This window comes from Bacillus sp. 179-C3.3 HS, assembly GCF_047229225.1.
GTDB lineage: Bacteria > Bacillota > Bacilli > Bacillales > Bacillaceae > Bacillus.
Genome location: NZ_JBFEFT010000007.1, coordinates 1 through 57,671, shown reverse-complemented (window position 1 = coordinate 57,671; position 57,671 = coordinate 1). Strand labels below are relative to the sequence as shown.

Genomic DNA, 57,671 nt, shown 5'->3' with positions numbered 1-57,671 from the left:
ATCTGTTCATGAAGACATGATTCCTACACGGAATGATGTCTTTTTTGATTTTTTCTTCTATTTATTTGAAGGTTGCATACATATGAGAGGAACGAGCAGTATCACCCGCATGAAGGGAAAAGGGAGGGGAGACAGTTGAAGGTTGAAAAAATTAGTGCTGGTACGATCGCAAGACTTGCGTTGCTCTTATTGGCACTCGTTAACAGTGCGCTAACGGCTGCGGGAAAGAGCCCCATTCCTATTGATGAAGAAGGTGTTCAGCAATTCATTACATTAGCCTTCCTGGGCATCACATCACTCTGGGCCTATTGGAAAAACAATGATATTACGAAAAAAGCAAGAACAAAGAAAGAAGAATAAGAGAAAACAGAGCCTTTTAGAATCAAAGGCTCTTTTTCTTCGAGCCATCAGCTGATAGCTCTCCCCGCAAAGTTGTGACGACTAAAGGGGGCTCACCCGTGGAAATTGAGAAAAGCCCTTACTTCTTCAATGGATAAGCCAATGGCCTTCGCTTCACTCATGAGTTGCTTCCATTCTGTTATGTTAGAATCGGTCAGCTTTCGATGGGTGACATGTAACGTCTTTTCTTCCTGCTCCTTTCGAAAGGTTTGGAGCAGCTGATACAGCTCTTCCTTTGGCATGCCAGATTGGACGGCATTGACGACGTGCTCCCGCCATTCCTGTTCTCCATCAGAGGAATGAAACATCATCGTCTCGGCATCAAACAGTTCCTGTAAATCAATTTCTAATGAAGAAGATACTTTTTTTAAAAACTGGACTGATGGATTTCGGTGCACACCACGCTCAATTTTACTCAAATACGATTTAGAGACATGGGCATCTTCAGCCAGTTGTTGAATGGAGTATCCCTTCCTCTTTCGATAAATACGAATCACCTTTCCTATCATTCTATATATGATCTCCCTTCTCCCCGGCGAATAGTTCTACGACCTTTTCGTTCATTATAAGAAATAAACTGTTCTTTATAAAATTCAAAAACGTAAGAAACAGGAAGTAAACAAAAGAAAACGAACGATTTTGTTCTCTAAAAAGAACTATAAGACCTATTATGACATTTTTCTTTGCGGGTATTATCTTTTATAATCCAATCATTAACAAAAAGAAACCATATATAACCTTTTTATGATGAAATCGGGAGGTATCTATGAATGAGAATATAGGTTTTAAGCAGCTGTTTTCTGTTGTAAAAGAGAAAATAGCCCTTCTGATCCTGATTGTCCTGATCGTAACGGGCATTTCAGCCTACTATCAGTTCTATGTCTCAACTCCTGTATATCAGGCGACCACTCAAATTCTTGTTCATAAACGAACCAACGACGCACAAGCGAATTTAAATGATATCCAGATGAACCTTCAATATACACGTACCTTTCAAGTCTTGCTGAAAAGTCCAATTGTCATTGAAAAAGTAAAAGAAACACTGAATCTCACAGAATCTGCGGAAGGGCTCAAACACAAAATTGCCACAAGTACGGAAAATGAGTCTGAGGTCATAAATATTTCTGTACAGGATGAAGATCGTGAGAAGGCAGTAGCTATCGCTAATACGGCGACAGAGGTGCTTCAAGAGGAAATCAAAAAAACCATGAATATGGATCGCATTAATGTTTTGTCTGAAGCCAAACAATCAAATACGGTTCTCATTAATTCAAGGAAATTTGTGCATATCATTCTAGCATTAGGTGCCTCTTTATTAGGGGGACTGACACTCATTTTCTTCATGAATCTACTAGATGATACGGTAAAACGAACACATCAAATCAGGGAAGACATCGGATTGCCTTCGCTCGGCAGTGTGTATCAATTGCAAGTCGACAAGAAACGAAAAAAAGACAAGCACTCCGTCATAACGGGAGGTCAGAATATTGATCTTTAAGAGAAAGAAACGAGAAAAGAGAGATTTATCCTATATTTCTGTCTTAAATCCTCATTCTGTCATTGCTGAACAATTTCGCACGATCCGTACGAACATTGAATTCACATCGATTCAAACAAGATTGAAGTCCATATTAGTCACATCCTCCTTACCGAAGGAAGGGAAATCATTTACGGCTGCGAATTTAGCAGCTGTTTTTGCACAGCAGAATAAGAAGGTACTGCTCATGGATGCGGATTTACGAAAACCGACACTCCATGAATACTTTGACTTGAGTCATCATACTGGTTTGACCAATGTTCTCTTAAATAATTGCACGTTAGAAGAAGCCATTTTGCCTACACCGATTGAGCATTTAGAGCTGCTTCCGAGCGGAACCATTCCACCGAATCCGGCTGAATTGCTTTCTTCTTCTGTGATGAAACAGTTATTTTATGAAATTGAACAGCAGTACGACATGGTCATTGTTGATTCCACACCACTCTTACCGGTTGCTGATGCCAAAATATTGGCGAATCGGACGGATGGAAGCATCCTTGTCGTGTTAAGCGGTCAAACAAAGATTGCGGCTGTGAAGAAATCAAAAGAGATGCTAGAAGGAACGACAAGTAAATTACTTGGTGCGATGTTAAATGGAAGGAAAGAGAAAAAGGGACGAATGTATATGTATTAAAGAGAATGATAGGTGATGTCTCCTAATCTTTAACAATGGAGGCACTCGATTCTGCTGTGGGCATGTGAAATGCCTTAGATGCTTGTCATCAATGGTGGGATGTGAGGACGGGTTTGATGCCCATTTTAAGTAAGTATAGTGATGTTGAAAAGGGGGAGGAGCGTTGACTTACGCCCAAAGATTATCAATCATCGTGGCACTAGATTCATATCTGATTTTAGTCGCTGTCTTTTTTGGGTTCCAATTTGTTCAAGAGGCAGCTTTAACAGTATATACATTTGAAATGCTGGTCATTTCTTCACTTAGCTTGCTCATTGGGCATCATTTGTTTTCACATATATTCCATGTGTATAAGCAAGTATGGGCTTATACAGGTGTGAGAGAGTTATTTTCTTTAATGAAGACATTTGTGTGTTCTTTTTTATTTTCTATCTCCATGCTGTATCTCTTTGTCCAGACATGGCCTTTTCGTTTCTTATTTATCGTCTGGTTATTCCATGTATTATTCATCGGTGCATCTCGCATGGCCTATAGGTTATTCCATGATGGAGCGAAACGACTTCAAGAAGAAAAAGAGCGAGCTTTAATCATTGGTGCAGGCTCTGCTGGGGCGATTATTGTGCGCCAGTTGCAGCAATCTGATGATGTGCATATTGAGCCAGTTGCCTTCATTGATGACGATAAAACGAAACATAAGCTAGAAGTCATGGGGCTGCCTGTTCTTGGTGGAAAAGAAAAGATTCAATCCGCTGTGGTGATGATGGATATTCAAAAGATTATCATTGCCATTCCGTCCAAAAGCAGCCACACATTAAAAGGGTTGTACAAGGAATGTGTAGCTACAGGAGTGAAAACGCAAATTATGCCGGAAATGGAGCAGATCTTAAAAGGAACCCATGCGCTCAACCAATTACGGGATGTACAGCCTGAAGATTTATTAGGAAGAGAGCCGATTCAATTAGATACAAGTCGTCTATCTGTCCATTTAAAGGGAAAGACGATCATGGTGACAGGAGCAGGTGGATCGATTGGATCAGAACTCTGTCGTCAAATTTGTGTGTTTGCCCCGCGAGCCATTGTACTTGTGGGTCATGGAGAATCTAGCATTCATTCTATTTTACTAGAGCTGAAAGAATTATATGGAGACAGCATCAGCTTATATCCACAAATTGCGGATATTCAAGATAAACAGAAAATGAGTGAAATCGTCGGTCATTTTCAGCCGGATATGATCTATCATGCAGCGGCACATAAGCATGTCCCGCTCATGGAGATCAGTCCGAAAGAAGCGGTGAAAAATAACATCATTGGGACAAAAAATGTGGCAGAAGCCGCACATTTGCACGGCGTTGAAACATTTGTCCTCATCTCATCTGACAAAGCCGTCAACCCTGCCAATGTGATGGGGGCTACAAAGCGATTTGCTGAAATGCTGATCATGCAAATGGGGATAAGCAGTGATACGAAATTTGTCGCTGTTCGTTTTGGGAATGTCCTTGGAAGTCGGGGGAGCGTCATCCCCATTTTTAAAAAGCAAATTGAAAAAGGTGGACCAGTGACTGTGACGCACCCAGCCATGACCAGATATTTTATGACCATCCCAGAAGCATCTAGGCTCGTCATTCAAGCAGGTGCACTTGCAAACGGACGACAGATTTTTGTCCTAGATATGGGGGAGCCAGTCAAAATTGTCGACCTCGCTGAAAACCTCATTCATCTTTCAGGTTACACGACAGAACAGATTCCGATCATTTTTACAGGGATTCGCCCAGGAGAAAAAATGTATGAGGAGTTACTCAATCAGCACGAAAGAGCACAAGAACAAATTTTCCCGAAGATTCATATCGGACATGCACTTGATGGAGATCCATATGTGCTCAACCGGTTTATACATGAGTTTGACATGATGAGCGATGAGCAGATGAGACAAGCGTTATTTGCGGCCATCGCGTCTCATGATGTATTAGATGACCAGATGAAAAGAGAGGAGGCGCTAGCCAATGAAGAGAAAAGTCTTGTTTTTCGCAACGGTTGATTATCACTTTAAAGCGTTTCATCTTCCGTATTTTCGTTGGTTTCAGGAACAAGGATGGGAAGTGCATACCGCAGCGAATGGTCAGCTAGAGCTGCCGTTTGTGGATCACTCTTACGCTATCCCTATTCAGCGCTCTCCTTTTCATGTACACAATCGACTCGCTTATGTTGAGCTGAAAAAACTGCTAGAGAGACAGCATTATGACATTATTCATTGTCATACGCCGATGGGGAGTGTGATTGGCAGACTTGCATCAAAACAATCTCGCGCGAGAGGGACGAAGGTTCTGTATACGGCACATGGTTTTCACTTTTGGGATGGAGCGCCTCTACAAAAGTGGCTATGCTACTATCCGATTGAGAAATGGCTCGTACAATATACAGACGCCCTGATCACCATTAATGGAGAAGATCATAAAAGAGCGGATCGTTTGTCGGGAAAGCGGACGGCAGTCCATTATGTCCCTGGTATGGGGGTGGACATGAATCGTTTTACACCGGCTGGAGATGAAGAAAAAGAGCGCCTTCGCGCCAAGTATGGATTGAATGCAGATGACTTTATTGTGCTATGTGTTGGAGAGCTGAATGCCAATAAGAATCAAGCGATGCTCATCAAAGCGGGGGTACAGATGAGTAGACAGATTCCAAATTTGAAAATCGTGTTTGCGGGGGAAGGAGCAAGCCGGCAAGCCTATGAGAAGCTTGTATGTCAGTTGAACCTTGAACAGCATGTGCACTTTGCTGGTTTTTGTAAACAAATTGAGGAATGGATCACATTATGTGATGTGTGCGTATCGACTAGTCAAAGGGAAGGACTCGGCATGAATCTACTCGAAGCCATGTCAGCGGAAAAGCCGGTGATTGCGACTAAAAATAGAGGGCACAGTGAGTTAGTGAAGCACGGGGTAAATGGTTTTTTAGTCAAACCACATGATGTGAGTGGATTGGCTCATTATATGAATCAGCTTTATCACAAAAAGCATGATCTCCATCTCATGGGAAAAGCCGGTCGCTCCATGGCGTACTCCTTTTCAAGGGAGCAGGCAGTCAGTGAAATGGCTCGTATTTATAGAGCCTATATGGATCAAACAGAGAAGGTGATACAGCATGCGTAAGCCAAAGGTATCCGTCATCATGGGCGTATACAATTGTCAAGACACAGTAGAAGAAAGCATTGAATCCATTATTCAACAAACGTATTCATATTGGGAGCTCATTATCTGTGATGATGCATCAACAGACGGCACCTACGAGAAAGTGCTGCATTATGCAACACGTTATCCAGATCAAATTCGCCTCATTCGAAACAAAGAGAACCAAAGACTTGCTGCCAGTTTAAATCGCTGTCTGGCTGAGGCAAAGGGTGAATTCATTGCCAGACAAGATGGCGATGATTTATCGGTATCGACACGATTAGCAAAACAAGTCGAATTTCTAGAAACACATCCTGAATATGCTGTGGTCGGTACGGCGATGACAATTTTTGATGATGCGGGAACAAAAGGCGTCCGTGCACTTGCATCAGAGCCCACTCGAAAGGTGATGGCGAGAGGGACTCCTTTTTGTCACGGGACGATTATGATGAAAGCATCAGCGTACAAAGCATTAAATGGATATCGCTCAGTGAAAGCGACAAGACGAATGGAAGACATTGATTTATGGATACGGTTTTTTGAAAACGGGTTGAAAGGCTTTAATTTACAAGAGTCCTTATATTTTGTGAGAGAGGACGAAGCCGCTTTTCAGCGTCGGAAGTTCCGTTATTCCATGGATAATGCATGGCTCGTGTTCAATGCTTGCTGGCGGTTAAAATTGTCGCCACTTGATTATTTGTTTACCTTCAAGCCGATGATTCGGGCCTGCATGTCACCGAAGATCATGAAGTTCTATCACCACCGTAAGCTACGGACAACGGTTCAAAAGGAGGACGTGTCGGGATGAGTGAGCCAAAGCGCGTGCTACATATTGTAGGCGGTATGAACCGCGGGGGAGCAGAGACGATGATTATGAACGTCTATCGTGCACTCGACAAGAGTTCTCTCCAATTTGATTTCATTACCCACCGTGAGGACATATGTGATTACGATGAAGAAATTCGTCAGCTTGGTGGTCGCATTTTTTACGTCCCGAGCATTGGAAAAACCTCTCCATTGGCTTTTGTGAAAACATTGTCACAGACGATCAAGCGAACGGGTCCTTATCAGGCGGTACATGCCCATACGGATTTTCAAACAGGATTTTCCGCGCTTGCTGCGAAACTGGCGGGTGTCAGCGTCCGCATTTGTCATTCACATAATACCGCTTGGAAACAGTCTCCAAGCTGGTTTGATCAATGGATGCTCAAAGGATTTCGTCAGCTGATCTTCGCTTTTTCTACACGGCTTGTGGCATGTGGCGAAGATGCAGGTGCCTTTTTATTTGGACAGAAAAAGATGAGAAGCGGTCGAGTTGACATTTTGCCAAATGGAATTGATTTGGACTTGTTTCAACAGTTAGGACAAGAGAGGGGAGCACACATGAAAAAACAGCTCAACCTTCACGAAAAAAAGCTGGTTATTGGTCATATCGGGCGCTTTCATCAGCAAAAAAATCATGCATTTTTAATCAAATTGGCTAACACATTAAAGGCACAGGGGGTTTCATTTCAACTCGTACTGGTGGGAGATGGTCCGCTAAGGCAAGAAGTCGAATCGAATGTCATCCGTGCAGGATTAAAAGATGATGTCCTTTTTACTGGGGTGGTATCAGAGGTGCCGGAATATATGAAAGCATTTGATGTGTTTGTCATGCCATCTTTGTTTGAAGGTCTTCCACTTGTATTAGTTGAAGCCCAGGCATCTGGATTGCCTTGTGTGATTTCTGATCATATTACTGAGGAAGTTGATCTCGGTTGCGGCCTGATTACACGAATATCGCTGGAAGCCCCAGAGGCTGATTGGGTCGAAGAGATTCTTGAAGTCTATCAAGCAGAATCGCCTCCACAAGAAGTCATTACTGCTCAGCTTGCCAAAAGAGGATTTGATGTGAAACAAAACATCACGCGTGTGATGAATGTATATGGATTGTAAGGAAGGAACGGCAGATGGCGGTTTATTTGGTGAACATGATCATGGTTTATTTATGGTCGAGCTTTGCTGCGTTTTATGGCAAACGAGATGATACCATTCAAAGCGGCTGGCGACCTAATCAGATCCTTGTATGTTTTCCGTTTTTATTTCTGAGTATCGTAGCTGGTATTCGGTATAAAGTAGGAACCGATTTTGTGACCTATGGACAGATGTATGAATTCTCCGTGAACTATGAAAAGCCGTGGCATATTTTTGGGTTCGGTGTGGAAAAGGCGGCAACAGATCCGGGGTTTACCTTCATCTTGTGGATGCTCAATCAAATTTCACATGAGCCGCAACTCATGTATATCACGGTTGCGATGATCACCTATTTTTTCATTATCAAGACGCTGATTCGATATGGACGGCCATTTGAGCTAAGTATGCTGCTATTTCTTGGTACCTTTCATTATTACGCTTCGTTTAATGGCATTCGTCAATATATGGTCGCTGCGGTCTTGTTTTATGCCATCAGATTTGTGATCAATGGCCAATGGAGATTGTATTTTCCTCTTGTTCTTGTTTGTTCTTTGTTCCATTCATCTGCGCTCATCATGATCCCTGTGTATTTTATTGTCAGAACAAAGGCATGGTCATGGATGATGCTTGTACTATGCATGGTTTTCTTAGGACTCACAGCACTTTATGATCGCTTTGTCTCTGTGTTTGTTGTCATGCTTCAAGGCAGTTCCTACGGTCATTATGAGGAGTGGCTCACAACGAATACGAATGGCATGAATGTGACGAAAATTGGGGTGCTCATCTTGCCACTTTTGCTGGCTTTTCTGTTTCGAAAAAGGCTTCGAGAGCTGACGCCAGACAGTGATTATATTGTGAATTTTTGTTTGCTAGGTTTTTTATTCGGCATTCTTGCAACAAAAGATGTAATTTATGCGAGATTTCATATTTATTTTGGGTTGTATCAGCTCATTTTACTACCATATTTCACACGGATTTTTGATCAGCGATCGAATGTCTTTTTATATGTAGGAATTGCGGTTTGTTATATTTTGTACAGCATCATGTTAATGCCATTTGATTCATCTGTTTTACCTTATAGAACAATCTTTTCAAAGTAGATTTGTAGAAAGGTGGGCATGCTGAAATGCCAGCAATTAGTCTATTGGTCGCAGTTTATAATACGAGCCAATATATAGAGCAGTGCCTTCAATCTATTGCAGAGCAAAGCTTTTCAGATATAGAAGTCATTCTCGTCAATGATGGATCAACGGATCATTCTGGTGAGCTGTTAGAAACATTTGCTGCGCGAGATGAACGCTTCCGGGTGATACATCAAGTCAACCAAGGGTTAGGGGCTGTGAGAAATCGGGGAATCGAAGAAGCAACGGGCACATATATCGCCTTTGTTGATTCAGATGATATGTTAGCACCAAACTACTGTGAAGCTTTATATCAAAAAGCCGAAATGACAGGGGCAGATCTTGTGATCAGTGAGTACTGGATTCAGTTCGAACAAGCTAGGCGTACACTTGCCACGGATCTCTTGTTACATCAATCCGCCCATCATACTAGTTTAATAGAAGCGTTATTACATGGGGAGTTAACAGGGTTCTCATGGAATAAGCTGTATCGGCGTGCTTTTATGGAGGAACACGGCATTCGTTTTCCCTTGCGAGGTGAGCTTGAGAATATTGAAGATCAGTATGTGACGATGCGATGTTTTTATTTATCAGATGTAATTGCCTTTGTACATGAGCCTCTTTATTATTACCGGGTTCATCTGACATCGATTGTACAGCGATATCAAAAGGATTATTTTCAACATGGATTAACGTTTTATCGTGCACAGCGATTGTTTTTGAAGTCGTATGATGATCTTGCGCCATATGAGAAGACGCTGAACTTTTTTATCGTCAATCATACGCTTCATTGCATGCTCAATGAATGGAAAAGCCAAAACGCACTCTCTTTCCGGCAGAAGCTTGAACACATTCGGACAATGGTGACACATGAGGCGTTTCAGCAGGCGATCAAGCACGTTGAGTTATCAAAGCTCACCATGCAAAAGCGAATGATTTTGTTTCTAGCAAGATATCAAATGATTTATCCACTTTCTGCCGCAGCTTCAAGCTATCAGAAATGGATCGAATACCAAACTAGGAAATAAGGGGTGATGACATTGACATTGCAGCAATTGAAGGCACATGTAGCAGAGTGGCTTCTGTTAAAGGTGAAATATCCGCTAGAGTATAGGATGAGCCGGCACACGCTTCCAGTGCGAAGCGATCAAAAGAAAATCATTCTGACGTTGCTACCGGCGCATGATAATTTGGGAGATCATGCGATTGCCTACGCCAGCTATCGTTTTTTAAAAGAACATTTTCCTTCTTACGACATCATTGAAGTGGATATGAGAGAGATGTATCATCTTGCCCGCCCATTAAAACGTGCACGCCATCCAGAAGATATCGTCTGTATCATTGGGGGAGGCAATATGGGTGATTTATACCGGTATGAAGAATGGACGAGACAATTTATCATGAAAACCTTCCAGTCGTATCCCATGATTCAGCTGCCCGCTACTGCCCATTTTACCGCAACAAAAAAGGGGAAAAGGGAAGAACGCCGCGCCATTCAAACGTATGCCAATCATCCTCGTCTTCTACTAATGGCAAGAGATCAAACGACATATGAATGGATGAAGCGCCATTTTCCTGAAAAAGATGTGTGGAAACAGCCTGATATGGTGTTAACGTTAGATGAAACACATGAGGAGCAAAAGCGAGAAGGGATTTTGCTTTGCTTGCGGGAAGATAAGGAAGCTTTTCTCACCCCAACACAGCGCCAGACATTACAGCAACAGTTAGAAGAGACATATGACAAAGTAGGTCTGATGACCACAACGATTGGTAAACGTGTGGATCGAACGACTCGCTTAGACGAACTCACGTCTTTGTGGAATCAGTTAAGACAAGCGGAAGTCGTGGTGACGGATCGATTACATGGCATGATTTTTTGCGCGATTACAAAGACACCGTGCGTTGTACTAAGATCCTTTGACCATAAGGTGATGGAAGGATATGAGTGGGTCTCACATCTTCCGTTTTTAACACTATTAAAAGAACCGGATGAGGCAACTGTGAAAAGTGCTATTACGCATCATATTAAGACAAGTGTTCGAAAAGGAGAGGAAGCGGGATGATAGCATTCAACCGCTGTGTTCGACCACAATGAACCGTGCGTTCTTTTACAATATTAGCGCGAACTTGATCACGTTTGTCCTCATGATGCTCATGTCTGTTTGTTTAACACCTTACATTGTGCATACCCTTGGAGTGGAAGCATTTGGCTTAATTCATCTGACACAAAACATGATCAATTATTTATCGGTCATTACAGCATCATTAAGCGCCGTCGTCGTGCGTTTTTTTTCTGTGGTGGCTCATAAAGGTGAGATGGAGAAGGCACAGAGCTATCTCGCTTCTTATTTTGTCAGTGCCGTTTTATTATCTATTAGTCTATTTCTCGCGTGCCTCTTCATGTCTAGGCAGCTGGTCGATTGGTTGCATGTGCCTCTTCATCTGACACACGATACACAGATCGCCTTTATATTAGGGGGTCTTTTATTTATGCTCAATTTTGTCATGTCAGGGATTGGTGCTGCTCCTTTTTATGCGAATAAATTATATTTATCTAGTGCTGGACAGGCGATTCAGATGTTTTGCAGGGCGCTCAGTATCGTGCTTCTGTTTACTTTCGCCACACCAACGATTTGGCATATTCCTTTGGCAGCCGTGATTGGCACGATCGCGGCTATGGGGTTTGCCCTCTATTATTTTAAGAAACTAATTCCTTGGTTTTCATTTAAATGGCGGTACGTCTCTTTCTCTTCTAGTCTCACTCTAGTGAAATCTGGGGTATGGCATTCATTTGAGCAAATGGGCGTTTTGTTGTTTTTACAAATTGATTTATTGATGACCAACTTATTGATTGGTGCCGAAGCCACTGGTCAATACGCCGCCATTTTACAATTTCCATTATTATTGCGAACGCTCGCAGGCACACTCGCTGTTGTATTTGCGCCAACCATCACCAAGTTTTACTCGGATCAGGATGAAGAAGGACTTGTACAATATGCCGCCAAAGCCATCAAGTGGAGCGGCTTATTTGTTGCGTTTCCAGCCGCTCTTCTCGGTGGTCTTGCTGGACCGCTCATGCAATTATGGCTTGGCCCAGCATATGAGGAGTTCAAGTGGCTTTTGATGATTCATGCCGGTTATTTATGTGTAACATTAATGTTTTTACCGCTGACATATGTGCCGACAGCTTTTAACCGATTTAAAGTCCCAGCAGTTGTAACGCTTGTATTAGGCGGTACGAATGTGCTATTTGCTTATGGCTTAACCGATACATTCCATCTCGGTTTATACGGCATTGCATGTGCGGGAGCCTTCGTTTTATTGATGAAAAATGTCGTGTTTCTCCCATTTTATACGTCCAAGATCACCAAACAGAAAGCATCGGTCTTTTACAAAAAGACACTTGTTCCCTTAATTGGCGCTTCGTTGATTTGGGGGATATGTGCTGGAATTCAGTTGGTGTATCAAGTGACTTCGTGGTGGGAGCTACTTTGTATTGGCGGTCTATGCTTCATCATTTATATGGGTTACTTGTATCAATTTGCAGGAACAAAACAAGAGCGGTTGCAGCTCATGCGTAAGGTGAAACAAGCCACAGTTGAACGAGCTGTCTCCCGCTAGAGTGAAAAGGAGATTCAATCATGAAAAGAACGATAGATGTGATCGTGGCACTCATTTTCCTCATCGCAGGCAGTTTTCTTTTTCTTCTCATCTATGGATTGATTAAGTGGAAAATCGGTTCCCCTGTCTTGTTTCGGCAGGAAAGACCTGGTCTTTACGGACGACCGTTTAGGCTCTATAAATTTCGCACGATGACAGATGCACGGGATGTAAATGGCGAACTGCTTCCAGATCACCTCCGGTTAACCAAAACAGGTGCATTCATTCGCAAGCTTAGTCTGGATGAATTGCCGCAGCTCATCAACGTACTCAAGGGGGAGATCAGTCTCGTTGGTCCAAGACCACTTTTGATGGAGTATCTCCCTATGTATACAGAGGAGCAAGCGAGACGACACCTTGTGAAGCCGGGCATCACAGGATGGGCACAGGTGAATGGGAGGAACACCCTTACTTGGGAAGAGAAGTTTGCCTATGACATTTGGTATGTTGAGAACCAATCCTTTTGGCTGGACATGAAAATATTATGGATGACCATCTCGAAAGTGATGAAAACAGAGGGGGTGCAGCAGCCGCATCATGCTACAGCAGAAAAATTTAAAGGAACCGATACGTAATCAACAAGCCATTGTGATCATTGGTGCAGGTGGACATAGCAAAGTCATTCAAGACCTTATTTTTGTGCATCCAGATTACACGCTATATGCCATATTAGACGACCGGTTTGAAGCAGAGACTACACAGAAAGGGATTCTCTATGGACCCATTTCAATGGCTGAGAAGCTAAGAGAATCAATGCCTGATGCAAAGTGGGTGATTGCCATCGGACAGAACAAGACAAGGCTGCAGGTTGAAGAACGCCTGTCATTATCTAAAAAAAAGTATGTCAAGCTCATTCATCCAACAGCGATCATCAGTCCTTCAGCCAAGATTGACTTCGGGAGTGTTGTGATGGCAAAGGCTGTTGTTCAAGCCGATGCAGTGATTGGCGCACATGTGATTATCAACACAGGGTCTATCGTGGAGCATGACTGCTTTCTGGCACCCTTCGCTCACCTATCCCCTGGCGCTGTATTGACCGGCGGCGTATCTATACACGAAGGTGCACATGTCGGTGCAAGTGCTGTTGTGATCCCTGGAAAATCCATTGGGAAGTGGAGTGTCATCGGTGCAGGAGCGGCAGTGATCACTGATATACAAGCGCAGAAGACCGCAGTAGGGGTACCTGCGATTGACATAACAGATCAAAAAGAGGTGGAAAATGATGACTGAAAGAAAACGGATCTACTTATCTCCCCCTCATATGAGCGGACAGGAAAGATTGAAAGTAGAAGAAGCCTTCCAAAGCAATTGGATTGCGCCACTAGGTCCACTCGTCAACGAGTTTGAGCAAGTTGTAGCAGATTATGCAGGAGTAAAGGCAGGGGCGGCTTTGTCTTCTGGAACAGCTGCCATCCATCTTGCGTTAAAACTAATAGGGATTCAAAAAGGGGATGTCGTGTTTTGTTCGACGTTGACCTTTGTTGCGAGTGCAAATCCGATTTTATATGAACAAGCGATGCCTGTTTTTATTGATTCTGAAAAGGAGACATGGAATATGTGCCCCATCGCTTTGGAAAAAGCCTTTGTTGAAGCGAAACGGATGGGGAAAAGACCTCGCGCTGTCATTGTCGTTCATTTATATGGACAAAGTGCCAAAATGGATGACATCGTTGCACTTTGTGAGGCTTACGATGTCCCAATCATTGAAGATGCAGCAGAATCCTTAGGTTCTACTTATAAAGGACGACAAAGCGGCTCAATTGGCAGATTTGGGGTTTATTCTTTTAATGGAAATAAAATCATTACAACGTCAGGGGGCGGCATGTTGGTGAGTGACGATGAGGACGCCATTGAACGATGCCGATTTCTCGCGTCACAAGCAAGAGAGCCCGCCATGCACTATATGCATCAAGAGGTAGGGCATAATTATCGGATGAGCAACTTATTGGCAGGAATCGGAATTGCCCAAATGAATGTATTAGATGAACGGGTTGAACAGAAGCGGCGGATTTTTGAGCGATACAAGGACGCTTTATCAGAGATAGAGGGCGTTCGTCTTATGCCGGAATATCCAGAAACCAAATCCAACCGCTGGCTGACGACGATCACTATCGACCGTGCTACACATGTTCATCCTGTGGACATCATTCATGCGTTAGAAAAGGAACAGATTGAAGCAAGGCGTGTATGGAAACCACTACATCAGCAGCCGCTCTTTCGCGAATGTCCATTTTATACTGCAAAGGAAGATGAACCTGAATCAGAATGGTTATTTCAAACAGGACTTTGTCTTCCTTCGGGGACTGGCATGACGGAGTTAGAACAAGAACGTGTCATTGACAGTCTTCATCAATACCTACGAAACAAACACTTCATCACATGATAAGCTGCTTCTTATGAGCAGCTTCATCGCAAGCTCTTTTCCATTTGATTGTTAAACACAAAAAACCCCCTTTGACAAAGGGGGTGTCTTTTTCATTCATCCATTTTCCTTTTTCACCTTTTGATAGGCTTCGTCAAGGTGCTGAATACGTTTTAATACGACAGCATTCTTGGTCAGTTGATCCTGAACAAGAGTGGACACGACTGAGCGATAATATGCATTCATCGCATGAAGTTTGTCCTCATCTTGGTTCATGGCGATATGCTGTTTCAAGTTGTCTACAAAGTATGGAACAGAAAAAAGTTCAGACACGGAAATCACTCCTATTTCATATATACGGTCCGTCAATCTTCATGTAAAATGATGAGAGGGAGGGGAGACAATGAGCCTTCAATTGCACCAAGAGCAGGTATTAAAGCATGTGCTCACACAAGACCTCAGGCAAGCCATTACACTGCTACAATTAAATCGAGCAGAGCTAGGTGAGTATATTGATCAATTATCGCTTGAGAACCCTCTGATTGAGCGGAAAGACACGGACAGCTATCAACCAGTTTATCATAAAAGAGCACAAGATCGAATGACAGAGCCGTTTACGACGCATCAAAAAGAAAGCTTGCCAATGTATTTAAAAAGACAGGCGCTTGACTTGAAGTTATGTGAGAAGAATAAAAGAATCTTTCAATTTATGATACATTCGATTGATTCAAATGGTTATTTACATGAATCGGTTGATGAGATTGCTACTGTATTAGATGTTTCGACAGAAAAAGTAGAGGCTGTTCTACATCAGCTTCAATCCCTAGAGCCTGCTGGTATCGGGGCAAGATCATTGCAAGAGTGTATCCTTCTTCAACTTAGGAGAAAACAGCAGCGCTGGGAGGAAGCAGAGCTCATCATTGAAGAGCATTTCTCTCTTTTTGCAAGGAAGGCTTGGAAGGAGATTGCGACAAAAACAGGCGTTTCTATGAAAACATTGCAAGCCATACAAGATGAAGTTGCTCTATTAGAACCAAGACCTGGTCTTGATTTCTCTTGTGAAGAACAGCATGTGTATATAGAGCCTGATGTATTTATTACAGTTGAACGGGATCAAATTGCTTTTGAGCTGAATCCACGTGCTTTTCCTGACATTGAGATGAATGAAGGCTACTTTGCTATGATCCAAGAGTCAAAACGGCATGAAGCATATGCGTATTTAAAGGAAAAAGAGCAACAGTACAATTGGCTTGTTCAAGCGTTGAAGCAGAGAAAACAAACAATGTCACACGTCGTACGTGAAATTATCCTACATCAAACTGATTTTTTCCTCACAGGGAAGCATAAAATGAAACCGCTTACTATGAAGTATATCGCAGATACATTACAAGTGCATGAGTCGACAGTCAGCCGGACAGTGAAAGGGAAAATGGTGCAAACCCCGTACGGTTTGATGGAAATGAAACAATTTTTCCAAGCGAAACTAGAAGGTCATTCATTGGAGGAGGCTTCCAGCTACACCGTCAAGACACACATAGCAGAGCTCATCCGAACGGAAAACAAGAAAAAACCGTACTCTGATCAACAATTGATGACCCTTCTTCAGCAAACCTTTGGCATCCGCGTCTCACGAAGAACCATTGCAAAATACCGAGAACAAATGAACCTTCCGTCATCAACGATGCGGAAGCGCTATGATGAATAAAAGCACATGCCCGATTCATGGCATGTGCTTCTTTTTTAATGAGAGAACGACTGGAAGGCTTATGAAAGAGCGCCATCGAATCATATCAGGTTATGTATAATAGAAAATATGAGCCGATATATACAACAGTGATGAGGTGAGACCAAATGAAATATCAACAAATTAAACCAAAAAAAATATACGAAGAAGTAACGGATGCACTAGTCGAATCCATTCGGTCGGGAGATCTCCTGCCAGGAGAAAAACTAGATTCGGTTCAAACGCTCTCTGAAAGTTTTCAAGTGAGCCGATCTGCCGTAAGAGAGGCATTATCTGCTTTGAAAGCAATCGGATTAATAGAGATGAAACAAGGAGAAGGGACATATGTCAAACAGTTCAATCCTGATCAACTTACATTCAGTTTCTCTCAAGCAATTTTAATGTCACAACGCAATGTCTTACAGCTTCATGATGTCAGATCCATCATTGAAATAGGTGTCGTCAAAAAGGCAGCATTACATCGAACAGAAGATGACCTATATCAACTGTCTCATGCACTCGAACAAATGAAACGAGCCGAAATTAACCAAGAAGTTGGTGAGGAGACAGATCTAGCGTTTCATCTTGCTTTAGCAACTGCCTCTCAAAATGAAATTTTAGTGTCATTAGTCAATCAAATCTCTATGCTGCTTGTCGAAACGTTGCGTGAAAATAGAAAAGAGAAGATATTCTCTCAGCAGTCCATCGTTCAGCAGCTGTACATAGAGCACGAACAAATTTATCAAGCAGTTATGACGAAACAGCCAGAGGAAGCGGAAAAAGCCATGATCATCCATTTGGAGCATGTGCAAAGACTGTTAAGTGATGTTCTGCAAGAACCGATCGAACCGTCACATAGGACATAAGCTGTGCCGAATGAGGACACAGCTCTATTTGTGTTTGGGGATATGTAACTTTCTCATTCGATATTGCAGACTCTGTCTGCTCATACCCAATACCTTGGCTGTCTGTGAAATATTATGGTCCATTTGGGTTAAATGATGTTCGATGTATTGTCGTTCAAATTGTTCGATGACAGCTTGGAAGTCCGTCGTCTGTTCTGGACTTGTGTAAACAAAGGTATCAGCCTCTCTCTTTTGTTGAAAGGCTTTTGCCGCACTTTGTGAAACAGTCGCAATTTCCCCCTGTTTGAAGCGGAAATGATAGGGAAGATGGTGCAAGCTTAAGTACTCCTCGTCCATCATCATATTCATGCCAGCCTCAATCACATGCTCTAGCTCTCTTACATTGCCTGGCCAATGATAAGCTTGAAAAAGAGCAAATACTTCCTCGTCCGCCCCTTTGACATTCATATGAAACAGTTCATTATATTTTTGGATGAAATGCGCCACAAATGTAGGGATGTCTTCTTTTCGTTCCACAAGTGGCGGAATAAATAAGGTGACAATCCCTAAGCGATAGAACAAATCCTTCCTCATCCGTCCGCCTGCGATCGCATCAACAGGGTCTTCATTCATGTTGGCGATCACTCTGACATCAATGGCGATCTCTTTCGTACTGCCTAGCCGCCTTACACATTTTTCCTGTAATACACGTAAAAGCTTGGCTTGAAGTGCAGGCGTTAACGAATTGATCTCATCTAACAGGAGTGTCCCTCCCTGTGCTTGTTCGAAAAGACCAGGCTGATCAGTTGCCCCGGTAAAAGCGCCTCTTTGCGTCCCAAATAGTAGACTTTCAATCAAGTTATCTGGCAAGGCAGCGCAATTCTGTGTAATAAATGGTCCAGATGAACGGCTGCTGCCATGATGAATGCTTTGAGCGAACAATTCTTTGCCTGTTCCTGTTTCGCCGACGATGAGCACATAGGAGGAAGTACGAGTCGCTCGTTTCGCATGCTCAATCACTTCTAAAAAAGCAGGACTTTCCCCAATAATTGAATCGAACGTAAAGCGTGTGCTCCCTTTCTTCTTCAAATTGTGATGAATGAGGCGCTCTAACTTCGTCACATCATTCGAAATTTCAACTGCTCCCTGAATGTGCCCCTCACGAACAAGTGGATACGTATGATTAATGGTTGTGATTTCTTTGCCGTTGTAATTATGATACGTCTGCTTTGCATGTACGGTTTGCTTGCCTGTTCGTAGTGCTTGAACAAGCGTGCTGTGCATCTCATCCTGAAACACAAAGAAGTCCAATACATTTTTATGAAGCACATCAGAGCGCTTTAATGATTCAATCTCCATCATTTTCTTATTGTAAACAATGGTGTTGCCATTCTCATCAATAGCATGGACACCGACATCGATTAAATCAAGCATTTGTTTATATAGATCAATCTCGTTTTCTTGATGATCTTTTTTCATGAACACCACCCCCATCTATCTTCATTTTACATGAAAAATTTTGCGGTTTCTTTCAAAAAAATTTGCATATGCAAATATATTTTGCACCAACAATGTCATGAAACCTTGTCATGAAGCGATTAGAAAGTTGGCACAATTCTTGCATACATATGGGGGGAGATGACATCAATTGAAAGAAGCTTAAAAGGGGGATATCAGTGATGATAAAAACGAATGATTTGATTCAACAAACAGAGCAATTTGGTGCTGCAAACTATCATCCGCTACCGATTGTGATTTCAGAGGCGGAGGGAGTTTGGGTGACTGATCCAGAAGGCAATCGATACATGGATATGTTGAGTGCGTATTCGGCTGTCAACCAAGGGCATCGTCATCCACGTATTATCCAGGCATTAAAAAAACAGGCAGATCGTGTCACGCTGACATCGAGGGCCTTTCACAATGATCAGCTTGGCCCTTGGTATGAAAAAATTTGTACCCTCACAAACAAGGACATGGCATTGCCGATGAATACAGGAGCAGAAGCGGTGGAGACTGCGATCAAAGCGGCAAGACGTTGGGGATATGATGTGAAGGGAATCGAAGAGAATCGTGCTGAAATCGTGGCTTGTGTTGGGAACTTTCATGGACGCACGATGACGGCTGTTTCACTTTCTTCCGAAGCAGAATATCAAAGAGGCTTTGGGCCAATGCTGCCTGGGATTAAACTTGTGCCTTATGGTGATATTCATGCATTGCGTGAAGCGATAACCCCTCAAACAGCGGCTTTCCTGATTGAACCGATACAAGGAGAAGCTGGCATTGTGATACCGCCTGAGGGCTTTTTGAAAGAAGCGAAGACGCTCTGTGGACAGGAGAATGTTTTGTTCATTGCAGATGAGATCCAAGTCGGGTTAGCGCGTACAGGTAAAATGTTTGCCTGTGACTGGGAAGAGGTTGAGCCAGATATGCTGATTCTTGGTAAGGCGTTAGGCGGGGGAGTATTCCCAATCTCATGTGTGGTGGCGAATCGTGATATTTTAGGCGTATTTAATCCTGGCTCGCATGGCTCTACCTTTGGTGGAAATCCGCTTGCTTGTGCGGTATCCATTGCCGCTCTAGATGTCTTATTGGATGAGAAGCTTGCAGAACGGTCACTTGAGCTCGGTCAATATATGAAAGACAAATTGTCACGCATTCAAAGTCCTGTTATCAAGGAAGTACGCGGGCGAGGTCTATTCATCGGGATGGAGCTGACGGAATCCGCTAGACCATATTGCGAAAAGCTCAAGCAAGCAGGACTTTTATGTAAAGAAACACATGAGACAGTCATTCGCTTCGCACCGCCTCTTACCATTTCAAAAGATGACTTAGATTGGGCGATCAGTCATATTGAGACGCTATTTCAAGCATAAATGCTAATGGGAGAAGATGATATTCTCCCTTTTTCATTCAGAACTAGGCGGAATTTGTCAAAGGGTGCTCCGATAGAAGAGGGAAAGTGGGGAAGCAAAGTTGAAGAATCAACAGCATAACGAACTTGAACGTTCTATGAAAAGTAGACATCTATTCATGATTGCCCTTGGTGGCGTCATCGGAACAGGTCTTTTCCTCGGGTCCGGTCTCATTATTCATCAAGCTGGTCCAGGGGGAGCGATTTTATCTTTTATCATTGGTGGATTATTGATGTATTTGGTGATGCTTTGTCTCGGTGAACTAGCTGTTGCGATGCCGACAGCAGGTTCATTTCAAGAGTATGCGACCAAATATATCGGGCCTGCCACAGGCTTTATGATTGGTTGGCTCTACTGGTTTAGCTGGGCGTGTACCATTGGGTTAGAATTTACATCTGCTGGTATCTTACTACAAAGGTGGTTCCCTGATTTTCCTGTGTGGCTTTGGTGTCTTGCCTTTAGTATCATCTTATTTTCGATTAATGCTATATCAGCACGGAGCTTTGCTGAAACAGAGTTCTGGTTTTCTGCCATTAAGGTTGGCGCCATTTTGCTATTCATTATCATTGGAATTGGCGCAATTTTCGGAATCATCCACTTGAAAGATGGGGAACCAGCCCCTTTCTTTTATCATTTGACAGAGCATGGCGGTCTGTTCCCTAATGGCCTTTTTGCGATTTTATTTACCATGGTGACGGTCAATTTCTCCTTTCAAGGAACAGAGCTTGTCGGCATCGCAGCAGGTGAAAGTGAAAGTCCCGAAAAAACATTACCTCGTTCCATTCGGAACATTATTTGGAGAACGATGGTCTTTTTTGTATTATCTATTGCGATTCTTTCAGCACTTCTCCCGTGGCAAACAGCAGGTGCCATTGATAGTCCGTTTGTTGTTGTCTTGGACAAGGTCGGTATCCCATACGCTGCCGACATCATGAATTTTATTATCATCACAGCTGTGTTATCTGTGGCAAACTCAGGGTTATATGCCTCATCACGGATGCTGTGGGCACTGTCGAAGGATGGAAAAGGGCCTGCCTTTGCAAAAAAATTGTCCAAGCGTAAAATCCCTATTCATGCGCTATTGATGACAATGGCTGTATCTGCATTATCTTTGCTGACGAGTGTTGTTGCCCCAAAAACAGTTTATGTCTGGTTGATCTCAATCTCAGGTATGGTTCTAGTCGTTGTATGGATGTCCATTTGTCTATCTCAATTTTTCTTTAGAAGACACTTCACAAAAGCTGGTGGTGATGTGAAAGAACTCGTCTTTCGTACACCGTTATATCCATTTGTCCCATTAGCAGGGTTTATCGCTTTTGGCGTGATCCTCATCAGTTTATTCTTTATTGAGGATCAGCGGATCGGGCTATATTGCGGGATTCCACTCATGATCATCTGCTATATCATCTATTTTATGAAAGTGAAACCGAAGGAAGTAGCTAAGTCACTAGCTCATAAAGAAGAGAAGGTCACAAACACATAAGAAGGCTGTGCACCACAGCCTTCATTTTGTCATAAAATAAAAGTGATAAGGACTAGAAGCTTGAAGGCATGCAGGCTCATGATGCAAAATGTGTCTATTTTTTGTCTAAGTAGGTTTTGTAAGAGTTGAAAATGCAAGTTGATCCTGTTAAAATAATTAAAGAAAGCAGAGGTTGATTTTTTTTGGCTGTGGCGGGACGTTTTTTGTCACAGTGGGACATTTTTTGTCCAACGTGAAAAGAAAGGATCGTTAGCCATGAATCATTTATTGGAAGCTCAAAAAAAATTATTACCAGATCTCCTCACAGTTATGCAAAAACGCTACGACATTTTACAATACATCCGGTTAGCTGAACCGATCGGTCGCAGAAGCCTTGCGACGAGTCTTGGTCTCAGTGAACGCATCTTAAGAGCAGAAGTTCAATTTTTAAAAGAACAGAATTTGCTGGATGTCAAAACGAGCGGTATGCTGCTGACAAGTGAAGGTCATGCTTTACTAGAAACACTAGAAGGAATGATGAAAGACGTTTTAGGTTTAACCTTTTTGGAAAATACATTAAAAAGAGAGTTAGGCCTAGAAGAAGTGATCGTTGTTTCTGGTGACAGTGACGAATCCCCTTGGGTCAAGCAAGAAATGGGAAGAGCTGCTGTGCTATGTATGAAAAGAAGATTTACTGGAAATAATATCGTCGCCGTCACTGGCGGAACGACAATGGAAGCCGTTGCCGAAATGATGACCCCTGATACCAAAAATCGTGACATCATGTTTGTCCCGGCTAGAGGTGGTCTTGGGGAAAATGTAAAAAACCAGGCAAACACCATTTGTGCCCACATGGCTGAAAAAGCTTCCGGTACTTACAAATTGTTATTTGTTCCAGGACAGCTATCTGAAGGTGCTTACTCTTCCATTATTGAAGAGCCGTCTGTCAAAGAAGTGCTTCAAACGATTAAATCGTCTACGATGCTTATTCATGGGATCGGGGAAGCAAAAACGATGGCAATGAGACGAAACACACCAACTGAAGATTTAAAAAAGATTGATGACCATGACGCAGTGACTGAAGCCTTTGGCTATTACTTTAATCGTGATGGTGAGGTTGTACACAAAGTTCACTCCGTTGGCATGCAACTAGATGATTTAGAAAGCATTCCAAACATCATTGCTGTTGCAGGTGGATCATCAAAGGCTGGCGCAATTGAAGCTTATTTCAAAAAACCCCGCCGAACGGTTCTTGTCACAGATGAAGGAGCCGCAAAAGAGTTATTAAGGGAGTCAATTGATCCCTCAATATAAAAAATTCTGTTACCTATAAAAGGAGGAAACATCATGGCAGTAAAAGTCGGTATTAACGGATTTGGACGTATTGGACGTAACGTATTTCGTGCAGCATTAAACAATCCTGAAGTTGAGGTAGTAGCAGTTAACGACCTAACAGACGCTAACATGCTTGCACACCTTTTACAATATGACTCTGTTCACGGAAAACTAGATGCAGAGGTTTCTGTAGATGGTACAAACTTAGTCGTGAATGGCAAAACAATTGAAGTTTCAGCTGAGCGTGACCCTGCAAAACTTAGCTGGGGTAAACAAGGCGTAGAAATCGTTGTTGAATCTACTGGATTCTTCACAAAACGTGCAGACGCTGCAAAACACTTAGAAGCTGGCGCTAAAAAAGTCATCATCTCTGCTCCTGCTAACGAAGAAGATATCACAATCGTTATGGGTGTTAACGAAGACAAATATGATGCAGCACAACATGATGTCATCTCAAATGCATCTTGTACAACAAACTGCCTAGCTCCATTCGCAAAAGTACTTAACGATAAATTTGGTATCAAACGCGGTATGATGACAACTGTTCACTCATACACAAATGACCAACAAATTCTTGACCTTCCGCATAAAGACTACCGTCGTGCTCGTGCAGCTGCGGAAAACATCATTCCAACATCTACAGGTGCTGCAAAAGCAGTTTCACTTGTATTGCCTGAACTAAAAGGCAAATTAAACGGTGGTGCAATGCGTGTTCCAACACCTAACGTTTCTTTAGTTGACCTTGTTGCTGAATTAAACAAAGACGTAACAGCTGAAGATGTAAACGCAGCACTTAAAGAAGCAGCTGAAGGAGATCTTAAAGGTATCCTTGGTTACAGCGAAGAGCCATTAGTGTCTGGTGACTACAATGGTAATGCGAACTCTTCTACAATTGATGCTCTTTCTACAATGGTTATGGAAGGCAGCATGGTGAAAGTAATCTCTTGGTACGATAACGAGAGTGGCTATTCTCACCGCGTAGTAGACCTAGCAGCTTACATCGCAAAAAAAGGTCTTTAATTTCTCACAATGAAGGAACTCACTTGGTTCTTTCATAGAGACACGATATAATGAAGGCGGACAAGGGAAGGGGAAGAATCCCTTTCCCTTTTTCTCTATCTTTATCTGTTCTGCACGATTTTCCGTTTTGATGAGGGCGAAATGGGAAAAGGATAAAGAGAGACATGTCCAAATGGTAAGGAAACCAGAATAAAGGAGGATCTCCTGACGAGCATGAATAAGAAATCAGTAAAAGACATTGATGTAAAAGGTAAAGTTGTGTTTTGCCGCGTCGATTTTAACGTACCAATGAATGACGGAGAAATCACAGACGATACTCGTATCCGCGCTGCACTTCCAACAATTGAGTATTTAACAGGACAAGGCGCAAAGGTACTACTCGCTAGTCATATGGGTCGTCCGAAGGGTCAAGTTACTGAAGAATTGCGTCTGACACCTGTAGCTAAACGCCTGCAAGAGCTTCTTGGACAAGAAGTGAAAAAAGCAGATGAGGCATACGGCGATGACGTGAAAAAGCAAATCTCTGACTTAAAAGAAGGAGACGTGCTAGTGCTTGAGAACGTTCGTTTCTATCCAGGTGAAGAAAAGAACGATCCTGAACTATCAAAAGCGTTTGCTGATTTAGCGGATGTGTATGTGAATGATGCGTTTGGTGCTGCACACCGTGCACATGCATCAACAGCTGGCATCGCAGCACACATTCCGGCTGTTGCAGGCTTCCTCATGGAAAAAGAGCTTGAGGTTTTAGGGAAGGCAATTTTAAACCCTGATCGCCCATTTACAGCGATTATCGGTGGCGCAAAAGTAAAGGATAAAATTGGTGTCATCGAAAGTCTTCTTGATAAAGTGGACAATCTCATCATCGGTGGTGGGCTTGCTTATACATTTGTAAAAGCACTTGGCCATGAAGTAGGGAAATCCTTACTAGAAGAAGACAAAGTAGAACTTGCCAAATCCTTTATGGACCGTGCAAAAGAAAAAGGCGTGAACTTCCTCATTCCGAAAGATGTTCTGGTAGCCGACGACTTTTCAAATGATGCAAACACAAGCATTGTGCCAATCTCTGAAATCCCAAGTGATCTAGAAGCACTTGATATCGGAACAGAGACAGCAAACATGTATGCTGAAGTCATCAAAGACAGCAAACTTGTTGTCTGGAACGGACCAATGGGCGTATTTGAAATCGATGCATTTGCAAAAGGAACAAAAGCAATCGCAGAAGCACTGGCAGAAGCAAAAGATACATATTCTGTCATTGGTGGTGGAGATTCAGCAGCAGCTGTGGAGAAATTTGGTCTTGCCGATCAGATGAGCCATATTTCAACTGGCGGCGGTGCTTCACTTGAATTCATGGAAGGCAAAGAACTTCCAGGTGTTACTGCATTAAACGATAAATAAGAAAAAACTGCTATAAGGAAGTGTCAATCATGAGAAAACCAATTATAGCTGGAAACTGGAAGATGAACAAAACAATTGGCGAAGCGGTTAGCTTTGTTGAAGAAGTGAAGTCATCTATCCCATCTCCTGACAAAGTAGAAGCTGTAGTCTGTGCACCAGCTCTTTTCCTTGAAAAGCTAAACAGCCTTTCAAACGGAACAGACCTAAAAATTGGCGCACAAAATATGCACTTCGAAGATAACGGTGCGTTCACTGGTGAAATTAGCCCTGCTGCTTTAAAAGATCTTGGCATCGGCTATTCAGTCATTGGACATTCAGAGCGCCGCGAATTCTTCGCTGAAACAGATGAAACAGTGAACAAAAAAGCGCATGCAGCCTTTCATCATGGCATCGTGCCACTTATTTGTGTAGGTGAAACGCTTGAAGAGCGTGAAGCTGGCAAAACAAATGACCTTGTCGCTGATCAAGTGAAGAAAGCACTAGCTGGCTTAACGAAGCAGCAAGTTGCAGCATCTGTCATTGCTTATGAGCCAATCTGGGCAATCGGAACAGGTAAATCATCTACAGCAAAAGATGCAAACGACGTGTGTGCACATATTCGCCAAACGGTCGCGAAAGAATTTGGTCAAGAAGCGGCAGACAGCCTTCGCATTCAATATGGCGGAAGCGTGAAACCGGCGAATATTAAAGAATATATGGCAGAATCCGATATTGACGGTGCTTTGGTAGGCGGCGCAAGCTTAGAACCTCAGTCTTTCGTTCAATTATTGGAGGAAGGTCAATATGAGTAAGAAACCAGCTGCATTAATCATCTTAGACGGGTTCGGTTTAAGAGGTGAAACAGTCGGTAACGCTGTGGCACAAGCTAAGAAACCGAACTTCGACCGCTACTGGAACGAATTCCCTCATCAAACCTTAACAGCTTCAGGTGAAGCAGTTGGCCTTCCAGAAGGTCAAATGGGGAACTCTGAAGTGGGGCATTTGAACATCGGTGCAGGACGCATTGTGTATCAAAGCTTAACAAGAGTGAATGTTGCCATTCGCGATGGGGAATTTGAGAAAAATGAAACGTTCCTAGAGGCAATGAAATATGCGAAAGCGCATGACAAAGGACTTCATTTATTTGGTCTATTGTCAGATGGTGGCGTACACAGTCACATCCAACATCTATTTGCGTTGCTGAAGCTAGCGAAAAAAGAAGGCTTAACAAAAGTATACATTCATGGCTTCTTAGACGGACGTGACGTTGGTCAGAAGACCGCAAAAGTATACTTAAAACAGCTTGAAGAACAAATCAAAGACATTGGTGTCGGTGAAATCGCAACACTTTCTGGACGCTATTACTCCATGGACCGTGACAAACGCTGGGATCGTGTAGAAAAAGCGTACCGCGCTATGGCGTACGGTGAAGGCCCAAGTTATCAAAACATCTATGATGTGGTAGATGACTCTTATGAAAATGGCATCTATGATGAATTCGTCATTCCATCTGTCATCACAAGAGAAAATGGTGAGCCAGTTGCGAAAGTAAGCGATGAAGATTCTGTGATTTTCTATAATTTCCGACCAGACCGTGCAATCCAAATTTCAAACACATTCACAAACGAAGATTTCCGCTCATTTGACCGCGGAGAAGCACATCCGAAGAATTTACACTTCGTCTGCTTTACACACTTCAGTGAAACGGTTGATGGCTATGTTGCCTTCAAACCAGTGAATTTGGATAACACAGTGGGAGAAGTCATTTCTCAAAATGGATTGAAACAGCTGCGGATTGCTGAAACAGAGAAATATCCTCATGTCACTTTCTTTATGAGTGGTGGACGTGAAGAAGAATTTCCTGGCGAAGACCGCATTCTCATCAATTCACCAGATGTAGCGACCTATGATCTCAAACCAGAAATGAGTGCATATGAAGTAAGGGATGCACTTGTTGCAGACATCAATGCGGATAAGCATGATGCCATTATTCTGAACTTTGCTAACCCAGACATGGTTGGTCATTCAGGTATGCTAGAACCAACAATTAAAGCCATTGAAGCAGTAGATGAGTGCTTAGGAGACGTTGTCGACGCGATCCTAGCAAAAGGCGGACATGCCATCATCACGGCAGACCACGGAAACGCAGACGTGCTGATTACCGAAGAAGGAAAGCCGCATACTGCACATACGACAAACCCTGTTCCAGTGATCGTGACGAAAAAAGATGCGACCCTTAGAGAAGGCGGTATCTTAGCAGATCTATCTCCAACGCTTCTAGACTTACTTGGTCTTGAAAAGCCTCAAGAGATGACAGGAACAACATTAATTCAAAAATCATAAAACTGACTCAAAAGGAGAGAAATTTAAATGCCATACATTGTTGACGTATATGCACGCGAAGTATTAGACTCTCGCGGTAACCCAACAGTTGAAGTAGAGGTTTATACAGAATCTGGCGGTTTTGGTCGCGCATTAGTTCCAAGTGGAGCTTCTACTGGTGAATACGAAGCAGTAGAACTACGTGACGGAGACAAAGACCGTTATCTTGGAAAAGGTGTTCTAACAGCTGTAAACAACGTAAATGAAATCATTGCACCAGAGCTTTTAGGCTTTGATGTGACAGAACAAGTAGCGATTGACAAGATGTTAATCGAACTTGACGGAACAGAAAACAAAGGGAAATTAGGAGCAAACGCAATCCTTGGCGTATCGATCGCTGTAGCACGTGCAGCTGCTGATTTCTTACAAATTCCACTTTACCAATACCTTGGTGGATTCAACTCCAAAACGCTTCCAGTACCAATGATGAACATCGTCAATGGTGGAGAGCATGCGGATAACAACGTAGACATTCAAGAATTCATGATTATGCCTGTAGGTGCGCCAACTTTCCGTGAAGCGCTTCGTATGGGTACACAAATCTTCCATAGCCTAAAATCTGTTTTAAGTGCAAAAGGCTTAAACACAGCTGTAGGTGACGAAGGTGGATTCGCGCCAAACCTTGGTTCTAACGAAGAAGCACTTCAAACAATCGTTGAAGCGATTGAAAAAGCTGGCTTCAAACCAGGTGAAGAAGTGAAACTTGCAATGGATGCAGCATCTTCTGAGTTCTATAACAAAGAAGACGGTAAATATCATTTATCAGGCGAAGGTGTTGTGAAAACATCTGCTGAAATGGTTGACTGGTATGCGGATATGGTTGCTAAATACCCAATCATCTCAATCGAAGACGGTCTTGATGAAAACGACTGGGAAGGTCACAAACTATTAACTGAGCGCCTTGGCAGCAAGGTTCAGCTAGTAGGAGACGACTTATTCGTCACAAACACGAAAAAGCTTTCTGAAGGAATCAAAAATGGTGTTGGTAACTCAATCCTAATCAAAGTGAACCAAATCGGTACATTAACTGAAACATTTGATGCGATCGAAATGGCAAAACGCGCAGGATACACAGCAGTGATCTCTCACCGTTCTGGTGAAACAGAAGACAGCACAATCGCTGACATCGCAGTTGCAACAAACGCTGGACAAATCAAAACAGGTGCTCCGTCTCGTACGGACCGTGTGGCGAAATACAACCAATTACTTCGCATCGAAGATCAATTGGCTGAAACAGCACAATACCACGGTATTGAAACTTTCTACAACTTGAATAAGTAACATAAATAGGCACTGTGACTCACTCTTTTCATAGAGTAGTCACAGTGCTTTTTTGTTTGTCCAGTGATTTGAACGCTGCTATGAGAGATGGAGCGCAGGCAACATAAAAAAGCAGGCTGAACAAGAAGTCAGTCTGCTTTGAGAACGAGCGAAAGCCGCACCATATCAATACACTGAATACCGTTTTCAAAGATGGGCTCTTCGTAATGTTTAAGGAAGAAATCATGATCAATGGATGCGAGGCGGAAGCCACATTTTTGATAAAGAGCCAGCTGGTGGAGACTAGAGTTCCCTGTACCGATCTCAATCGTATGTGCACCAGCCTTTTTTGCTTCGGAAATGGCATGAAGGATCAATTGCTTTCCAATTCCCTTCCCTTGCCATGTCTCCTTCACAGCGACATTCATAATCTCTACTGTACGCTTGGATAGAGATGACAGCACGTAGGTGCCGATTATGTCTATTCCGTGAATGGCGGTATAACATGAGCCGGACTTCACATAGGACAGCACCTTTTCTTTTGAAGGATCAGCTAATAATAAGAGATCCAAAGGCACTGCCTGATGACGGGACAAAGGCTGAATCTTGATCAAGTTGCGTCATCCTCTCTATTCTTTGATATAACCTTGTTTTATGCCCCAGTCATATTGATCTTGTACCCATTGAGAAGGAGGATTGTGAGTCACATTCGGGTCTTTTTTGACTTTTGGTGTTTTCGTTGTTTGTGAAGGTGACTGCTTGTTGGCTTGAGCGTTTGCTTTTGCTGTAGTCAGCTCACTTTCAAGCTGCTGGACCTTTAGTTCGAGTGCTTTCCGTTGCTTAACCTCTTTATCATATGCCTTCTTATTTTTCTTTAACTTTTTTGTTGCGGCAGATAGCTTCTTTTTTTGATCCTCGAACTCCTGTTTCATATCCGTTTTTTCTGTCGTTAGTTGCACCAGTTGTTCATCTTTTATTTTCGCTTTCTCGTGGTGTTTTTCCTCTGCTGCGGCAAATGTCTGCTGCTGCCAAATGATCCAGCCAGCTGCGCCTAAAAAGGCTACAGAGAGTAAGATGATGGTGATTGTTTTCTTCATCGTTTATTCCCCTTTCTCTAAACCTCTTTTAACATCGGTCAAACCAACTAGTATTTAACATGAAAAGGGGATTTTGGATAGGGAATTTGCCATTTGTGGCATCTGATATGTTTCGATATGCGGAAAATAGGGAAAACAATGATGAATGTCGTGATGCGGTGGTTTGTGCGGTGTAAAAGCGCAAATAGTAAGTGAATATAAAAAAGCTGTTTTTCTACAATCATGTAAAAAAAACAGCTTTATTTAAGGTTTTGGCACATGCTTAAACACTTCTTCACTTTCGAAGAATTCAATTAAGCGGCTAATCCAATCATAATAATCAAGACTGTCCTTAATTTCTGTCAGAAGGAGGTTGATTTTATCCTCTGTCTCTTCTGTTAAGTCGTCCTGTTCGAGCAGCTCATGCAATTCCTTACATGTTTTTTTATGTGCTTTGCGATTTTTGCTGACAACTCGTGACCAATTTGCTGCAAACAACGAAATAAATGTCTGGTATTGATCTTGCTCGACATCATACAGGTCTTTTCGTATGCCTTTTTCATAAACCTTTTCTGCGATATTTAAATCGAGCATTTCCCGAACGACTTGACTCATTCTCGTTTTGCTCATGCCGGTCTCCTCTGATAGCTCTTCAAGCGTCATTGGTTTGCGGTTTATATGAATGATACCAAGCACCCTACCCACTGTAGAAGAAAGACCAAAGGCATTCATATTCTCGGCAGCTTTTTCAATATAATGATCCTGTGCTTTTTGAATGGCACCTAACGCTTGCTTGTCCACTCCTGGCTTCATCCCTTCGTGACTGACAATTTTGTAACACAATATATCATATACCTGTTTGTTTATGAAAACAATAAATATTGAGTATTTGCTAGTAATTTAGAGGAATAAGGAGAGATCATTAAATAACAAGCTGTTAACTGAAAATTTTAAATAAATGTTATACAATATAAACATATCGTAAACTTTTTATTTTATAAAGTTTGCCCTATAATTAATAAGGTGAAAATTTTCTGAAAATATACCCGACTAATTGGAGGTGTCTCAGTTGCTGAAACTAGAAAATGTATCTAAGACGTATAAAGGTGGAAAGAAAGCCGTCAAAAATATTGATTTAGAAATAGCAAAAGGAGAATTTATTTGTTTTATTGGACCGAGTGGCTGTGGTAAGACAACGACCATGAAAATGATTAATCGACTGATCGAACCTTCCTCAGGCAACATATTCATCGAGGGAGAAAACATTATGACAAAAGATCCGGTCCAATTAAGAAGAGAAATCGGTTATGTCATTCAGCAAATTGGACTTTTCCCTCATATGACCATCGCACAAAATATTTCACTTGTCCCGAAGCTATTAAAATGGCCATTAGAAAAACGAGAAGAACGGGCAAGAGAATTACTCAAGCTCGTCGATATGGGCCCAGAATATTTAGATCGTTACCCGCATGAACTAAGTGGAGGACAACAGCAACGAATTGGTGTTCTTCGCGCACTTGCAGCAGAACCCCCTTTGATCCTCATGGATGAACCATTTGGAGCACTTGATCCAATTACACGTGATTCATTGCAAGAAGAATTTAAGAAGCTACAAAAGACGTTAAATAAAACGATTGTGTTCGTCACACATGATATGGATGAAGCGATTAAACTAGCCGATCGTATTGTGATTTTAAAAGATGGAGAAATCGTTCAAGTAGGGACGCCAGAAGAAATCTTGCGAAATCCTGTCAATGAATTCGTAGAAGAATTTATCGGGAAAGAACGCCTGCTGCAATCAAACCCGAATATGGAACGTGTAGAACAAATGATGAACACATCCCCAGTCACCATTACCGTTGAAAAAACACTGACTGATGCGATTTACATCATGAGAGAAAAGCGCGTAGATTCCTTACTCGTTGTCGATGAAAATCAGGTGCTCAAAGGCTACATCGACATTGAAACGATTGATGCAAACCGTAGAAAAGCAGCCTTTGTTGGCGAGATGCTAAATACAGAGTTTTATACTGTACAAGAAGGTTCCCTCCTAAGAGATACAATTCGAAAAATATTAAAACAAGGCATTAAATATGTACCGGTTGTGGATGCACAAGGACATTTAAAAGGCATCGTCACACGTGCAAGTCTTGTTGATGTGGTGTACGACTCTATTTGGGGAGAAGATACACAGGCTGTCACTGAAGTAAACTAAGGAGGTGTCCAAATGGATGCAATCATCAATTTTCTAGAGAATAATGGTGGGGAACTACTGACAAAAACGTGGGAGCATTTATATATTTCTTTAATTGCCGTCGTGCTTGGCATTATCGTAGCTGTTCCGTTAGGCGTCCTTCTCACACGAATGAAAAAAGGCGCAGGTTTTGTCATCGGTGTTGTGAACATCTTTCAAACACTCCCTAGTTTAGCGATTCTTGCATTTTTTATTCCTATTTTGGGAGTTGGGAAAATACCTGCAATTGTTGCATTGTTTTTTTATTCAGTCTTGCCTATTTTGAGAAATACGTACGCCGGCGTTCAAGGAGTAAACAAAAACCTGCTTGAATCCGGAAAAGGGATTGGCATGACCGCATGGGAACAAATTCGTCTTGTTGAACTCCCACTTGCGGTTCCAATCATTATGGCGGGCATTAGAATCTCAACCATTTATTTGATCGGCTGGACAACTCTTGCTGCATTTATCGGTGGAGGTGGTCTTGGTGATTATATTTTGATTGGTCTTCAGTTGTATCAACCAGAATACATCATCGCTGGTGCCATCCCGGTCACGATCTTAGCAGTGATCATTGATTTTACACTCATGAAGGTCGAGAACAAGGTCACACCAGAAGGCTTAAAAGGGTTGAAGGAAGTTTCATAAGGAGTTGGCTCATATGAAAAATCAAAGAAGAAAATGGATCAGTGTACTGCTTGCAGGATGCATCGTATGGTTAAGTGGCTGTTCACTTCCTGGACTAGCCGGCTCCTCAAGCAACACATTGCGAATTGGAGCACAAAACTTTACCGAATCAGAAATCATGGCCTACATCGTTGCAGAAACCATTGAGCATTACACAGATAAACAGACAACCATCGTGAAAAACCTAGGCTCCAATACCGTACATCAAAAGGCAATGGAAAACGGAGATGTCGATATAGCCGCTACAAGATATACTGGAACGGATCTATCAAGTACGCTCGGGATGGATGCAGAAAAGGATCCGGAACGTGCATTGAAGATCGTCCAAAAAGAATTTAAAGACCGGTATGATTACAGATGGTTTGATTCATACGGATTTGACAATACTTATGCCTTTGCTGTGACACAAAAGATGGCCAAGGAACACAACTTAGAAACGGTCTCTGATTTGGAAAAGCATGCAGAAAAATACCGCTTCGGTGTCGATAATATTTGGCTCAAAAAGAAAGGCGACGGTTATGAAGGGTTTGTGAAAACATACGGTTTTGAATTTGGAAATACCTATCCAATGCAAATTGGTCTCGTCTATGATGCACTGAAAAATGAAAAAATGGATATTGTGCTTGCTTATTCATCAGATGGACGAATCAAAGCCTATGACCTCAAAATTCTAAAAGACGATAAACGCTTTTTCCCTCCATATGATGCATCACCCGTTGTGCCAGAAAAGGTCTTAAAAGAGAATCCAGGACTGGATCAAGTAATTAACAAACTCATCGGAAAAATTGATACAGAACAAATGCAAGAACTCAACTATCAGGTCGATGGAGAGCTTCAAGAACCAGCGACGGTTGCGAAGAATTTCTTGAAAAAACACAATTATTTTGAGTAAGTATGGGAGGTGTCACGGCTAATGGAGACATTGCAGCAATTATGGACGTACTATCAGCAGAACGGTTCATATGTGTTAGAAGAATTTTATCGACATTTTCTCATGTCAGCGTATGGGGTGTTGTTTGCGGCGATTGTGGGGATCCCGGTAGGCATTTTTGTGGCGCATTACCGTAAGTTGAGCAGTTGGATTTTTGCCATTACAAATGTCATTCAAACCATACCAGCTTTAGCAATGCTTTCTGTGTTGATGCTTGTCTTAGGACTTGGTGCAAATACCGTCATCCTATCACTCTTTTTATATTCGCTTTTGCCCATCATCCGAAACACGTATACAGGGATTGTTAGTATCGAGCAAGCGTATTTGGATTCAGGTAAGGCGATGGGGATGACAAAATGGCAAGTGCTGAGAATGGTTGAATTACCGCTTGCTTTATCTGTCATTATGGCTGGTTTAAGAACTGCACTTGTCATCGCCATCGGTATTACAGCGATTGGGACATTTGTAGGTGCTGGAGGACTTGGTGATATCATCATCAGAGGATCAAACGCCACAAACGGAACAGCCATTATATTAGCAGGCGCTATTCCAACTGCGCTCATGGCCATCATAGCCGATCTTGTCATGGGCTGGCTTGAACGATACTTAAGCCCGACAAACAAGAAAAGAGAAAACAAAGCGTTATCTGAAAAAAACATCACATCTGCTTAAGACGGTTGATGTGAGAAGAGACACAAACTCCCTTACTACACGTAAGGGAGTTTGTTTTATTTCAGGCGACAGACACTTTAGAGGAAATTTAGGATTCAACTTTGATCCATTCAGAAGACCACTTCGCAATTTCCTCGAAAACAGGTGCAAGCGAATGCCCCATATCAGTTAAAGAATATTCAATTCTTACAGGTGTTTCAGCAAAAACCTCTCGTTTCACAATACCTGCTGCTTCTAAATCTTTTAATCTCTCAGATAAAACTCTTCCGCTTAAATTCGTCAGGGCTGCCTCGATTTCACTAAAGCGTTGTTGACCTGAAAGAAGCTGAAAAACAATCAGTGCAACCCAGCGTTTACTTAATAACTCCACTGCTTTTTCAAACCGCGGGCACATTTCAGATTGATTCATCTTTCTTCACTCCAATCTGAACCCATTATACCGTAATTCAGTGATAAGTCAGCGCGAAATGCTTGTCAAAGAACAAACATTTCATCAAGAAGAACGACTATTTAACATAAATAGCAAGTACCGGTTTAAATCTTCAATTTCTTTCTTAGACAATGTACTCCAAATGTCACCATCAAAAAGTTCGAGATGACCAAGTTCATATTGCTCTGCCGCTTCCTTTATTTTAGTAAGAGTCGTTTCTTCAGCTTTCACTACGGGTGTGAAGGCTTCTTCAATATATCCAGCCGCTTGCATCATTTCTTCATAGGGTACCTTTAAGGCACCAGCTAGTTTCTTAATCGTTGGGGGTTTAGGAATACCGCGTTTCCCATTTTCAATACGGGAGATTCCAGCAGCACTCACCTCTGAATACATCGCTAATTGGTTCACTGATAGTTTCTTATCTTCACGCAATGCTCTTAAATATGCACCGAAGCTCATCAACGCAAAACCTCACATGGTTAAAATTAGATATATCTATTTTACTTGATTTATTGACTATTGGCAATGATGTCGCCATGAAAATATTGACATTAGTTAATGGTGGATGTATCTTTAGTTTATGCTTCTCTATTGATTCGCCTTTTTTTGGTTGATAAGCGTAAGAAAGTATTGATTGAGTTGATTGATGTCTTGTGTGGAGAGTGTTTCCCATTGGTCTCCGTCAAAAAGAGGGAGGTGATCGACATTGTTTTGAAGCGCTATTTGATGTATTTTCAACATGGACTCATATGTCGGTTTCATTTCATGAATGGTTTCTTGTTCAATATGACCAGCAATTAGCATTAAATCCTCATAAGGCACCTTCAAAGCGTGTGCTAGCTTCTTAATCGTTAACGGCTTCGGTACACCACGCTTTCCATTTTCAATACGTGAAATTCCAGCAGCGCTTACACCTGAATACATGGCGAGTTGATTGACAGACAACTTTCTTTTTTCTCTTAACATGCGTAATTGTTCACCAAAATGATTCATGTCATCGAACCTCACAATTCAGTATATGACTTATTTTAGTATGTGCATTGACCAAAGGGAATAGCATTGATGGAAAAGTGTTGACATAAGTAAATGGATGTTGTGGCGTAAGAGTCCTACAAGCTTTACATATTGATCCTATAGGAGGGTGTAATCATGTCCGAAAAGATTCAAATCAGACGAGCGTTTGTCATGCAGTATATGATAGAAAACGATATGTCCTTAAATCAGCTAGCTGATGAAATTGGTATTTCGCCGGCAACACTCAGTAGGGTATTAAATGGTCATCGAAAACCAGGACAACTCGTGATTGGTAAAATGATTCATTACTTTGATAAAAAGTTTGAAGAACTATTTTACTATGAAGATGTTGACAAAAGTCAATGAACGAAATAGCTTCACAAAGTATAGGGAGGAAAAGTCATTGAAAAGAACTGGTATGGTCAGACAAATTGATTCTCTCGGCAGAATTGTCCTGCCTTCAGAAATGAGAAGGGTACTTCGTATAAAAGAAGAGCAGTTATTAGAAATTTTTATCGAAGATCAAACCATTATGTTGAAAAAGTATGAGGCCGATAAAAGTTGTCTATTAACAGGACAAGTCACCAAATACAACAAAAGCTATGGCAATGGAAAAGTGATGCTCAGCCCTGAAGGAGCGGAGCGTTTGTTAGTAGAATTAAAACAGCTCTTAAAAGAAGAAGCAAATCATTAAAAAATGATTTCTGACACATAAAAGGCATGCAAAAAATGATGTTGGGTTGAAAATGAATTGAAACATGATGGAATGCCGAAAATATATAGGAAATCTTTATTTTGATGTTTCGTGACATGTACCTTATTTTCATGTAAAATAAGGTTATGTGTACCAGTTTGACTGGAGGTGTTTTTTATGCACGCGTTTGTTATTACATTACTCGTTATTGTCAGTATCGCACTTATCATCGTTGTGTTATTACAATCAAGTAAAAGTGCTGGACTGTCAGGCGCTATTTCAGGTGGAGCCGAGCAGCTTTTCGGTAAACAAAAAGCGAGAGGTCTAGACCTAATCCTTCACCGATTGACTGTCATTTTGTCAGTGCTTTTCTTCATTTTAACACTTGCATTGGCATATTTAGGCGTGTAAGGCGCGAGTAACCAAAGGTCTGATCTTTTTTCAGACCTTTTTTTATTACAAGCACTCTCGATGTTTGTTTTTTACATACAAGTGGAAAATATAAACCATATCAGATAGAAAGGAAGTCACATCATGAAAGTTGTTACCCCAAAGCCATTTACGTTTAAAGGTGGAAAAAAAGCGGTACTGCTTCTTCACGGTTTTACTGGGAATACAGCAGATGTTAGAATGCTTGGCCGCTACTTGAACGAAAGAGGTTATACATGTCACGCACCTCAATACAAGGGACATGGTGTGCCCCCGGAACAGCTTGTTCATACCGGTCCGGCAGATTGGTGGAAAGATGTTGAAGAAGGCTACCAGTTTTTAAAAGATGAAGGGTATGAAGAGATTGCTGTCGCTGGTCTATCTCTCGGAGGAGTTTTTTCATTGAAATTAGGTTACACTGTACCTGTAAAGGGAATTGTTCCTATGTGTGCACCTATGTATATAAAAAGCGAAGAAATTATGTATCAAGGTATACTAGAATATGCCCGTAATTATAAGAAATTCGAGGGAAAACCAGAAGAGCAAATTGAACAAGAAATGGAAGAGTTCAAGAAAACGCCAATGGGTACACTCAAAGCACTACAAGAACTAATTGCTGATGTCAGAAACAATGTTGACATGATTTATTCACCTACTTTTGTTGTGCAAGCACGTCATGATCATATGATTAATACAGATAGTGCTAACATTATTTATAACGAAGTAGAGACAGATCAAAAGCATTTAAAATGGTATGAAGAATCGGGCCACGTCATTACGCTTGATAAAGAGCGGGAGAAGGTTCATCAGGATGTGTTTACATTCTTAGAATCACTTGATTGGTCAATTTAAATATAGGAGGTTAGAGTGTGCAAAAAGAAGAATTTATGGATGAATTACTCGCTTTCATGAAAGAAGAAGCGTACAAACCACTAACAGTACAAGAGTTAGAAGTGATGATGGAAATTACCAATGCGGATGACTATAAAGAACTCATTAAAGCACTCGTGACATTAGAAGAGCAAGGGCTGATCGTACGGACACGCAGTGATCGATATGGCGTACCTGAAAAAATGAATTTGGTGAAAGGAAAGCTGTCTGCACATGCGAAGGGCTTTGCCTTTGTAACACCTGAAGAGTTTGGACAGGATGATATTTTTATTCCTCCAACAGAGCTAGGAACAGCGATGAATGGGGACACTGTCATGGTGCGGGTCAGCCATAAATCTAATGGGTCAAAACAAGAAGGTACAGTCATCCGAATTCTCGAGCGAAATATTCAGACGGTCGTTGGTACCTATACAGAAACAAAAAGCTTTGGATTTGTCATTCCTGATGATAAAAAGATCACACATGATATCTTCATTCCGAAATCCGCTAAAAATGGTGCAGTTGAAGGCCATAAGGTTGTTGTGACACTTACAAGCTACCCAGAGGGAAGAATGAGCGCAGAAGGCGAAGTGACTGAAATCTTGGGTCATAAAAACGATCCAGGCATCGATATTTTATCGATCATTCACAAACACGGTCTTCCAGGTGAATTCCCAGAGGAAGCAATAGAACAAGCAACAGCGATACCTGATGCCATTGACGAAAAAGATCTGAAAGACAGACGCGATTTACGTCACGAAACGATCGTGACGATTGACGGCGCAGACGCAAAGGACTTAGATGATGCTGTCACTGTGCAAAAGCTTGATGACGGTCATTATAAGCTAGGTGTTCATATTGCTGACGTATCTCATTATGTCACAGAGAATTCCCCGATTGATCAGGAAGCATATGAACGCGGAACGAGTGTCTATCTTGTAGACCGCGTGATTCCGATGATTCCTCACCGCCTATCAAATGGCATTTGTTCATTAAACCCGAAGGTCGATCGCCTCACACTTTCTTGTGAAATGGTCATTGATCGACATGGTAAAGTCATCAAGCATGAGATTTTCCAGAGCGTGATCAAAACGACTGAAAGAATGACATATTCAGATGTAAATAAAATTTTAGTGGACCAAGATGAAGAACTTCTTCATAAATATGAGCCGCTTGTGCCAATGTTCCAGGACATGGAGAGGCTAGCAGAGATTCTTCGTGACAAACGAATGGAGCGTGGTGCAGTAGATTTTGACTTCAAAGAAGCCAAAGTGCTTGTAGATGAAGAAGGTGCTGCCAAAGACGTCGTCATTCGAGAGCGTTCAGTAGCGGAAAAATTAATTGAAGAATTCATGCTTGTCGCGAACGAAACTGTAGCAGAGCATTTCCACTGGATGAACGTCCCGTTCATTTACCGTATTCACGAAGAACCAAACCCAGAGAAACTGCAACGCTTTTTAGAGTTTGTGACGACATTTGGGTATATCGTGAAAGGAACTTCAACGAATATTCACCCACGTGCTCTCCAAAGTGTACTAGATGCCGTTCGAGACCAACCAGAAGAAGTGGTCATACAAACGGTGATGCTCCGTTCGATGAAACAGGCGAAGTATGATCCAGAAAGCATTGGTCACTTTGGCTTATCAACTGAATTTTATACACACTTTACATCACCGATCCGCCGTTACCCGGATTTAATTGTCCATAGGCTGATCAGAAACTATTTAATTCAGAAAAAGACAGACGATGCGACGATTGAAAAATGGGAACAGCTGTTACCTGAAATCGCAGATCATACATCTAAAATGGAGCGCCGATCAGTCGATGCAGAGCGTGAAACAGATGATCTGAAGAAGGCAGAATTCATGCTTGATAAGATCGGTGAAGAGTTTGATGGAATGATTAGTTCCGTGACAAATTTCGGTCTGTTCGTTGAATTGCCAAATACGATTGAAGGCCTTGTGCACGTCAGCTATATGACGGATGATTACTACCGCTTTGACGAACAGCATTTTGCTATGATCGGAGAACGGACGGGGAATGTGTACCGAATTGGTGACGAAATCACTGTCAAAGTCGTGGAAGTTAATAAAGAAGAGCATGCCATTGATTTTGAAATTGTCGGCATGAAAGGCACTCGCCGTAAATCACCAAAAGACTTCAAGTTTAAAAAACGAACAGATCCGCCAGCCAAAAGAGGTCGAGGATCTGGTGATAAACCGAAAGACAAGCAGGAAAAAAGCGGTGGTGACTGGTTCACCAACCGAAAGAAGAAGAAAAAGAAAAAGCGTGTATTCGAAAATGCACCGAAGCAAAAGCGCAAAAAGAAAAAGTAATGTGCCAAAAAAGCAAATAGCGCTTCATGCTCTATTTGCTTTTTGTCCACATTGCATCAGCGTTGTCGAATGCAGGATTGTTTGATAAAATGATCCGTGCGATTTGAGAACGTGATCGTCAAAAGGAGAGTGTACGCCAATGCCAAAGGGAGAGGGAAAGGTTGTTTCCCAAAATAAAAAAGCCAACCATGACTATTTTATAGAAGAAACATACGAAGCAGGCCTTGTGTTACAGGGAACTGAAATTAAATCGATTCGTGCAGGAAGAGTGAATTTAAAAGATTCCTTTGCCAAAATCGAACGAGGAGAAGTGTTTCTTCACAACATGCACGTGAGCCCATACGAGCAGGGGAACCGCTATAACCATGACCCACTAAGAACGAGAAAGTTACTGCTTCACCGAAAGCAAATTAGTAAGTTGATTGGGGCGACGAAAGAAGAAGGCTACTCACTTGTCCCAATCAAACTATATTTGAAAAACGGTTTTGCCAAAGTGTTAATCGGTGTTGGGAAAGGTAAAAAGAAATATGACAAGCGGGAAGACCTTAAGAAGAAAGACGCGAAACGTGAAATTGAACGTGCCTTCCGTGACCGACAAAAGCAATTCTAGTATGAAAGGCAGATCGCTTGCTGAACACATCAACACTATGCTACAATATGCCTTACAGTAAACAAACATCGCTTTCAATTGACAGAAACCACCAGTTGTTTCGGGCGATGAGATTGTTATAATAGTTATATACGGAAGCAGTTAAGCTGAATGTTTCTATCCCGTATATCCCTTTTGACAAGGGGACGTTACGGATTCGACAGGGATGGTTCGAGCTTGAGCTGCGAGCCGAGAGGCGATCTCGTTAACACGCACTTAAATGTAACTGGCAAAACTAAAAGTTTTAACCAAAACTTAGCACTAGCTGCCTAATAAGCGCAGCGAGCTCTTCCTGACATTGCCTATGTGTCTGTGAAGAGCCCAATGAAGTAGGCTACGCTTACGTTCCCGTCTGAGGACGTAAGAAGAGACCCATCAGACTAGCTCTCCAAGCGCCCGTCAGCAGGCATGAGGATGAGTGAACACGTAAATATGTTGACTACGCTCGTAGACGCTTAAGTAATCGATATCTCTGGACGTGGGTTCGACTCCCACCGTCTCCATTTGCAATACCCAAGAACACGCAACAATACTTATCCGTTCGAACGGTCGTATATGAACTTAGAAAAGGTATTAAAGACGAGACGAGAAGAAGAGACTAGTTCTCTTCTTTTTTTTATGAACTCAAAGGGGATGGGTAAATGTTCTTTCAAAATCAAAGTCAAGAGCAAAAAGAAGAGTATGTAAGATTACTACAAGCGGTTGGTTCGATATCGAATCTTTTTTCAGACAGTGAAATTCCATACTTGTATTATCGTGCGGCTGAAAACATATTCTGTAGATCATTTAATGCACATAACTTGTCACGTGGTGACATTACATTTGATGCTTTAAAAGATGGAATAGGTATTGCGCTAAAAACATTTCAACATCGAAATGGCCGTTGTGTTGAAAAGATTGCCGAATTCAATGGCGAAATCGAAAATTTCCAAAATAGAACAAACGAAGAAATTATATATGAATTAGCAAGACTTCGAAACGAACGTATAGACTTAGCATTACACATGACTGATGCAGTTAGTATGATGTATCACTTAGTCACAAGAAAAGAAGGCGTATTTGAATTGCATGAAGAGGAATTGCAGTTTATAGATTTTCGTACTTTACGTTTAAACACAAGAAATACTACTTCGAAAACAATTTGGTTTAGGGATAGACATGCTGAATATAGATTCTCAAAATCTAAGAGTACACTCTACAAAAGATTTATTACGAACAATCCTGTTGCTACTCTTGATGTTGATATCTTGGAAAATCCATTTGATCTTATTCTTAGTCCAGAAGGGAGAAGCATGTATCTATCACACGAGAGTTTCGAGGAGCAGTATCAAAAGGTTGTTTTACCTCTTTATTCTTCACGAGATGGATTGGTATATCCGAGAAGCGGCTTAAATGCCTGGAATGCAGATCAAACTAATAGAAGTAGAGATGTTAACGAGGCATATATTCCAGTACCAGTTTGGATTCATCAACAATTCCGGGGGTTCTTCCCTTATGACCTTGCAACAGATCAAAAAGAAAATTTCACTATAATACTTCCGAATGGAAACACAATGTCTTCTAAAATGTGCCAAACCAATGGTAAAGGGTTAATGTCAAATCCGAATGTCACATTAGGCGAATGGATCTTACGGACGGTGTTATGTGTGCCAGAAGGTACCGTTGTAACGAAACAAATGTTAATAGATATAGGAATTGATTCAGTAATTGTCACAAAGTTAGATAATCTGGTTTTCCAAATAGACTTTGCTGAAACGGGGACATATGACGAATTTGAATTAAATAATAGATTATAAGTAAAAAAATAACCTTAAGGGGCATCCAAATTCGTTATATCATGCTACAATTAATTTAAATATATCAGAACATCAGTTCTTATGGAGGTTATTTCAATTGGAGAATGGAAAATTTACTATAGCATCTCTTTTCGCTGGAATTGGAGGGATTGATAAGGGATTCGAACAAGCGGGAGCAGTAATTAAATGGGCGAATGAAATTGATAAATACGCTGCTATGACATACGAAGAAAACTTTAATCACAAGTTAGTAGTTGAAGATATCCGCAACTTAGATGGTCATGATATGCCTGACGTGGATATCATTACTGCGGGTTGGCCATGCGTTGCTTTTAGTGTTGCAGGCCAAAGACACGGCATGAAATACCAGTGCCACGACTGTGATTTCGAGCATACTGTCAGTTATGAGGAGTATGTAGAAGGACCAATTTGCCCAGAGTGTGGCGGTTTCACGGAAGCGAAAGATCCGCGAGGAACTCTATTTTTTGATGTGATCCGTTTCATTAGAAGTAAAAAACCGAAGGCCTTCTTCTTAGAAAATGTCAAGAATTTGGTCGGACATGACAAAGGAAACACATTTAAAGTTATTCAGCAAATGTTGTGGGATTCTGGCTATTTCTTTGATTATAAAGTAATGAACACAATGGAATTTGGAAACATACCTCAGAATAGGGAGCGTATTTTCATTGTTGGATTTGATAACGAAGAAGCCCTCAAGAACTTTAAGTTTCCAGATCCAATAAAGTTAACGAAGACGATTGATGATATTCTCAACAGAAAAGAAAAGCAAGATGATATTTATTACTATACTGTTTCCTCTCAGTACTACAATATGTTGAAAGAAACTATGAAAAATCGGGAAACGGTGTATCAATTGCGAAGAGTGTATGTTCGTGAGAATCAATCGAAAGTTTGCCCAACCTTGACAGCAAATATGGGCACAGGGGGGCATAATGTCCCGCTAATTATTGATGATTGGGGATTCAGAAAGTTAACTCCACGAGAGGCATTAAGTTTCCAAGGATTCCAGGAAGATTTTAAGATCCCGGTAAGAATGGCTAACTCCCATGTATATAAGCAAGCCGGAAATGCTGTAAGTGTACCGGTTATCAAGAGAATTGCTGAAAATTTACTGAGTGCATTAGATAAGACAGACATTAGTAAAGAAAAACCATACCAAAAAATTTGAGAGTATTTAGATTTACCGAGCACTGCGATTGCAGTGCTTTTTTGTCAATTTATAATAAACTTTTTTCATATGGATATTGGTGGTAATATGGATTAAAATAGACTGTAATGCAATTTTTTTGGGGGAAATAATTATGGAGATTATTATAAACGATAAACAATTAGACAAAGATATGGTTAAAGCAGTGGAAAAAGCATTCAAACAAATTATTGGTCAACTAAATGAACTAAATTTAACTTCTTTACAATCTATAATTGTTCCAAATGATTTTGGTGAAGAATTAATACAATTCCAACGAAATTATGGATTGCGGAAAGGCTATACTAATAACGAATTTGGAATTGCTATGGGTAAAGTTTTGAACTATATAGATAATGGAGAGTTTAAGATTTCTGTTTTTTTTGATCCGCGAATAATCTATACATTATTCAGTGAGGAACATAATCAACATTCTGTACACATTATACATCATGAATTTTGTCATGTTCATGATGATAGTGAAAAGTACAATGCCTTTGGTGTAACTGACTTAGAACAATTATTTTTTAATACCAAAGATAAAGTTAAGCAGATTGCATACGCTCATGCAGATTTAATTTGGAGTGAATATATTGCAACAAGACTTTCTTCTAAATCCACACCAGAGAATCATGATTTTTATATTGAAAGCATTCTAAGTTTAATCCCAGAGACCAAAGAAAATTGTGAAGAATATATCCTCTCATATCGAATAGATAATGATATTGATAAACTGTTTGGTGAAATTCAATTACTGACTTCTTTATTATTAAAAGTTATCTCGTATTTCATTGGTTATTGTCATTGTTTTAACCTTACTCTTCCTAAAGATCTCAATGAGATTATTCGAAAGTATCCCTACTTAGATGGTGTTTGGGAACAACTCTGTCCAAATTTGGAAAAATTATATGAATCATACGGCAATTGGGAGAGCGTAGAAGTATTCGAAGACTTGTCGCAAACGGTATTAAAACTCTGGAACAATTTGGGTGTTTATCCGAAAAATGAAGATAGAGGCTTATACATCTCTGTTCCATTTTAGTTAAAGCACTTTATATAATCTTATTTTGTGATATTAACCCCATGCTAAAGAGGTAAAATTTGGTCTCTTTTTTTCCTTCTTGGGCTTCTTTAATAAACTCGGCTAATTCTAGTACTACTTTTTCTAAATCATTTTTAACTTCATGTTCCCAAACTCTTATTACTTTCCAACCTTTCTTTAAATAAAACTCATTAACCTCCTTATCCCTTTCCTGATTACGGTTTAATTTATTTTCCCAGTAATCTATATTAGATTTTGGCTTATTCGAATGAAGAGGACATTGATGCCAAAAACAAGAATCAATAAAAATAGCAACTTTATATTTCTTAACTGAAATGTCCGGTTTTCCAAACAATTTATTAGACTTCCTTCTAAAGCGAAAGCCCATTTTCCATAACTCTTTAGAAACAATACTTTCAAGTTTAGATATTTGATTTTATGGCCTGCATATTCTTTCTTCGTTGTTCTTTCGTTAAGTTATCTACCACTAAATAACCTCCTCTCTTTTAGTTTTAATTGTTACCGTTATTTACATTCCATAAACCAGTAAACAAATACCTAAGAAAGATAAAAGACATTCACAAACGGTGTGAATGTCCATGTATTTAAGATTCTGATTTACGATATTGCCGAGAAGCAACTCGTTGTGAAACAAATGAAGAAAGTTATCAGTAAAATTAATTAACAAGTTAATAAAGTCAACAATCTCATCTTTAGAGAGAACTATTGTATCCAACTTACGAAGTTTTACAGCACTTGCTTGAGTAATTTTTATTTCAATTGAATCAGTTCCCAGTATACTTTCTGAAGAAGGCTCTAACTGCCAATTGTACTAAACAGTTCTTTTAATTCTTGGATATATTCTTCTTTATGTTCTTCAATAATAAATTCTTTTATTGGTTTAATAAAAGACAAATCATCTAAAAAGGTATTTTTGTATATAGTCAATTCTTTGATATGTGGTAACATTTATCGTATTTTTTCTATTTATTTTGTTTTACCGAAAAGTCCTTAATACACAACCATATAATTCAGTTTGAAAAATTACTTACAAGTCTTTGAGTCTATTAATTAATCGGTCTGTTGGATGCATAAATCCAGCCTGAAAGTAATAATTATCAGCATCCATTTTGTTTCTATCATCTATTCTATTTAGAAATGCTCCTTGGGGAATAAAATAATCATTTTCTATAATTTGAACAAGGTTATTATGCGAAATATATCCTGGAATATCATAAGAGTATTCTTGCTGCATGATAATTTCCTTAAGATTATCTTTATCAATAGTATCATTCAACAAACATCTGTTTGTTGATAATATTGATTGGGTAAATGGGTGAATTCTAAGTAATATAAAATAGTCGAATAATTCATTACCCGTACCCAAGTTTGGAATATAAAGTCCTTTATCGTTCCAGTCTTCAGACTCTAACAGCATTAATTGCCCAAAGGACTTTGTTGATTTTACAGCAATTTTAATATCCTTATATTCAAAATCACTTGTATCCCAAACACCTTCCTCATACATTTCTGTGTCAGGTTCTGCTACTTCCAAATTATTAGTTATAAAGTAATTCCGCAATGCAAACTCCGCAAGTTTACCTTGGAAGGTATCAGCGAATTTTTGGCCATTTCTTCTTCGATCAATACCACCTGTCCTATGATTTCTGTGATGTCCTTGACCTTCAAAACTCATTCCATATGCAAATTCAAATACTCCTTCTATAACTTCTTTACTTAGTGTACTAATCGGTGAGTATGCTTTAGTGTTCGTGAAAGAATACACGTCAAGAGCATGATGTTTTTCTAAGTTTAACCGCATTTTAATCCCCCTCCTATTACAAATTATATAATAATTCGACTGGAAATTCCCCCAAAGTTGCATTTTTTAACTTTAATGAATTCCTATAAAGGTGAAGGGAGAGCCATGTTTAATTAGATAAATAAAGAGAGGGGGGAGGTGCAACTGGAAAGATTGAATGAACAGTTTGGTACATGGGTAAGTTCCATTAAAGAAAAGATTGAGCACTTTTTCCTACATCTCCGATTTTCCCTTGCTTTATAACAGCACTGCCTATTGCCTGTTATTAAAATTGCATTGTCCACAATGAAAAGGGTTGCTCATCTTCACGGGATTCCTTGTGTATTCCACGAAAGAAGGATCAATTACAACAAGACAAATCGGTAACAACAATACAATAAGACAGCAAACAACATTAATAATCAGACAATCCCATTTAGTAATCAACTACCTCAACAGAATAGACAACCAGTTTGTGATGACTGTAAAGGTCCAATTTCACAGCAGGAAATCCAGTTCTGTAATTACAGATTAAAAGGACAGAAAATATGTCGTAAATACAACAAGAAAGAAGACAAAGGTGAGCATAATTGCTTCTCTTTTTTATTACCAATTGAACTGAAAAAAGATAAAATAATTAACAATACTTATATCCCAGTTGTTTCTCATATGTTGAAAAACAACCTACATTTCATTAGTATTGTTTGGTACAATTTGGAGAGATTACAATATTTATTTTAGGGGGATACCAAAGTGTCTGAGAGAGAAGACAATAAAAGAAGCCCATCACTTTTTGAAGATGATCAAGTTGAATTCATACCCTATAGACTACCTGATTTTTCACAAAACTTAAAAGAAGATTCATTTGGTGATGAAACTACTGCCAAGGAATTAGAAGCGTTGCCATTGAACGATGAAGAATTAGAAGCACTTGTCTTTTATAGTATTAAAACAGGTAATCCAACAACAGTAGAGTCCATATCAAATTTAGATAATCCAATTGAAGTTCTTCAATTGAATAGATTTAAAGATGAATTAGATAACGGCCAAGTAATTTTTATCGTCTTTGGAGGAGATAGAAATAGATCTGAGGTAACATGGGAGACCGGATTAATTGGAATTGGACATGTATTTGGTGCACCCTATGACATAGCTTATGAAGGAAGGAACTTCAAACTTAAAATTAATGTAGATATTTTGTTAGATGAAAATATAAAAAAAGAAAACTTAGTACCCTATATAACTACATATAATTTACCCGGTATTTCACCAATGACTAAAGGAGAACCAAATCAAGCCTTAAGTGCTATAAGAGGTCCTCAGGCTGTTGGTCTTGTTAGAGCAATTCTTGACAGATATCCGGAATTAGAAGAAGACTTGACAGATATTTTTGGTGAAAGAATTATGCTAAACGTGAAAGCAGAAATGCGCTACCTTATTGAACAAAAAATTCCATTTAATGAAATTTTGCATCACGGGGCTCAAGAAGAACAACAACAACCTTTACCAAATGCATATAGCAATTTTTATAATCCAGATTTTAATGTTATTAAGGGCCCATTAGAAATGGATATTAAACCAATTGAGTATTTCAAAAACTATATTAACATTCAAAAAAATATTATTTTAACTGGACCTCCAGGAACAGGAAAAACAACTATTGCGGAAAGGGCGGCAGAAGAAGGAGCAAGAACAAATTATATTGATGGATATATTTTAAGTACGGCTACGGATGATTGGAGTACATTTGATACAATTGGCGGATACATGCCAGATCCTAATGAAGCAGGGAAACTAAGATTTCATGAAGGTATAGTATTGAAAAGTATTAAAGAAAATAAATGGTTAATTATTGATGAGATAAATCGTGCGGATATTGATAAGGCTTTTGGGCAACTATTTACTGTACTATCTGGGAAAAATATTGAACTTCCATTTGAATCTAACAATAGGCCAGTAAAGATCAAACATCATAATAGAAGGGATTCATATTATGATTCTTCAACTTGTACATATTACATTGGACAAAATTGGAGAGTTATAGGAACAATGAATACTTTCGATAAGAATAGTCTTTTTGCATTTTCTTATGCATTTATGCGTAGATTTGCATTTGTAGAAATTCCAATTCCTGATTTAACTTTCTATTCAAATTTAATCAATGCTTCGAATCTTACCCAGTTGAATAAAGACTTTGTAAATAAGTTAGTTGAAGTAACACCTAAGTCTTTAGGCCCGGCTATCATTATTGAGTTAATGGAATACATAATTATTACTAATAACTCGAGTAGAATTGAGGCCGTTTGTGGAACTGTTATTCCTCAATTTGAAGGATTAGATCATAATGATATCCTTGAATTATATCGTGAAATCGGCTTATTCTTATCAGAAAATGAAAGAGAAATTTTAAAGAGGTTTGTTAGTGACTTATTTGAACTGCCAAATAACTTCTTTAGAAACGTCGATAGAAAATCATCACCAACAGAGAGTGAAGAGAGCAATGAGGGTGGTCAAACTGATCCTCAAGAAGAATTAATTGAAGAAAGTGAAACCGGGGATGAATCAATTGAATAGAAAATTCTGTTTGGCAGGCAGGGGATTAAATGGTTATTTATAATAACGATTGCTGGTCGCCAAAAAATCACTCTCAAATTCTTGAACAAACAAATAAACATTTATGGAGGTTTATCCAAAATAATTCAACCGTTGCATCTGCAGAGGAAGTATTTTTAAACCTAACAAATGTATCAAAAAGTAATTTGCAGAATTTGACTTATGTATATTTTACCCTTGATAGGGAAGTTGAAGAGTTTGTAGAGATAACTGCACCCTCCATTCTAAAACGCCTTTCAAAGACGTCTTTAACAGAACACAAAGTCCTGAAAGGTAATGTAAAAGGAAAGATAAATTGGAGTAAAACAATATCTGAAAGAAATGCTTCCGGAGGAGACCCATCTATTTTTGTATGTAGCCAACGATCATCAGTATTCGATTTACCGGAAAATAGGTTATTACTTTATCTGCTCCGAAGAATATTATTTATCTGCAACTCTTTAATAAGCTCTGACTTCGAACAAGAAGAAACAAAACTCGAGGAATTAGAGAAAAGTGAAAAATGGATTAACCAAGTCTATCGTATTAGACATAAGACAAAAAGATTGCTTAACAATCCATTCATTAGAAAAATCGGAGATATGCATGATATAACTCCAAAAATAATAGTCCAAGCAAAAAACGCACGCGGACAAATGTATTCACAACTTGCAAAAGTAGCTGAAGTTTATTTTACTATTGTTAATAAACCAATAAATTATCTTGATTCAGTTTTACAAGGAAAAACCTTAAAACCTTTAAACAAAGATACACTGTTTGAAATTGCAGTTCTATTTAAGTTAATTGAAACTATAAAAGACAACGGTGGAATTGAGAATAGAATTGCTCTAATCGGTGGTGGATCATCAATTATCAGCAGATTCTTATTAGGCAATAAAGAAATTAATATATATTTTCAAGCTATTCCTAAGGAGTTCTCTTTAAATAGCAAATATGGTCCACTCGTGAACGCGTATGGGTTGAGTGATAAACTAAGAAGACCAGACTTAGTCTTAGAAGTGCTTGAAGGGAATAAAAGGAGTTTTTATATTATAGAAGTGAAGAGATCTGATAAGAGGTCATACTTAGTTGATGGCACATATAAACTTTTTGGGTATTTAAAGGATTTTGAAGGTGTAAAGAAATCTAACATTAACTTATATGGTGTACTAGTTGGTTGGTCAAATATTCAAAAACTCAGGACAGTTGTTGAAAATGAAACTTACTTGTCGGCTTGGAGTAATTTAAGTGCCACGTTTGATTTCATAATAAAAACGGAATTGAAGCATTAAATTATCAATCCATACTACAACATACTAAGCAGGCAGGAAATGCTGTTAGTGTACCTGTTATTAAAAAGCTTGCTACTAATTTATTAACAGCGTTAGATACAGTATATAGCCAGGAAGACACGAAAGAACAAATGGAAATCCCAGTTTATAGAGACCTTTCACGGGGTCTCTTTTTGTTTAGTGGCAATTATAAAATCACTTAATTCCTCTATAACTTTATCTAGATTGTCTTTAACCTCATGTTCCCAAATTCGCTTTAATTTACTACCTTACCCCCATCAATATTCCGTTCTGATTTCCTTTTTCAATACTTGACATTTATTTTGGGTTTATTAGCATGTACGGCACATTGATGTAAAAAGCAGGAATAGCTAAATATTGTAATTTTTATATTTTTTATTGATATATCAGGTTTTCCTCCAAATTTCTTGGTAACAATAGATTCTAAATAGAAACATATTTAATTGCCCTAATATTTTCGCTTCTCTGTTTCCTTGTCATCATATCAGCCATAAGATCCTGCTCCTTTATATATTAACATACCTCAATTTATAACTTAATAATCACCGTTATAAGAATCAGTATTTTTTCTTTGTTCCTTGATTATTACAAATGTATTTTCAGACTGATCTCGTCTTTTAATATTTATGTTATAACAATAAGTAAGATGACCTAGGAAAATGCTTTAAATTAATTTTATAATACAGCAGGAGATTTAAAGTGAATGCTCTTTTCCTTTCTAGAATTCATTCAATTTCATAGATTTATATGGTGATAAATACCTTTAGTGACCTTGTCAATTTGGCTTTTGATTCATGATTTCCCTCTTTATATGTTAGAATAAATAGTGATTATTGTGAGGGGGATATAACATGTATGCGAAGTGGAAATTCCCGTCTGCTGGCGGAGGAAATATTAGCGGATTGAATGATACCGGTATTACGCAATTTAAGTCGGTTCCTATTCAGTCAGTTACTAAAGAGACATTGCAAGACTCATTGGATGCAAGATCATCTAGTGATGAACCAACAGTAGTTAAGTTCTCATTGTTTAATATATCAAAAGATGAATTACCTGACGCGACAGGTTTGACAAATATATTTAAATTAGGCAAGTCGTATTGGTATGGTCATAATCAACAGGATGCTGAGCAGTTTTTTGCAAAAGGGCTTGAAACTTTACAGCAAGATGAGATTAAAGTAATGGCTATCCAAGATTACAATACCAAAGGATTAAGTAATATTGGCGGTGAGAATGGACAGAACAGCGGGGGCTGGATGGCATTAGTACGTTCAACTGGAATTACAGAAAAAGGACCAATGTCAAGCGGGTCTTTCGGTATTGGAAAACACGCTCCTTTCGCAGCTTCATATCTTCAAACCGTGATGTATGGAACTGTAAATGAGGAAGATAAATTCGGTTTCCAGGGTGTATCGAAAATTGCATCGTTTCTTGATGACGACAATGATATGACTCAAGGGACTGGATACTATGGATTTGCAGTTGAAAAAGACTTTAAGCCTATAATAAATGCAGAGGATGTACCTAAGAAATTCCGTCGTACAAAAAGGGGTACAGATAAGTTTATCATTGGATTTGCTGAAGTTAAGGATTGGCAGTTTGAAGTATTGAAAGAAGCGATATCAAGCTTTATGTTGGCTATTGCATATGGTCATTTAGAAGTACATATTGATGATAAAGTTTTGAATTCAGAAACATTGAAGCATGAGATTGGGAATATAGCAGAAATAGAGCCGGATAATATTTTACTCCAATATTATGAAGCTTTAACTCATCCTGAATCTAAACCAATTTCGAAAAAATTCCTTACAGATAAGGGGATAGAAGAGGAGATTAATTTACATTTAATAGCTCGCGAAGGGTTTAAGAAGAGAATTGTTCTTTATCGTGGAACTGGCATGCAAATATATGATAGAGGTCATTTTAGAACACCAATAGAATTCGCTGGATTGCTAGTTGTAAAGGGACGGCGCTTAAATGAGGTTTTAAGAAAGATGGAGCCGCCAACTCACGATAAATGGGATCCGAATTTATTTAAAGAAAATATACCTTATGCAAAACGTCTTTTGAGTGAAATAAATACGTGGATGAATGAGGAAACACGCAATCTTATTGATTTGTCAAATGTAGAGAGTATTGAATTAAAAGGGCTTGAAAACCTGTTGCCTGATGTAACAGAAAAGGAGAGTCCTATTGTTGAAATAAATAAAAAATCTATGAAGCAAAAATTGAGCAAAGTTAAAAAGAAGAAAAAACAAAAAGTAACGACTCCGCCAATAGGATTAGGTGGAGAAGACGGTGGGGATGGGATCATTTCAACTCCACCTAATAAAAAGGGAGATGCAAAAGGGAACGAGCATAAAAAAGCAGGTGGGTCAAGTCATGCAAAAATTTCACGAGCACGTGCGTTTTGCATAGACTATAATAAAGGATTATATAATGTTCGTTTTTGGCCTTCTACTGATGGGGAACGTACATTTTTAATAAGCAGTATCGGTGAAAATAACATGAAATCGGAACTGAAAATCGTTGAAGCGATTGACATGAACACAAAAGAGAAGCTACAAATAATAGAAAATGAAATTGGCCCACTCCAATTCACTAAAAATGAAGTAGTGGAAATTCAAGTCATGTTCAAGACACGTAGTAAACTTGCATTGGAGGTACAAGCACAGTGAAGGTACGTCCCAAACACTATCCATATCCAGTAATCACCCCATGTGAATCTGAAAAAAACTATCGCTTCTCATGTAATTTAGAACTTGAGGAAGCTGTTGAACTAGATTTAATGCGATTTAAGGTTCATTACACATTAAAAAATAAAACGATTCAAAGGTTAATAGATCAAGGACTAGCGGTCTTTGCTCTGCATATCGAATGCCCTTCGACAATGAAGCGTTTATTACTAACAACAAATCAGAAATCAGAAGAATTTGAGGTCTCTATTCATGATTTAAATAAAACAGTAGACCTTAACTTTTTTGTTTTGGCCAACGAAAACATTTCAGATTACGAGAATAGTGAATTAGATCTTTATTCAGCTGGATTTGAATTTGAACTAGAAAAAGGAGATTTACTTGCAATAGGTCAGCCGGAAACGCTGGAGATTGAGAAGGAACCACTTATTGAAGTGAATTCTATTTTTGAATTAATACCTAGTATGGATAAAAACGCTAAACCATTAACAATTGATCTATCGCATACTAAGATTAGAATACAATTGCCGAAAGAAAGTTTTGACCAATTATCGTATTTACATGGTACAACATTGGCTAAAACTGACGCAATTTTGGCCGCAATTTATTATATCCCCGCGATGGCAGAGGCATTATATCATATACGCGCAGCCTATCAATCCGGAGATGATACCTGGATTGAAGAAATTCGGGACACTGCGTGGTATAAATCGATCGAAGCCCGATTGCACCATAATAAGATGGGTATAGATGCATTACCCGAACAAAATTTAATAGGAGTCGCACACGAAATGTTAGATGACCCTAATAAAAAAGCAATGAATCATTTACAAGAATTATTGGAAGGGGGGGATTCTGAAGAATGAGATATTTTGATGAAGTAACGTTACAAACCGTCAAAACACATGCATTAGAAAACTTACACTTTTATTCAAAAGATACCGATGTCTGGGTTGCTGATTATTTAGGGGATGAATCTGCTATTATCAATCATTCTAGGAAAATGAAGTTTGGTCCTGAACCTCCTTCTAATTATGATAGTGACAACGCTCAAGTTTTACATGAACTATACAAGGATATTCCAATTGAACTTGCCTCAGAGGAAAGTTTTTGGGCATATTTAGTGCATACAGAATTTTGGGAGTACATGTTAAGAAGATGGCCTGTAGATGGAAAAGAAACAACTCTCAATACAAGATATTTTTTCGGAAAAGATAAACCTTATTATCGAAATGGCTTGTCAAGATTATGGTGGTATGCCTATACGACTTATGATAAAGAATTAGATGACCCATATTACTACACCAAAATTGCATTGAAAGAGCAAGAGCGTGCAGCAATCTTGTTGGAAACTGTTAACCTATCCCGTAATCGTGTTGCTTTATTTGCTACATTAGATGTTTTAAATATGATTGATGACTGGAAAGCGAACGATGAGATACATTCAATAAAAGATGAGCGTAATGTAGTATTGCGTCCACTGATGCAATATGTGAACGCTATCGGCGGGGTAATGATTTGGGATTTATTATCACCAGAAGAAGCTACAGCGAAAATCATGATCTTTATTGAACAATTAAAAGACGATGAAATTATTAAATTTAAACCATTGGTATTGAATTAAAAAAGAATAATTGGTAATTATGAATATACTGCAGTCAGTTTCAAAAGTTGGCTGTAGTTTTTTTGTTGTTTAAAAGGTATTTTCTTCCCGGTAAGGGAGGTTTTATATTGGGGGGATGTGGTATGAAATGGGATATACAGTAAATGAACTAATAAATATTAACGATCAGATCAAATCGGCTGAAAATGGTTGGTTAGAGCGAAATAATGATAAAATTATAATGATCTTATTTTGGATAACGAATATTATCATTATGATCTAAGGATACGAGATTTTAATCTTATATTGCAAAATTTCTATAATCGAAAGTCTAAATGATCTTATCTTGGTAAGTCTGGATAAAAAATTTGATGGAAATTCAATTTGAACAATAAGATACGGACTTTCCTATTCAAATTATCTTGGAGAATGGTCAAATATTATATGAATGAGAATGAACGTGATTTTATAATAGAAGCGTTCCAACAAGTTAGAATGTATTAATTTTTGCTGATAAGAATAAGGTAGTTACTTGAGTTTTTATTGATTGCTAACTTATTCACCCAAATTAAGCTTGAGAAAATACATAACTTTTAATGTTGATTACGAAAATAAGAATGTAACTTGGTCATGTTCTTTTTCATCCATATTTGTTTTTTTGATTGTCATAGGCTGTTTTCTCAACTTTGTCATTTCTAAATATTTTCGCTAAATAGGAATATATGTTCTGTAATGTGGATTGAATACGGAGGTGTAATTGATGAGACCTAATCTAACGAAAGATATAAGTGTAGAAAGTTTTAAAGATTTCTATTGGTTAAAGGAAGAATTGCAATCTTTTTGTAGAAATAACGGAATAAGTGCTTCTGGTTCTAAAATAGAGATTACCAAAAGGATTGAAATTTTCCTTCAGACAGGGGAGATTAAAAAGCCTGTCAGAAAATCAACATCGAAGAAGGTAGAACCGCAAGTAGATTTATGTCTTGATACAGTTATTATGGAAAACCATCGTTGCAGTCAAAATGTAAGATGTTTTTTAAGGCAATTATCCCCAACTTTCACTTTTCGACCTATATTCAAAACTTTTTCAAAAACAATGTCGGAAAAACATATCGTGATGCAGTAGATGCTTGGTACGTAGAGAAAGAACGGAAGGAAGATCATTCGTATAAAAAGGAAAATGCACCTCAGTTTGAATATAATCAATTCATTCGTGACTTTTTTGCTGACCCAAAAAATCAAGGGAAGAGTCGGGAAGAAGCGATTAAAAATTGGAATGAAATCAAGTAACTTGCTGGAGTAATTAACATAAATCTAAATAGTGAATCACATCTAAACAATTCTACTGTAGCGTGAGTTGACTTTCAGAGTCAGAAATAAGCATTTCTTTGACATGTTCATCAAATGCTTGTTTATCTTACATCACAGTCGCAGTTGAATACATTATAGTAAAAAAGATAACACCCCTTCCGGCATGGAAGGGGTGTTTATACTGTTTATTCAGTTCGATGCCTCATTTTATGGATTGTTCTTAAAGAAGCTTCAACGCCAATAAATACGACGAAGAAAATCACAATCCAGCTGACTAAATCTGCCCAAATATTGGACATGTTAATCACACCAACGTTACTTAATCCCGATTGGATCACAAACGAAATGAAGGCAGTGATCAACACAGATAAAAACCAATTTGTTTTCTTCAAGAATTTGCACCTCCTTAGAGGAATTTGCACACATACTTAGTCGTCTTGTTTTCATTTTTGTATCGCTTACAAAATTCGTGGCCGCCCATATCTAATAGCTTTTTACCAAGCCATGCTAGGCCTGCACCAGCTAATACTTTTGCGGCCCAAATGACGATAGGAGCAACCATAGTGGTTACTTCGCCTTTTTCTTTAGCAAGTTGTTGTTCTTCATATGCAATTTGAGCTTCTTGAGGGGTTAATGATTCTAGGTGGTTTTTCATTTCTAAGGCAATCTCTTTTGATAGTCCAGCATTCATGACTTTGAATTCATCAAATGAAAAGGATTGACTCTCTTCATGATATGCAGCAGCATCAAATATAGCCTGTGCAATTCTTCCTTGTTTTTGTGGATCCCATTGTTCTTTCGCTGAAGCTTGACCAAAAGCGGAAGTGATTCCGAGAGCCAAAATCAAAGCTACTACCAGTGTAAGTTTTGCATGAAACTTGTGCAATAAACCATTCATACTATTCATTATCCCCCTTTACGTAATGACTTACACATATATGGTATCAAAAAGATAGGATATTTTTCCATCATATCCACGAAAATGGTAAAAATGAACTATCTGTAATCGTGCTTTTTGTGGCTTTAATGTGTCAATAAAAAAAGATGACGATCACCGTCATCTTCAGGCTGTCGAGAAAATCTTGACAGCCTTATTTTTTCCCTTAAAATTCCCATCTCCTCATTTTATAATAGAGAAAA

The 57,671-nt window shown here is 39.7% G+C and carries 55 protein-coding genes, 1 other RNA gene and 1 pseudogene; 44 read left to right on the top strand and 13 right to left on the bottom strand.

What is annotated here, in order from left to right:
* The first annotated feature begins 135 nt into the window (after window positions 1–135).
* Window positions 136–360, top strand: a complete 225-nt coding sequence (locus tag AB1K80_RS06710) for a phage holin (protein WP_412855842.1) — start codon at window positions 136–138, stop codon at window positions 358–360.
* 92 nt (window positions 361–452) lie between these two features.
* Here the strand turns inward: AB1K80_RS06710 and slrR are convergent, their stop codons facing one another.
* The gene (slrR, locus tag AB1K80_RS06705) at window positions 453–908 is read right to left on the bottom strand and encodes an HTH-type transcriptional regulator SlrR (RefSeq protein ID WP_412855841.1); all 456 of its coding nucleotides are present in this window, start codon (window positions 906–908) and stop codon (window positions 453–455) included.
* 257 nt (window positions 909–1,165) lie between these two features.
* Between slrR and AB1K80_RS06700 the strand changes: the two genes are divergently transcribed.
* The 13 genes from AB1K80_RS06700 to AB1K80_RS06640 all read left to right on the top strand — a co-directional run bounded on the left by AB1K80_RS06700 (window position 1,166) and on the right by AB1K80_RS06640 (window position 14,854).
* On the top strand, window positions 1,166–1,897 hold the full coding sequence (locus AB1K80_RS06700; RefSeq protein WP_412855840.1) for a YveK family protein: 732 nt from the start codon (window positions 1,166–1,168) through the stop codon (window positions 1,895–1,897).
* The gene (locus tag AB1K80_RS06695; RefSeq protein ID WP_412855839.1) at window positions 1,887–2,570 is read left to right on the top strand and encodes a CpsD/CapB family tyrosine-protein kinase; all 684 of its coding nucleotides are present in this window, start codon (window positions 1,887–1,889) and stop codon (window positions 2,568–2,570) included. The genes AB1K80_RS06700 and AB1K80_RS06695 overlap by 11 nt, the downstream gene beginning before the upstream one ends.
* Before the next feature lie 163 nt (window positions 2,571–2,733).
* Window positions 2,734–4,605 carry a polysaccharide biosynthesis protein gene (locus tag AB1K80_RS06690; protein ID WP_412855838.1) on the top strand — a complete coding sequence of 624 codons (1,872 nt, stop codon included), beginning with the start codon at window positions 2,734–2,736 and terminating at the stop codon, window positions 4,603–4,605.
* Window positions 4,571–5,719 carry a glycosyltransferase family 4 protein gene (locus AB1K80_RS06685; RefSeq protein ID WP_412855837.1) on the top strand — a complete coding sequence of 383 codons (1,149 nt, stop codon included), beginning with the start codon at window positions 4,571–4,573 and terminating at the stop codon, window positions 5,717–5,719. The genes AB1K80_RS06690 and AB1K80_RS06685 overlap by 35 nt, the downstream gene beginning before the upstream one ends.
* Window positions 5,712–6,545 carry a glycosyltransferase family 2 protein gene (locus AB1K80_RS06680; protein ID WP_412855836.1) on the top strand — a complete coding sequence of 278 codons (834 nt, stop codon included), beginning with the start codon at window positions 5,712–5,714 and terminating at the stop codon, window positions 6,543–6,545. Before AB1K80_RS06685 ends, AB1K80_RS06680 begins: the two co-directional genes overlap by 8 nt.
* On the top strand, window positions 6,542–7,672 hold the full coding sequence (locus tag AB1K80_RS06675; RefSeq protein WP_412855835.1) for a glycosyltransferase family 1 protein: 1,131 nt from the start codon (window positions 6,542–6,544) through the stop codon (window positions 7,670–7,672). The genes AB1K80_RS06680 and AB1K80_RS06675 overlap by 4 nt, the downstream gene beginning before the upstream one ends.
* 14 nt (window positions 7,673–7,686) lie before the next feature.
* Entirely contained in the window at window positions 7,687–8,790 is a 1,104-nt protein-coding gene (locus tag AB1K80_RS06670) for an EpsG family protein (RefSeq protein ID WP_412855834.1), read from the top strand.
* A gap of 26 nt (window positions 8,791–8,816) precedes the next feature.
* On the top strand, window positions 8,817–9,839 hold the full coding sequence (locus AB1K80_RS06665; protein ID WP_412855833.1) for a glycosyltransferase family 2 protein: 1,023 nt from the start codon (window positions 8,817–8,819) through the stop codon (window positions 9,837–9,839).
* Between the two features lie 6 nt (window positions 9,840–9,845).
* Window positions 9,846–10,874, top strand: coding sequence for a polysaccharide pyruvyl transferase family protein (locus AB1K80_RS06660; protein ID WP_412855832.1), 1,029 nt, complete (start codon window positions 9,846–9,848; stop codon window positions 10,872–10,874).
* A gap of 28 nt (window positions 10,875–10,902) precedes the next feature.
* Window positions 10,903–12,432, top strand: a complete 1,530-nt coding sequence (locus AB1K80_RS06655) for an MATE family efflux transporter (RefSeq protein ID WP_412855907.1) — start codon at window positions 10,903–10,905, stop codon at window positions 12,430–12,432.
* A 20-nt stretch (window positions 12,433–12,452) separates the two neighbouring features.
* Complete coding sequence (locus AB1K80_RS06650; protein WP_412855831.1) at window positions 12,453–13,046, top strand: sugar transferase; 594 nt, start codon at window positions 12,453–12,455, stop codon at window positions 13,044–13,046.
* Entirely contained in the window at window positions 13,009–13,701 is a 693-nt protein-coding gene (locus tag AB1K80_RS06645) for an acetyltransferase (protein ID WP_412855830.1), read from the top strand. Before AB1K80_RS06650 ends, AB1K80_RS06645 begins: the two co-directional genes overlap by 38 nt.
* Window positions 13,694–14,854 (top strand): DegT/DnrJ/EryC1/StrS family aminotransferase, encoded by a 1,161-nt coding sequence (locus AB1K80_RS06640; protein ID WP_412855829.1) that lies wholly within the window; start codon window positions 13,694–13,696, stop codon window positions 14,852–14,854. Before AB1K80_RS06645 ends, AB1K80_RS06640 begins: the two co-directional genes overlap by 8 nt.
* Window positions 14,855–14,950: 96 nt before the next feature.
* On the opposite strand, the gene yvfG is transcribed toward AB1K80_RS06640, so the two are convergent.
* Window positions 14,951–15,166: a protein YvfG gene (gene yvfG / locus AB1K80_RS06635; RefSeq protein ID WP_412855828.1), complete on the bottom strand. Its 216-nt coding sequence runs from the start codon at window positions 15,164–15,166 to the stop codon at window positions 14,951–14,953.
* A gap of 70 nt (window positions 15,167–15,236) precedes the next feature.
* On the opposite strand from yvfG, the gene rpoN reads away from it, so the two are divergent.
* Window positions 15,237–16,538 carry an RNA polymerase factor sigma-54 gene (rpoN, locus tag AB1K80_RS06630; protein WP_412855827.1) on the top strand — a complete coding sequence of 434 codons (1,302 nt, stop codon included), beginning with the start codon at window positions 15,237–15,239 and terminating at the stop codon, window positions 16,536–16,538.
* 146 nt (window positions 16,539–16,684) lie between these two features.
* On the top strand, window positions 16,685–17,422 hold the full coding sequence (locus tag AB1K80_RS06625; protein ID WP_412855826.1) for a FadR/GntR family transcriptional regulator: 738 nt from the start codon (window positions 16,685–16,687) through the stop codon (window positions 17,420–17,422).
* Between the two features lie 24 nt (window positions 17,423–17,446).
* Here AB1K80_RS06625 and AB1K80_RS06620 read toward each other — a convergent pair whose 3' ends face one another.
* Window positions 17,447–18,880: a sigma-54 interaction domain-containing protein gene (locus tag AB1K80_RS06620; RefSeq protein ID WP_412855825.1), complete on the bottom strand. Its 1,434-nt coding sequence runs from the start codon at window positions 18,878–18,880 to the stop codon at window positions 17,447–17,449.
* Window positions 18,881–19,080: 200 nt separating this feature from the next.
* Between AB1K80_RS06620 and AB1K80_RS06615 the strand changes: the two genes are divergently transcribed.
* From AB1K80_RS06615 to eno, 8 genes are all read left to right on the top strand, one after another.
* The gene (locus AB1K80_RS06615) at window positions 19,081–20,274 is read left to right on the top strand and encodes an ornithine--oxo-acid transaminase (RefSeq protein WP_412855824.1); all 1,194 of its coding nucleotides are present in this window, start codon (window positions 19,081–19,083) and stop codon (window positions 20,272–20,274) included.
* A 136-nt stretch (window positions 20,275–20,410) separates the two neighbouring features.
* Window positions 20,411–21,796, top strand: coding sequence for an amino acid permease (locus AB1K80_RS06610; RefSeq protein WP_412855906.1), 1,386 nt, complete (start codon window positions 20,411–20,413; stop codon window positions 21,794–21,796).
* 255 nt (window positions 21,797–22,051) lie between these two features.
* Window positions 22,052–23,089, top strand: a complete 1,038-nt coding sequence (locus AB1K80_RS06605) for a sugar-binding transcriptional regulator (RefSeq protein WP_412855823.1) — start codon at window positions 22,052–22,054, stop codon at window positions 23,087–23,089.
* A gap of 33 nt (window positions 23,090–23,122) precedes the next feature.
* A complete protein-coding gene (gene gap / locus AB1K80_RS06600) occupies window positions 23,123–24,130 on the top strand; it encodes a type I glyceraldehyde-3-phosphate dehydrogenase (protein ID WP_412855822.1) in 1,008 nt (335 codons plus the stop codon).
* A 213-nt stretch (window positions 24,131–24,343) separates the two neighbouring features.
* Window positions 24,344–25,528 (top strand): phosphoglycerate kinase, encoded by a 1,185-nt coding sequence (locus AB1K80_RS06595; protein WP_412855821.1) that lies wholly within the window; start codon window positions 24,344–24,346, stop codon window positions 25,526–25,528.
* Window positions 25,529–25,557: 29 nt separating this feature from the next.
* On the top strand, window positions 25,558–26,319 hold the full coding sequence (tpiA, locus tag AB1K80_RS06590; RefSeq protein ID WP_412855820.1) for a triose-phosphate isomerase: 762 nt from the start codon (window positions 25,558–25,560) through the stop codon (window positions 26,317–26,319).
* Window positions 26,312–27,850, top strand: coding sequence for a 2,3-bisphosphoglycerate-independent phosphoglycerate mutase (gene gpmI, locus AB1K80_RS06585; RefSeq protein ID WP_412855819.1), 1,539 nt, complete (start codon window positions 26,312–26,314; stop codon window positions 27,848–27,850). Before tpiA ends, gpmI begins: the two co-directional genes overlap by 8 nt.
* 27 nt (window positions 27,851–27,877) lie before the next feature.
* On the top strand, window positions 27,878–29,170 hold the full coding sequence (eno, locus tag AB1K80_RS06580; protein ID WP_412855818.1) for a phosphopyruvate hydratase: 1,293 nt from the start codon (window positions 27,878–27,880) through the stop codon (window positions 29,168–29,170).
* Between the two features lie 128 nt (window positions 29,171–29,298).
* Here eno and AB1K80_RS06575 read toward each other — a convergent pair whose 3' ends face one another.
* From AB1K80_RS06575 to AB1K80_RS06565, 3 genes are all read right to left on the bottom strand, one after another.
* Window positions 29,299–29,763 (bottom strand): GNAT family N-acetyltransferase, encoded by a 465-nt coding sequence (locus AB1K80_RS06575; protein ID WP_412855817.1) that lies wholly within the window; start codon window positions 29,761–29,763, stop codon window positions 29,299–29,301.
* Window positions 29,764–29,778: 15 nt separating this feature from the next.
* Window positions 29,779–30,246 carry a hypothetical protein gene (locus AB1K80_RS06570; protein WP_412855816.1) on the bottom strand — a complete coding sequence of 156 codons (468 nt, stop codon included), beginning with the start codon at window positions 30,244–30,246 and terminating at the stop codon, window positions 29,779–29,781.
* Window positions 30,247–30,489: 243 nt separating this feature from the next.
* Complete coding sequence (locus AB1K80_RS06565) at window positions 30,490–31,026, bottom strand: GbsR/MarR family transcriptional regulator (protein ID WP_412855815.1); 537 nt, start codon at window positions 31,024–31,026, stop codon at window positions 30,490–30,492.
* A gap of 268 nt (window positions 31,027–31,294) precedes the next feature.
* Here AB1K80_RS06565 and AB1K80_RS06560 point away from each other — a divergent pair, with 268 nt between their 5' ends.
* The 4 genes from AB1K80_RS06560 to AB1K80_RS06545 are packed head-to-tail and all read left to right on the top strand — an operon-like array spanning window position 31,295 to window position 34,748.
* The gene (locus AB1K80_RS06560; RefSeq protein WP_412855814.1) at window positions 31,295–32,440 is read left to right on the top strand and encodes a betaine/proline/choline family ABC transporter ATP-binding protein; all 1,146 of its coding nucleotides are present in this window, start codon (window positions 31,295–31,297) and stop codon (window positions 32,438–32,440) included.
* Between the two features lie 12 nt (window positions 32,441–32,452).
* The gene (locus AB1K80_RS06555; RefSeq protein ID WP_412855813.1) at window positions 32,453–33,106 is read left to right on the top strand and encodes an ABC transporter permease; all 654 of its coding nucleotides are present in this window, start codon (window positions 32,453–32,455) and stop codon (window positions 33,104–33,106) included.
* Between the two features lie 13 nt (window positions 33,107–33,119).
* On the top strand, window positions 33,120–34,037 hold the full coding sequence (locus tag AB1K80_RS06550) for an osmoprotectant ABC transporter substrate-binding protein (RefSeq protein WP_412855812.1): 918 nt from the start codon (window positions 33,120–33,122) through the stop codon (window positions 34,035–34,037).
* A 21-nt stretch (window positions 34,038–34,058) separates the two neighbouring features.
* Window positions 34,059–34,748, top strand: a complete 690-nt coding sequence (locus tag AB1K80_RS06545; RefSeq protein ID WP_412855811.1) for an ABC transporter permease — start codon at window positions 34,059–34,061, stop codon at window positions 34,746–34,748.
* 88 nt (window positions 34,749–34,836) lie between these two features.
* Here the strand turns inward: AB1K80_RS06545 and AB1K80_RS06540 are convergent, their stop codons facing one another.
* From AB1K80_RS06540 to AB1K80_RS06530, 3 genes are all read right to left on the bottom strand, one after another.
* Window positions 34,837–35,157: a winged helix-turn-helix transcriptional regulator gene (locus tag AB1K80_RS06540; RefSeq protein WP_412855810.1), complete on the bottom strand. Its 321-nt coding sequence runs from the start codon at window positions 35,155–35,157 to the stop codon at window positions 34,837–34,839.
* A gap of 84 nt (window positions 35,158–35,241) precedes the next feature.
* Window positions 35,242–35,637 (bottom strand): helix-turn-helix domain-containing protein, encoded by a 396-nt coding sequence (locus AB1K80_RS06535; RefSeq protein WP_412855809.1) that lies wholly within the window; start codon window positions 35,635–35,637, stop codon window positions 35,242–35,244.
* A 129-nt stretch (window positions 35,638–35,766) separates the two neighbouring features.
* A complete protein-coding gene (locus AB1K80_RS06530; protein ID WP_412855808.1) occupies window positions 35,767–36,171 on the bottom strand; it encodes a helix-turn-helix domain-containing protein in 405 nt (134 codons plus the stop codon).
* 153 nt (window positions 36,172–36,324) lie between these two features.
* Here AB1K80_RS06530 and AB1K80_RS06525 point away from each other — a divergent pair, with 153 nt between their 5' ends.
* The 10 genes from AB1K80_RS06525 (at window position 36,325) to AB1K80_RS06480 (ending at window position 45,215) form a co-directional block, all read left to right on the top strand.
* Window positions 36,325–36,558, top strand: a complete 234-nt coding sequence (locus AB1K80_RS06525) for a helix-turn-helix domain-containing protein (RefSeq protein WP_412855905.1) — start codon at window positions 36,325–36,327, stop codon at window positions 36,556–36,558.
* A 37-nt stretch (window positions 36,559–36,595) separates the two neighbouring features.
* Complete coding sequence (locus AB1K80_RS06520; protein WP_412855807.1) at window positions 36,596–36,886, top strand: AbrB/MazE/SpoVT family DNA-binding domain-containing protein; 291 nt, start codon at window positions 36,596–36,598, stop codon at window positions 36,884–36,886.
* 177 nt (window positions 36,887–37,063) lie between these two features.
* A complete protein-coding gene (secG, locus tag AB1K80_RS06515; protein WP_003212746.1) occupies window positions 37,064–37,297 on the top strand; it encodes a preprotein translocase subunit SecG in 234 nt (77 codons plus the stop codon).
* Between the two features lie 123 nt (window positions 37,298–37,420).
* On the top strand, window positions 37,421–38,167 hold the full coding sequence (locus AB1K80_RS06510; protein ID WP_412855806.1) for an alpha/beta hydrolase: 747 nt from the start codon (window positions 37,421–37,423) through the stop codon (window positions 38,165–38,167).
* Between the two features lie 17 nt (window positions 38,168–38,184).
* A complete protein-coding gene (rnr, locus tag AB1K80_RS06505; RefSeq protein ID WP_412855805.1) occupies window positions 38,185–40,521 on the top strand; it encodes a ribonuclease R in 2,337 nt (778 codons plus the stop codon).
* A 139-nt stretch (window positions 40,522–40,660) separates the two neighbouring features.
* Window positions 40,661–41,131, top strand: a complete 471-nt coding sequence (gene smpB / locus AB1K80_RS06500) for an SsrA-binding protein SmpB (RefSeq protein WP_412855804.1) — start codon at window positions 40,661–40,663, stop codon at window positions 41,129–41,131.
* A 181-nt stretch (window positions 41,132–41,312) separates the two neighbouring features.
* Window positions 41,313–41,676, top strand: a transfer-messenger RNA (tmRNA) gene (ssrA, locus tag AB1K80_RS06495).
* Between the two features lie 135 nt (window positions 41,677–41,811).
* Window positions 41,812–42,966 carry a restriction endonuclease gene (locus AB1K80_RS06490; RefSeq protein WP_412855803.1) on the top strand — a complete coding sequence of 385 codons (1,155 nt, stop codon included), beginning with the start codon at window positions 41,812–41,814 and terminating at the stop codon, window positions 42,964–42,966.
* A 97-nt stretch (window positions 42,967–43,063) separates the two neighbouring features.
* Window positions 43,064–44,155: a DNA cytosine methyltransferase gene (locus AB1K80_RS06485; protein WP_412855802.1), complete on the top strand. Its 1,092-nt coding sequence runs from the start codon at window positions 43,064–43,066 to the stop codon at window positions 44,153–44,155.
* Between the two features lie 133 nt (window positions 44,156–44,288).
* On the top strand, window positions 44,289–45,215 hold the full coding sequence (locus AB1K80_RS06480; protein ID WP_412855801.1) for a hypothetical protein: 927 nt from the start codon (window positions 44,289–44,291) through the stop codon (window positions 45,213–45,215).
* 10 nt (window positions 45,216–45,225) lie between these two features.
* Here the strand turns inward: AB1K80_RS06480 and AB1K80_RS06475 are convergent, their stop codons facing one another.
* Together AB1K80_RS06475 and AB1K80_RS06470 are read right to left on the bottom strand one after the other, a co-directional pair.
* Complete coding sequence (locus AB1K80_RS06475) at window positions 45,226–45,603, bottom strand: very short patch repair endonuclease (RefSeq protein WP_412855800.1); 378 nt, start codon at window positions 45,601–45,603, stop codon at window positions 45,226–45,228.
* 660 nt (window positions 45,604–46,263) lie between these two features.
* On the bottom strand, window positions 46,264–47,037 hold the full coding sequence (locus AB1K80_RS06470) for a hypothetical protein (RefSeq protein ID WP_412855799.1): 774 nt from the start codon (window positions 47,035–47,037) through the stop codon (window positions 46,264–46,266).
* Window positions 47,038–47,769: 732 nt separating this feature from the next.
* On the opposite strand from AB1K80_RS06470, the gene AB1K80_RS06465 reads away from it, so the two are divergent.
* The 6 genes and pseudogenes from AB1K80_RS06465 (at window position 47,770) to AB1K80_RS06440 (ending at window position 56,510) form a co-directional block, all read left to right on the top strand.
* Window positions 47,770–49,590: an AAA family ATPase gene (locus AB1K80_RS06465; RefSeq protein ID WP_412855798.1), complete on the top strand. Its 1,821-nt coding sequence runs from the start codon at window positions 47,770–47,772 to the stop codon at window positions 49,588–49,590.
* Window positions 49,591–49,619: 29 nt separating this feature from the next.
* On the top strand, window positions 49,620–50,900 hold the full coding sequence (locus AB1K80_RS06460; RefSeq protein WP_412855797.1) for a hypothetical protein: 1,281 nt from the start codon (window positions 49,620–49,622) through the stop codon (window positions 50,898–50,900).
* An 872-nt stretch (window positions 50,901–51,772) separates the two neighbouring features.
* Window positions 51,773–53,599: a hypothetical protein gene (locus AB1K80_RS06455; protein WP_412855796.1), complete on the top strand. Its 1,827-nt coding sequence runs from the start codon at window positions 51,773–51,775 to the stop codon at window positions 53,597–53,599.
* Window positions 53,596–54,483, top strand: coding sequence for a hypothetical protein (locus AB1K80_RS06450; RefSeq protein WP_412855795.1), 888 nt, complete (start codon window positions 53,596–53,598; stop codon window positions 54,481–54,483). The genes AB1K80_RS06455 and AB1K80_RS06450 overlap by 4 nt, the downstream gene beginning before the upstream one ends.
* The gene (locus AB1K80_RS06445; RefSeq protein WP_412855794.1) at window positions 54,480–55,241 is read left to right on the top strand and encodes a DUF6339 family protein; all 762 of its coding nucleotides are present in this window, start codon (window positions 54,480–54,482) and stop codon (window positions 55,239–55,241) included. The genes AB1K80_RS06450 and AB1K80_RS06445 overlap by 4 nt, the downstream gene beginning before the upstream one ends.
* A gap of 739 nt (window positions 55,242–55,980) precedes the next feature.
* Window positions 55,981–56,510 (top strand): annotated as a pseudogene (locus tag AB1K80_RS06440) (DUF6434 domain-containing protein).
* A 206-nt stretch (window positions 56,511–56,716) separates the two neighbouring features.
* On the opposite strand, the gene AB1K80_RS06435 reads toward AB1K80_RS06440, so the two are convergent.
* Window positions 56,717–56,923, bottom strand: a complete 207-nt coding sequence (locus AB1K80_RS06435; protein WP_412855793.1) for a hypothetical protein — start codon at window positions 56,921–56,923, stop codon at window positions 56,717–56,719.
* A 14-nt stretch (window positions 56,924–56,937) separates the two neighbouring features.
* The gene (locus AB1K80_RS06430; RefSeq protein ID WP_412855792.1) at window positions 56,938–57,429 is read right to left on the bottom strand and encodes a hypothetical protein; all 492 of its coding nucleotides are present in this window, start codon (window positions 57,427–57,429) and stop codon (window positions 56,938–56,940) included.
* Window positions 57,430–57,671: the final 242 nt, after the last annotated feature.

Bases quoted from the DNA above. Each gene is read 5' to 3' on its own strand.
- slrR (WP_412855841.1), bottom strand. From the start codon at position 908: ATGATAGGAAAGGTGATTCGTATTTATCGAAAGAGGAAGGGATACTCC.
- AB1K80_RS06700 (WP_412855840.1), top strand. From the start codon at position 1,166: ATGAATGAGAATATAGGTTTTAAGCAGCTGTTTTCTGTTGTAAAAGAG.
- AB1K80_RS06685 (WP_412855837.1), top strand. From the start codon at position 4,571: ATGAAGAGAAAAGTCTTGTTTTTCGCAACGGTTGATTATCACTTTAAA.
- AB1K80_RS06680 (WP_412855836.1), top strand. From the start codon at position 5,712: ATGCGTAAGCCAAAGGTATCCGTCATCATGGGCGTATACAATTGTCAA.
- AB1K80_RS06675 (WP_412855835.1), top strand. From the start codon at position 6,542: ATGAGTGAGCCAAAGCGCGTGCTACATATTGTAGGCGGTATGAACCGC.
- AB1K80_RS06670 (WP_412855834.1), top strand. From the start codon at position 7,687: ATGGCGGTTTATTTGGTGAACATGATCATGGTTTATTTATGGTCGAGC.
- AB1K80_RS06665 (WP_412855833.1), top strand. From the start codon at position 8,817: ATGCCAGCAATTAGTCTATTGGTCGCAGTTTATAATACGAGCCAATAT.
- AB1K80_RS06660 (WP_412855832.1), top strand. From the start codon at position 9,846: ATGACATTGACATTGCAGCAATTGAAGGCACATGTAGCAGAGTGGCTT.
- AB1K80_RS06655 (WP_412855907.1), top strand. From the start codon at position 10,903: ATGAACCGTGCGTTCTTTTACAATATTAGCGCGAACTTGATCACGTTT.
- AB1K80_RS06650 (WP_412855831.1), top strand. From the start codon at position 12,453: ATGAAAAGAACGATAGATGTGATCGTGGCACTCATTTTCCTCATCGCA.
- AB1K80_RS06645 (WP_412855830.1), top strand. From the start codon at position 13,009: ATGCTACAGCAGAAAAATTTAAAGGAACCGATACGTAATCAACAAGCC.
- AB1K80_RS06640 (WP_412855829.1), top strand. From the start codon at position 13,694: ATGACTGAAAGAAAACGGATCTACTTATCTCCCCCTCATATGAGCGGA.
- rpoN (WP_412855827.1), top strand. From the start codon at position 15,237: ATGAGCCTTCAATTGCACCAAGAGCAGGTATTAAAGCATGTGCTCACA.
- AB1K80_RS06625 (WP_412855826.1), top strand. From the start codon at position 16,685: ATGAAATATCAACAAATTAAACCAAAAAAAATATACGAAGAAGTAACG.
- AB1K80_RS06620 (WP_412855825.1), bottom strand. From the start codon at position 18,880: ATGAAAAAAGATCATCAAGAAAACGAGATTGATCTATATAAACAAATG.
- AB1K80_RS06615 (WP_412855824.1), top strand. From the start codon at position 19,081: ATGATAAAAACGAATGATTTGATTCAACAAACAGAGCAATTTGGTGCT.
- AB1K80_RS06610 (WP_412855906.1), top strand. From the start codon at position 20,411: ATGAAAAGTAGACATCTATTCATGATTGCCCTTGGTGGCGTCATCGGA.
- AB1K80_RS06605 (WP_412855823.1), top strand. From the start codon at position 22,052: ATGAATCATTTATTGGAAGCTCAAAAAAAATTATTACCAGATCTCCTC.
- gap (WP_412855822.1), top strand. From the start codon at position 23,123: ATGGCAGTAAAAGTCGGTATTAACGGATTTGGACGTATTGGACGTAAC.
- AB1K80_RS06595 (WP_412855821.1), top strand. From the start codon at position 24,344: ATGAATAAGAAATCAGTAAAAGACATTGATGTAAAAGGTAAAGTTGTG.
- tpiA (WP_412855820.1), top strand. From the start codon at position 25,558: ATGAGAAAACCAATTATAGCTGGAAACTGGAAGATGAACAAAACAATT.
- gpmI (WP_412855819.1), top strand. From the start codon at position 26,312: ATGAGTAAGAAACCAGCTGCATTAATCATCTTAGACGGGTTCGGTTTA.
- eno (WP_412855818.1), top strand. From the start codon at position 27,878: ATGCCATACATTGTTGACGTATATGCACGCGAAGTATTAGACTCTCGC.
- AB1K80_RS06570 (WP_412855816.1), bottom strand. From the start codon at position 30,246: ATGAAGAAAACAATCACCATCATCTTACTCTCTGTAGCCTTTTTAGGC.
- AB1K80_RS06555 (WP_412855813.1), top strand. From the start codon at position 32,453: ATGGATGCAATCATCAATTTTCTAGAGAATAATGGTGGGGAACTACTG.
- AB1K80_RS06550 (WP_412855812.1), top strand. From the start codon at position 33,120: ATGAAAAATCAAAGAAGAAAATGGATCAGTGTACTGCTTGCAGGATGC.
- AB1K80_RS06545 (WP_412855811.1), top strand. From the start codon at position 34,059: ATGGAGACATTGCAGCAATTATGGACGTACTATCAGCAGAACGGTTCA.
- AB1K80_RS06540 (WP_412855810.1), bottom strand. From the start codon at position 35,157: ATGAATCAATCTGAAATGTGCCCGCGGTTTGAAAAAGCAGTGGAGTTA.
- AB1K80_RS06535 (WP_412855809.1), bottom strand. From the start codon at position 35,637: ATGAGCTTCGGTGCATATTTAAGAGCATTGCGTGAAGATAAGAAACTA.
- AB1K80_RS06530 (WP_412855808.1), bottom strand. From the start codon at position 36,171: ATGAATCATTTTGGTGAACAATTACGCATGTTAAGAGAAAAAAGAAAG.
- secG (WP_003212746.1), top strand. From the start codon at position 37,064: ATGCACGCGTTTGTTATTACATTACTCGTTATTGTCAGTATCGCACTT.
- AB1K80_RS06510 (WP_412855806.1), top strand. From the start codon at position 37,421: ATGAAAGTTGTTACCCCAAAGCCATTTACGTTTAAAGGTGGAAAAAAA.
- smpB (WP_412855804.1), top strand. From the start codon at position 40,661: ATGCCAAAGGGAGAGGGAAAGGTTGTTTCCCAAAATAAAAAAGCCAAC.
- AB1K80_RS06490 (WP_412855803.1), top strand. From the start codon at position 41,812: ATGTTCTTTCAAAATCAAAGTCAAGAGCAAAAAGAAGAGTATGTAAGA.
- AB1K80_RS06480 (WP_412855801.1), top strand. From the start codon at position 44,289: ATGGAGATTATTATAAACGATAAACAATTAGACAAAGATATGGTTAAA.
- AB1K80_RS06475 (WP_412855800.1), bottom strand. From the start codon at position 45,603: ATGGGCTTTCGCTTTAGAAGGAAGTCTAATAAATTGTTTGGAAAACCG.
- AB1K80_RS06470 (WP_412855799.1), bottom strand. From the start codon at position 47,037: ATGCGGTTAAACTTAGAAAAACATCATGCTCTTGACGTGTATTCTTTC.
- AB1K80_RS06460 (WP_412855797.1), top strand. From the start codon at position 49,620: ATGGTTATTTATAATAACGATTGCTGGTCGCCAAAAAATCACTCTCAA.
- AB1K80_RS06455 (WP_412855796.1), top strand. From the start codon at position 51,773: ATGTATGCGAAGTGGAAATTCCCGTCTGCTGGCGGAGGAAATATTAGC.
- AB1K80_RS06445 (WP_412855794.1), top strand. From the start codon at position 54,480: ATGAGATATTTTGATGAAGTAACGTTACAAACCGTCAAAACACATGCA.
- AB1K80_RS06430 (WP_412855792.1), bottom strand. From the start codon at position 57,429: ATGAATGGTTTATTGCACAAGTTTCATGCAAAACTTACACTGGTAGTA.